General features: G+C 46.4%; 59 protein-coding genes and 2 pseudogenes (2 of these 61 cut by a window edge). 40 read left to right on the top strand and 21 right to left on the bottom strand.

Annotated elements, in window-relative coordinates; translation table 11 throughout:
* On the bottom strand, nt 1–70 hold the beginning of the coding sequence (locus tag FE296_RS16955) for a DegV family protein (protein ID WP_124113745.1). Its footprint begins 779 nt before the window's first position; only the first 70 of its 849 coding nucleotides appear in the window; the start codon lies at nt 68–70; the stop codon falls past the left edge of the window.
* A gap of 105 nt (nt 71–175) precedes the next feature.
* Entirely contained in the window at nt 176–646 is a 471-nt protein-coding gene (locus FE296_RS16950) for a hypothetical protein (protein ID WP_124113746.1), read from the bottom strand.
* A 286-nt stretch (nt 647–932) separates the two neighbouring features.
* On the opposite strand from FE296_RS16950, the gene FE296_RS16945 reads away from it, so the two are divergent.
* Nucleotides 933–1,319: a DUF423 domain-containing protein gene (locus tag FE296_RS16945; RefSeq protein ID WP_091032639.1), complete on the top strand. Its 387-nt coding sequence runs from the start codon at nt 933–935 to the stop codon at nt 1,317–1,319.
* A 124-nt stretch (nt 1,320–1,443) separates the two neighbouring features.
* Here the strand turns inward: FE296_RS16945 and FE296_RS16940 are convergent, their stop codons facing one another.
* Nucleotides 1,444–2,016, bottom strand: a complete 573-nt coding sequence (locus tag FE296_RS16940; RefSeq protein ID WP_091014625.1) for a hypothetical protein — start codon at nt 2,014–2,016, stop codon at nt 1,444–1,446.
* Nucleotides 2,017–2,607: 591 nt separating this feature from the next.
* On the opposite strand from FE296_RS16940, the gene FE296_RS16935 reads away from it, so the two are divergent.
* From FE296_RS16935 to FE296_RS16925, 3 genes are all read left to right on the top strand, one after another.
* A complete protein-coding gene (locus FE296_RS16935) occupies nt 2,608–2,868 on the top strand; it encodes a hypothetical protein (protein ID WP_150365751.1) in 261 nt (86 codons plus the stop codon).
* Nucleotides 2,869–3,013: 145 nt separating this feature from the next.
* Complete coding sequence (locus FE296_RS16930; RefSeq protein WP_150365750.1) at nt 3,014–3,619, top strand: hypothetical protein; 606 nt, start codon at nt 3,014–3,016, stop codon at nt 3,617–3,619.
* Between the two features lie 229 nt (nt 3,620–3,848).
* Nucleotides 3,849–4,151 carry a YunC family protein gene (locus tag FE296_RS16925; protein ID WP_150365749.1) on the top strand — a complete coding sequence of 101 codons (303 nt, stop codon included), beginning with the start codon at nt 3,849–3,851 and terminating at the stop codon, nt 4,149–4,151.
* A gap of 127 nt (nt 4,152–4,278) precedes the next feature.
* On the opposite strand, the gene mtnA is transcribed toward FE296_RS16925, so the two are convergent.
* Both mtnA and mtnK read right to left on the bottom strand, forming a co-directional pair.
* On the bottom strand, nt 4,279–5,352 hold the full coding sequence (gene mtnA / locus FE296_RS16920; protein ID WP_150365748.1) for an S-methyl-5-thioribose-1-phosphate isomerase: 1,074 nt from the start codon (nt 5,350–5,352) through the stop codon (nt 4,279–4,281).
* Between the two features lie 23 nt (nt 5,353–5,375).
* Nucleotides 5,376–6,593, bottom strand: coding sequence for an S-methyl-5-thioribose kinase (gene mtnK, locus FE296_RS16915; protein ID WP_190945303.1), 1,218 nt, complete (start codon nt 6,591–6,593; stop codon nt 5,376–5,378).
* 296 nt (nt 6,594–6,889) lie between these two features.
* Between mtnK and FE296_RS16910 the strand changes: the two genes are divergently transcribed.
* The 10 genes from FE296_RS16910 to FE296_RS32835 all read left to right on the top strand — a co-directional run bounded on the left by FE296_RS16910 (nt 6,890) and on the right by FE296_RS32835 (nt 15,547).
* Entirely contained in the window at nt 6,890–7,351 is a 462-nt protein-coding gene (locus FE296_RS16910; protein ID WP_017689542.1) for a Dps family protein, read from the top strand.
* A gap of 126 nt (nt 7,352–7,477) precedes the next feature.
* Complete coding sequence (locus FE296_RS16905) at nt 7,478–8,053, top strand: DUF1802 family protein (protein WP_150365746.1); 576 nt, start codon at nt 7,478–7,480, stop codon at nt 8,051–8,053.
* A 381-nt stretch (nt 8,054–8,434) separates the two neighbouring features.
* Complete coding sequence (gene sufC / locus FE296_RS16900; RefSeq protein ID WP_062833524.1) at nt 8,435–9,217, top strand: Fe-S cluster assembly ATPase SufC; 783 nt, start codon at nt 8,435–8,437, stop codon at nt 9,215–9,217.
* Nucleotides 9,218–9,242: 25 nt separating this feature from the next.
* On the top strand, nt 9,243–10,547 hold the full coding sequence (sufD, locus tag FE296_RS16895) for a Fe-S cluster assembly protein SufD (protein ID WP_091032628.1): 1,305 nt from the start codon (nt 9,243–9,245) through the stop codon (nt 10,545–10,547).
* Nucleotides 10,544–11,764, top strand: coding sequence for a cysteine desulfurase (locus FE296_RS16890; RefSeq protein ID WP_150365745.1), 1,221 nt, complete (start codon nt 10,544–10,546; stop codon nt 11,762–11,764). The genes sufD and FE296_RS16890 overlap by 4 nt, the downstream gene beginning before the upstream one ends.
* Entirely contained in the window at nt 11,754–12,185 is a 432-nt protein-coding gene (gene sufU, locus FE296_RS16885) for a Fe-S cluster assembly sulfur transfer protein SufU (protein ID WP_017689537.1), read from the top strand. Before FE296_RS16890 ends, sufU begins: the two co-directional genes overlap by 11 nt.
* A 20-nt stretch (nt 12,186–12,205) precedes the next feature.
* Complete coding sequence (gene sufB / locus FE296_RS16880; RefSeq protein ID WP_091032622.1) at nt 12,206–13,603, top strand: Fe-S cluster assembly protein SufB; 1,398 nt, start codon at nt 12,206–12,208, stop codon at nt 13,601–13,603.
* 207 nt (nt 13,604–13,810) lie between these two features.
* The gene (locus FE296_RS16875) at nt 13,811–14,326 is read left to right on the top strand and encodes a jacalin-like lectin (protein WP_223868913.1); all 516 of its coding nucleotides are present in this window, start codon (nt 13,811–13,813) and stop codon (nt 14,324–14,326) included.
* A 209-nt stretch (nt 14,327–14,535) separates the two neighbouring features.
* Nucleotides 14,536–15,255 (top strand): M23 family metallopeptidase, encoded by a 720-nt coding sequence (locus FE296_RS16870; RefSeq protein WP_150365744.1) that lies wholly within the window; start codon nt 14,536–14,538, stop codon nt 15,253–15,255.
* A 151-nt stretch (nt 15,256–15,406) separates the two neighbouring features.
* Entirely contained in the window at nt 15,407–15,547 is a 141-nt protein-coding gene (locus tag FE296_RS32835) for a hypothetical protein (RefSeq protein ID WP_017689533.1), read from the top strand.
* Between the two features lie 133 nt (nt 15,548–15,680).
* Here FE296_RS32835 and FE296_RS16865 read toward each other — a convergent pair whose 3' ends face one another.
* Both FE296_RS16865 and FE296_RS16860 read right to left on the bottom strand, forming a co-directional pair.
* Nucleotides 15,681–16,730: an HD-GYP domain-containing protein gene (locus tag FE296_RS16865; protein ID WP_150365743.1), complete on the bottom strand. Its 1,050-nt coding sequence runs from the start codon at nt 16,728–16,730 to the stop codon at nt 15,681–15,683.
* 123 nt (nt 16,731–16,853) lie between these two features.
* On the bottom strand, nt 16,854–17,600 hold the full coding sequence (locus FE296_RS16860) for a molybdenum cofactor biosynthesis protein (protein ID WP_150365742.1): 747 nt from the start codon (nt 17,598–17,600) through the stop codon (nt 16,854–16,856).
* Between the two features lie 120 nt (nt 17,601–17,720).
* On the opposite strand from FE296_RS16860, the gene FE296_RS16855 reads away from it, so the two are divergent.
* The 7 genes from FE296_RS16855 (at nt 17,721) to FE296_RS16825 (ending at nt 24,493) form a co-directional block, all read left to right on the top strand.
* A complete protein-coding gene (locus FE296_RS16855) occupies nt 17,721–19,151 on the top strand; it encodes a bifunctional metallophosphatase/5'-nucleotidase (protein WP_150365741.1) in 1,431 nt (476 codons plus the stop codon).
* A gap of 108 nt (nt 19,152–19,259) precedes the next feature.
* Complete coding sequence (locus tag FE296_RS16850; RefSeq protein WP_223868912.1) at nt 19,260–20,345, top strand: HD-GYP domain-containing protein; 1,086 nt, start codon at nt 19,260–19,262, stop codon at nt 20,343–20,345.
* A 220-nt stretch (nt 20,346–20,565) separates the two neighbouring features.
* On the top strand, nt 20,566–21,702 hold the full coding sequence (gene yfkAB, locus FE296_RS16845) for a radical SAM/CxCxxxxC motif protein YfkAB (RefSeq protein WP_150365739.1): 1,137 nt from the start codon (nt 20,566–20,568) through the stop codon (nt 21,700–21,702).
* A 46-nt stretch (nt 21,703–21,748) separates the two neighbouring features.
* Nucleotides 21,749–23,101, top strand: coding sequence for a hemolysin family protein (locus FE296_RS16840; RefSeq protein ID WP_124113810.1), 1,353 nt, complete (start codon nt 21,749–21,751; stop codon nt 23,099–23,101).
* Nucleotides 23,102–23,325: 224 nt separating this feature from the next.
* On the top strand, nt 23,326–23,565 hold the full coding sequence (locus FE296_RS16835) for a spore coat associated protein CotJA (protein WP_124113811.1): 240 nt from the start codon (nt 23,326–23,328) through the stop codon (nt 23,563–23,565).
* Nucleotides 23,555–23,830 (top strand): spore coat protein CotJB, encoded by a 276-nt coding sequence (locus tag FE296_RS16830; RefSeq protein WP_124113812.1) that lies wholly within the window; start codon nt 23,555–23,557, stop codon nt 23,828–23,830. The genes FE296_RS16835 and FE296_RS16830 overlap by 11 nt, the downstream gene beginning before the upstream one ends.
* A 93-nt stretch (nt 23,831–23,923) precedes the next feature.
* Nucleotides 23,924–24,493: a manganese catalase family protein gene (locus FE296_RS16825; RefSeq protein ID WP_091014606.1), complete on the top strand. Its 570-nt coding sequence runs from the start codon at nt 23,924–23,926 to the stop codon at nt 24,491–24,493.
* A gap of 173 nt (nt 24,494–24,666) precedes the next feature.
* Here FE296_RS16825 and FE296_RS16820 read toward each other — a convergent pair whose 3' ends face one another.
* From FE296_RS16820 to FE296_RS16805, 4 genes are all read right to left on the bottom strand, one after another.
* Entirely contained in the window at nt 24,667–25,659 is a 993-nt protein-coding gene (locus FE296_RS16820; protein WP_150365738.1) for a 3-oxoacyl-[acyl-carrier-protein] synthase III C-terminal domain-containing protein, read from the bottom strand.
* A 54-nt stretch (nt 25,660–25,713) separates the two neighbouring features.
* Nucleotides 25,714–26,064 carry a hypothetical protein gene (locus FE296_RS16815; protein ID WP_124113814.1) on the bottom strand — a complete coding sequence of 117 codons (351 nt, stop codon included), beginning with the start codon at nt 26,062–26,064 and terminating at the stop codon, nt 25,714–25,716.
* A 187-nt stretch (nt 26,065–26,251) separates the two neighbouring features.
* Entirely contained in the window at nt 26,252–26,620 is a 369-nt protein-coding gene (locus FE296_RS16810) for a carboxymuconolactone decarboxylase family protein (protein WP_150365737.1), read from the bottom strand.
* Between the two features lie 12 nt (nt 26,621–26,632).
* Nucleotides 26,633–28,264 carry a thiamine pyrophosphate-binding protein gene (locus FE296_RS16805; protein ID WP_150365736.1) on the bottom strand — a complete coding sequence of 544 codons (1,632 nt, stop codon included), beginning with the start codon at nt 28,262–28,264 and terminating at the stop codon, nt 26,633–26,635.
* A gap of 411 nt (nt 28,265–28,675) precedes the next feature.
* On the opposite strand from FE296_RS16805, the gene FE296_RS16800 reads away from it, so the two are divergent.
* The 3 genes from FE296_RS16800 (at nt 28,676) to FE296_RS16790 (ending at nt 31,112) form a co-directional block, all read left to right on the top strand.
* Entirely contained in the window at nt 28,676–29,641 is a 966-nt protein-coding gene (locus FE296_RS16800) for a Gfo/Idh/MocA family protein (RefSeq protein ID WP_150365735.1), read from the top strand.
* A 97-nt stretch (nt 29,642–29,738) separates the two neighbouring features.
* On the top strand, nt 29,739–30,638 hold the full coding sequence (locus FE296_RS16795; RefSeq protein WP_124113817.1) for a hypothetical protein: 900 nt from the start codon (nt 29,739–29,741) through the stop codon (nt 30,636–30,638).
* Between the two features lie 24 nt (nt 30,639–30,662).
* On the top strand, nt 30,663–31,112 hold the full coding sequence (locus tag FE296_RS16790) for a hypothetical protein (RefSeq protein ID WP_124113818.1): 450 nt from the start codon (nt 30,663–30,665) through the stop codon (nt 31,110–31,112).
* Nucleotides 31,113–31,268: 156 nt separating this feature from the next.
* Here the strand turns inward: FE296_RS16790 and FE296_RS16785 are convergent, their stop codons facing one another.
* Complete coding sequence (locus FE296_RS16785; protein WP_150365734.1) at nt 31,269–32,987, bottom strand: methyl-accepting chemotaxis protein; 1,719 nt, start codon at nt 32,985–32,987, stop codon at nt 31,269–31,271.
* A gap of 293 nt (nt 32,988–33,280) precedes the next feature.
* Between FE296_RS16785 and FE296_RS16780 the strand changes: the two genes are divergently transcribed.
* The 4 genes and pseudogenes from FE296_RS16780 (at nt 33,281) to FE296_RS33780 (ending at nt 36,191) form a co-directional block, all read left to right on the top strand.
* Nucleotides 33,281–33,967, top strand: coding sequence for an HAD family hydrolase (locus tag FE296_RS16780; RefSeq protein WP_047844222.1), 687 nt, complete (start codon nt 33,281–33,283; stop codon nt 33,965–33,967).
* 232 nt (nt 33,968–34,199) lie between these two features.
* A pseudogene (locus FE296_RS16775) lies at nt 34,200–35,062 on the top strand (carbohydrate ABC transporter permease).
* 22 nt (nt 35,063–35,084) lie between these two features.
* Nucleotides 35,085–35,540, top strand: a pseudogene (locus tag FE296_RS33785) (carbohydrate ABC transporter permease); the annotation flags it as partial.
* On the top strand, nt 35,532–36,191 hold the full coding sequence (locus tag FE296_RS33780) for a heparinase II/III-family protein (RefSeq protein ID WP_263364223.1): 660 nt from the start codon (nt 35,532–35,534) through the stop codon (nt 36,189–36,191). The pseudogene FE296_RS33785 and the gene FE296_RS33780, both read left to right, overlap by 9 nt.
* Before the next feature lie 66 nt (nt 36,192–36,257).
* Here FE296_RS33780 and FE296_RS16765 read toward each other — a convergent pair whose 3' ends face one another.
* The 5 genes from FE296_RS16765 to FE296_RS16745 are packed head-to-tail and all read right to left on the bottom strand — an operon-like array spanning nt 36,258 to nt 42,620.
* On the bottom strand, nt 36,258–37,436 hold the full coding sequence (locus tag FE296_RS16765; protein ID WP_150365733.1) for a YheC/YheD family endospore coat-associated protein: 1,179 nt from the start codon (nt 37,434–37,436) through the stop codon (nt 36,258–36,260).
* A 35-nt stretch (nt 37,437–37,471) separates the two neighbouring features.
* The gene (locus FE296_RS16760; protein WP_124115496.1) at nt 37,472–38,578 is read right to left on the bottom strand and encodes a YheC/YheD family endospore coat-associated protein; all 1,107 of its coding nucleotides are present in this window, start codon (nt 38,576–38,578) and stop codon (nt 37,472–37,474) included.
* Nucleotides 38,578–39,951, bottom strand: a complete 1,374-nt coding sequence (locus tag FE296_RS16755) for a YheC/YheD family endospore coat-associated protein (protein ID WP_036609869.1) — start codon at nt 39,949–39,951, stop codon at nt 38,578–38,580. Before FE296_RS16755 ends, FE296_RS16760 begins: the two co-directional genes overlap by 1 nt.
* A 60-nt stretch (nt 39,952–40,011) precedes the next feature.
* Nucleotides 40,012–41,202 carry a YheC/YheD family endospore coat-associated protein gene (locus FE296_RS16750; protein WP_150365732.1) on the bottom strand — a complete coding sequence of 397 codons (1,191 nt, stop codon included), beginning with the start codon at nt 41,200–41,202 and terminating at the stop codon, nt 40,012–40,014.
* Nucleotides 41,203–41,252: 50 nt separating this feature from the next.
* Nucleotides 41,253–42,620, bottom strand: a complete 1,368-nt coding sequence (locus FE296_RS16745; RefSeq protein WP_074094376.1) for a YheC/YheD family endospore coat-associated protein — start codon at nt 42,618–42,620, stop codon at nt 41,253–41,255.
* Nucleotides 42,621–42,857: 237 nt separating this feature from the next.
* Between FE296_RS16745 and FE296_RS16740 the strand changes: the two genes are divergently transcribed.
* The 3 genes from FE296_RS16740 to FE296_RS16730 all read left to right on the top strand — a co-directional run bounded on the left by FE296_RS16740 (nt 42,858) and on the right by FE296_RS16730 (nt 45,365).
* The gene (locus FE296_RS16740) at nt 42,858–43,205 is read left to right on the top strand and encodes a YlbF/YmcA family competence regulator (protein ID WP_036609862.1); all 348 of its coding nucleotides are present in this window, start codon (nt 42,858–42,860) and stop codon (nt 43,203–43,205) included.
* 317 nt (nt 43,206–43,522) lie between these two features.
* Nucleotides 43,523–43,807 (top strand): hypothetical protein, encoded by a 285-nt coding sequence (locus FE296_RS16735; protein WP_085981456.1) that lies wholly within the window; start codon nt 43,523–43,525, stop codon nt 43,805–43,807.
* 223 nt (nt 43,808–44,030) lie between these two features.
* Nucleotides 44,031–45,365: a DRTGG domain-containing protein gene (locus FE296_RS16730; protein WP_150365731.1), complete on the top strand. Its 1,335-nt coding sequence runs from the start codon at nt 44,031–44,033 to the stop codon at nt 45,363–45,365.
* Nucleotides 45,366–45,510: 145 nt separating this feature from the next.
* Here FE296_RS16730 and FE296_RS16725 read toward each other — a convergent pair whose 3' ends face one another.
* From FE296_RS16725 to FE296_RS16715, 3 genes are all read right to left on the bottom strand, one after another.
* Nucleotides 45,511–45,852, bottom strand: a complete 342-nt coding sequence (locus FE296_RS16725) for a YtpI family protein (RefSeq protein WP_150365730.1) — start codon at nt 45,850–45,852, stop codon at nt 45,511–45,513.
* A gap of 82 nt (nt 45,853–45,934) precedes the next feature.
* Nucleotides 45,935–46,423 (bottom strand): sporulation membrane protein YtrI, encoded by a 489-nt coding sequence (locus tag FE296_RS16720; protein WP_017689500.1) that lies wholly within the window; start codon nt 46,421–46,423, stop codon nt 45,935–45,937.
* 21 nt (nt 46,424–46,444) lie between these two features.
* Nucleotides 46,445–46,774 (bottom strand): YtrH family sporulation protein, encoded by a 330-nt coding sequence (locus tag FE296_RS16715; protein WP_026081169.1) that lies wholly within the window; start codon nt 46,772–46,774, stop codon nt 46,445–46,447.
* A gap of 268 nt (nt 46,775–47,042) precedes the next feature.
* Between FE296_RS16715 and FE296_RS33415 the strand changes: the two genes are divergently transcribed.
* From FE296_RS33415 to FE296_RS16670, 9 genes are all read left to right on the top strand, one after another.
* Nucleotides 47,043–51,182, top strand: coding sequence for a DNA polymerase III subunit alpha (locus FE296_RS33415; RefSeq protein ID WP_223868911.1), 4,140 nt, complete (start codon nt 47,043–47,045; stop codon nt 51,180–51,182).
* A gap of 206 nt (nt 51,183–51,388) precedes the next feature.
* Nucleotides 51,389–51,880 carry a phosphatidylglycerophosphatase A family protein gene (locus tag FE296_RS16700; protein WP_036609851.1) on the top strand — a complete coding sequence of 164 codons (492 nt, stop codon included), beginning with the start codon at nt 51,389–51,391 and terminating at the stop codon, nt 51,878–51,880.
* A gap of 284 nt (nt 51,881–52,164) precedes the next feature.
* Nucleotides 52,165–52,353, top strand: coding sequence for a hypothetical protein (locus tag FE296_RS16695; RefSeq protein WP_017689496.1), 189 nt, complete (start codon nt 52,165–52,167; stop codon nt 52,351–52,353).
* Nucleotides 52,354–52,560: 207 nt separating this feature from the next.
* The gene (locus FE296_RS33775) at nt 52,561–52,695 is read left to right on the top strand and encodes a hypothetical protein (protein ID WP_263364222.1); all 135 of its coding nucleotides are present in this window, start codon (nt 52,561–52,563) and stop codon (nt 52,693–52,695) included.
* Nucleotides 52,696–52,758: 63 nt separating this feature from the next.
* Nucleotides 52,759–53,652 carry an acetyl-CoA carboxylase, carboxyltransferase subunit beta gene (gene accD, locus FE296_RS16690; RefSeq protein ID WP_036609844.1) on the top strand — a complete coding sequence of 298 codons (894 nt, stop codon included), beginning with the start codon at nt 52,759–52,761 and terminating at the stop codon, nt 53,650–53,652.
* A complete protein-coding gene (locus FE296_RS16685) occupies nt 53,653–54,684 on the top strand; it encodes an acetyl-CoA carboxylase carboxyltransferase subunit alpha (protein ID WP_150365729.1) in 1,032 nt (343 codons plus the stop codon).
* Nucleotides 54,685–54,789: 105 nt separating this feature from the next.
* A complete protein-coding gene (pyk, locus tag FE296_RS16680) occupies nt 54,790–56,217 on the top strand; it encodes a pyruvate kinase (protein WP_017689492.1) in 1,428 nt (475 codons plus the stop codon).
* A gap of 131 nt (nt 56,218–56,348) precedes the next feature.
* A complete protein-coding gene (locus FE296_RS16675; RefSeq protein WP_190945301.1) occupies nt 56,349–56,855 on the top strand; it encodes an acyl-CoA thioesterase in 507 nt (168 codons plus the stop codon).
* A 7-nt stretch (nt 56,856–56,862) separates the two neighbouring features.
* Nucleotides 56,863–57,261, top strand: a complete 399-nt coding sequence (locus tag FE296_RS16670) for an FxsA family protein (RefSeq protein ID WP_036609835.1) — start codon at nt 56,863–56,865, stop codon at nt 57,259–57,261.
* Nucleotides 57,262–57,364: 103 nt separating this feature from the next.
* Here FE296_RS16670 and ytvI read toward each other — a convergent pair whose 3' ends face one another.
* On the bottom strand, nt 57,365–57,671 hold the final stretch of the coding sequence (gene ytvI, locus FE296_RS16665) for a sporulation integral membrane protein YtvI (protein WP_124113828.1). The gene runs 812 nt beyond the window's last position; the window shows 307 of its 1,119 coding nt (coding positions 813–1,119); the start codon falls outside the window, past its right edge — the gene reads right to left on this strand; it ends in the stop codon at nt 57,365–57,367.

Raw genomic sequence — 57,671 nt, 5'->3', positions numbered from 1 at the left:
TATCGTGCTGCTGGATCCATTCTGGAGCCAGATCACTTGTGCTGTCCGCAAAAATTTTGATTCGTGACATGTCAATCTCCTTTGAAAACAATGATTTTGGCAAATAATATAGATTATACTTATGTGTAAACCCATTCATTTTAATTATAAGGAAACATGACGCTGATGCAAAGCGTTACATCAGCGTCATGCCTACCAAGATAAGTCCAACGAATAACAGAATCATGATCCCATTTAATATGGTTCCGATAATGGCAAAAACTTTCTTTCGATTCTTGAGGACAAGACCAATAATTCCGACGATGCCTCCGGCCAGATTGAGAATCAGGCAGACCAGGATGGCTAATGAAGCCAGAACCACTGCTGGATGCAAGGCTATCTCTTCTGTCTGCAACGGGGTAAGAACTCCTATGGACTCGTTTACAGCCATGGTGGCAATAAAGAATATCAGAATATAACCCAAGATTGCAACCAACCCAATGACGAAGCTGGCGATTCCAGGTCCGGAATGTTTCAGTGGTACCATTGGTTGCCTCTCATGATCTGACGGGTATGCTTCATACCCATTGTTATTGTATGGATCTGCATGGCCAGGATTCTGATCCGTGTTGTTATAACCTGAATTATAGGAATCGCGATTATCCATAATGTTGACTTGCCTCCCTTAATCATCGTACTGAGTGTTATTAACCTAATCAATGAGTAATAGTTCTTTCTTAAAATACAACGATTACATACCTGTTTACTTTTCCATAATTATTGATAAAAATCAAGGATTTACGCCAGTTTTCTACGATATTTAGGGTAGGGATAGGTTTAGTAAGTATAAACAGACATATGATCTATGAAGCTACACCCGAACTGGTAAAGGAGGAGTGGATTCGCTACAATAATAGGAGTGAAGTGTAGTTGAATTAAGGGAGAGAACTTACATGCAACGAAGATGGATGATGCTTGGAGCTGTAATGACCATGCTGTCGGTGGCGATTGGTGCGTTTGGTGCTCACATGCTCAAGGATACGATTGGACCGGCGGCCATAGCTACATATGAGACAGGTGTGCAATATCACATGATTCATGCATTGGGTCTGCTCATTATTGGCTTGACGGCTGGTCAACTTGGAGCATCGACAAAACTGAAGTGGGCAGCGCGTTTGTTGTTTATCGGAATTATCGTGTTCTCTGGCAGTTTGTATGTGCTTAGTATTTCTGGCATCAAGATTCTGGGTGCCATCACACCGATTGGTGGGGTAGCCTTCATTGCCGGATGGTTGTTATTGGCATTAGATGTATGGCAGCGAGGTAAGGATCGCTCCTGATGGGTCCAAACAAATCTCGGAGGGTTCAATCCTGCATGAACCATAGAACTAAAAAAGCAACTTGCGTTAGAATGTCCCCTCATTCTAACGCAAGTTGCTTTTTGTTTTAATCCGATGAAGTTAGTTACAGAAACTCATCGATTTCATTGGTTCGGAACGTATACACCTGTTTTTCATCGACATGATATATGCTCACAATACTGGTATCTCGATCAAAATTCAGAATACGGCAAGGAATGCTCTGATGTTTACCGTTTTTGTTATTGACAACAATACGGGTGAGTTTATTCTCTTTAATGAGCGTGTCAATCCACGCGTCAAACGAGTTTCCATCGGAGACATTGGATGTTTGGGTGGCAGGCTTTTTCTCGCTAACCGGTTTTTCTTGTTGATTCTGTGTTTTGACTGGAGCAGGTGAGGCAGGTGTTTGAGCTGCAGTGGACGCCTTCTGTGCTGCGTTGGCTTTTTTGCGTTCGTTGTGAAGTGTGACGAAAGAGTCCTTCTTGGACTGGAGTGTCGCTTCAATAATTTTGCCTAGCTCTATGCCGGATTGAATCCGAAAGTCCGCAATTTGTTCTTCATTGTTTATGAACTCCAACAGGGACTGCAGTGCCAATGCATTTGAGCGGCTCTTAATAAGTATATCGACATTAAATAAAAAGCCGATGTCCTCTTGATTGGATAAGGTTTCTTTCATTCATCCCAGCCCCGTTAAAAAGTATGTCAGCTCAAAAAAACGCTTCAATTCACTATATCATTAAAAAGGAAATTATCATAGTGCTAGAGACGCAGAAATATGCCGAAACAAATGGGTGAATATCACAAATAAACCTTATTATTCACGTCTTTTAGAAGTGTCCACAAGACAATCCAGAATGAGGAAAACAACATTCGTGAACTGTGAAAGAGGAGGTGGATCGGGAAATTTGTTGACCGATGCAGCCCATTATTGTTGGAGAGCACGCATTGGCATGTACGGAGCAACTACCGTACCTCATTTTGGAGTAGAGTCGCAAAGTGCTGTTACACGTAAATAATGAACCCATATGAGACAACATTCATTAGTTTTCAAAAGTGTTTAAAAGGAGTTGAGAACGCTAAAAAAAAATCAATTGTGACTGTATTTTATGACGACCCCCGTAAAGGCTGTGCTTTTGCTTAACTTCCCTTTATTATGTTGATCTCCAATAGCTCATGCCCGCTCTAAATGTTTGTACTCTGACGTTTAACAACTGTCTTCTCGTTATTATGTTACAATATGCTCATCACACATTAAGGAATGAAGAACATGCATCAAGCGGACAGTGTATTTGAACAGATTATGAAGCAGAAAAGATTGAAGCCTGTCAAGCCCGAAACTACAAAAGTTCAAGTGAAACCAATACATAAAAAGAAACTAGCTCAGGAGCAATTAAGTGAATTGGATGTTCAGTTCAAAAAGTCGGTAGCTGAATCAATAGATCGAAGTGTACTTCATAGACGTGTACTGGGAATTAGAAGAGATTTAACGGAGATAAGGCGATTAAAGAATGATGAGCATACGTTTTAAGTTTGGCCCAATTCAACTCACCTTGGGTGAGGGGGCTTTTATTGGTGTTTATTCCCTGCGTTCTAATCCCTTCTATCAAATCCCATAGACCCGCTCCTTTTGGCATGGTATAATCATTCCATAATTTAGGAGATGAGGTCTACATATGAAGAAGTTAGTTTTGTCGTTTTTAGTTTTATTATTGTTTGTCGTTTCAACTACATATGCACCAGCAACAGCAACTACTAAGTATGATTTTAAGAACGTAAATTGGGGAATGACAGTTAATCAGGTTAAAAAGAAAGAGAAGTCGAAATTGTTGGATACAACCAAAATCAAGGATATCTCACTACTGGAATACAAAACAACGGGATTCAGAGTAAACGCAAAACTAGTATACATATTCTATAAAAATAAATTAGTACGGGCAGTATACGAGATTTATCCTAATGATTCTAAAAAAACTACTATGGACAAGGTCTATAAATACTTCAGTATAAAACGTGACCTCTTTGACGAATATGATGCTTCAATTAACTTCCAAGATGGTTTAACTCCAAATGGAAAACGAGTTCATTATGACGATGATATAGAAAAAAATCTACTCTCGGGTGCGGTTGCTCTCGAATCTAATTGGGTGATTGACAAGAAAAAAACCAGTATTAGTTTGATGTTGGCCAGGGTTACTGATGCTGTAAGACTTAGAGTAATATACACAGATTATAATTTGAAGTATGACCTTGATGAACTTATAGACGATCAAAAATATTAATGATTATTATGAGAGCTGCCTCATTTCTGAGGTGGCTTTTTATTATATGTTCATGTTGTGTGTGAATTAGCTAAACAAATATTCCGACACTATTGGGAGGGGGCAACCTTTTAGCCGTCTGAACTGTAAGTACCTACATTTTCTCAAACACGGCAGGTGTCCACACGACAATCCACAATGAGGCATACAATTATCGTGACCTGTGGAAGAGGAGGTGGATCGGGAAATTATGGTGACGATGGAGCCCATTGTAGTTGGAGAGCATGTATTGGTAGGGGTAGAAGTCAAACTGCCCAAAACAACGTTGTTGACCATTAACACATCCAAAGGATATATCATGTGCGGAGCACTCGACGTGGGATTACTTAATGAGAAGCTCGGTGATCGCAAAATTATTGCGGCTCGGGCGGTTGGTGTGCGTACACTGGAGCAATTGTTGCATGCACCTATGGAGTCGGTGACAACAGAAGCCGAGGCCATGGGCATTACGGTTGGCATGACGGGGGTAGAGGCTTTGTTGAGAATGATCTAAGACGCTAAAGAAGGGCTCCCCATATGGGAAGCCCTTCTTTAGCGTCTTAGCGTTCTAATACAGAGCCGGGCACATCAGTAGCTACTAGCTCTACACACGAACTTTTTTCTTGAATACTCTTATTAAATTAAGCTTCTTCCTTTGCGAACAAGGCAGCCAGATTTTCTTGGAAAGGTGCGCGAACAACGCCTTTCTCCGTGATAATAGCTGTTACATATTCGTTAGGCGTTACGTCAAATGCTGGATTGAATACCTTGATACCTTGTGGTGCGGTACGTTTGCCAAATCCTTCAGTCACTTCCTCCGCAGCCCGTTCCTCAATCGGAATAAGATCTCCGGATGGAGTAGACAAATCGATGGTTGACAATGGGCTCGCTACATAAAACGGAATATTGTGAGCCTTGGCAAGCACGGCTACGCTGTAGGTTCCGATTTTGTTAGCCACATCCCCATTCGCAGCAACACGATCTGTTCCGACGATAACGGCTTGAATCCAGCCTTTAGACATCACCATGCCTGCCATGTTATCACAGAGCAGCGTAACGTCAATGCCGGCTTGCTGTAACTCAAATGCAGTTAGGCGCGCACCCTGAAGTACGGGACGAGTCTCGTCTGCAAATACTTTCAGGTGAATGCCACGTTCCTGTGCGAGATACATTGGAGCAGTTGCCGTACCATATTTCGCAGTAGCCAGTCCGCCTGCATTACAGTGAGTGAGAACACCCATGCCATCTTCGAATAAAGGCAGTGCATTTTCGCCGATCATGCGGCATACTTCTTCGTCTTCCTTCTGAATTAACAGAGCTTCTACTTCAAGCGCAACATTGCCCTCATCAAGGCTCAGGCCGGATTCAACGACCTCATTTGCTTTTTGCATCATGCGATCCAGTGCCCAGAAAAGGTTCACCGCGGTTGGACGGGAAGTAGCCAGATGAGCACATATGGATTTCACGTGGTCCAACCAACCTTGAACAGTTGTTCCGTCATATGATTTGGCACCCAATACAACACCAAATGCAGCAGCAATACCAATCGCCGGAGCACCGCGTACTTTCATGGAGTGGATGGATTCCCATACTTCCTCGGGTGTATACAGTTTCAACATGAGGATCGTTTCGGGCAGCAGACGCTGGTCAAGCATTTCAAGCTTGTCCTTTTTCCAAATGAGAGAGGACAGAGGCTGATATTCAGGGGTTGTCATGGGTGATTCCTCCGTTCCTTATGTTAAGCCTTAGTAGTAGTAACAGCTGTGGATACAATATCCATTACTTCGCCGATGGTATTCAAGCGACGATTGTTCTTGATCAATGCTTTACCAATGGACAACGCTTTACGCTGAGCATGTTCACGTTCGGTCGCATTTGGAATGGTATCTATATCCGCCACGTGAGCGAGTCCCACGATACGACGAACCATTTTGGCACCTGCAAAGCCGATCGAATCTCTGAACAATTGTTGCACATACAGATCCTGATAGCCTGGCGTTTTTGCCATCGGATCAACGAGGTCGTTAACCCAGAGGACACGGAAACGAGATTCGAATTCAGTCCATACATCACGAACCATATTCAGCATAATCGTCTCACGCTCACGCAAAGCAGTCTCATTCTGAATCCATCCTGGCAGGGATGCGTAATTCAAGAGCAGGTTCGCGAGGACTGCACCGACATCGAATCCCATGGGGCCGTAATATGCAAATTCGGGATCGATGACCTTTGTTGATTCAGGTGTAACAAAAATACTGCCTGTATGCAGATCTCCATGAAGCAGTGCCTGCCCATGTGTCAGGAATTTTTCCCGTAGTAATGCCACTTCAAGGTGAAGCTCTCCATCTGTGCGAAGGGCTTCAGCCTCGTCTTCAATGGAAGCATCATAATTATTTTTCTCGGCGATCCGATAGGGTTCATCAAAGATCAGATCCTCCGTTATTTTGCATTGGTCCGGATTAATGAATCTGCCCTGTTTTTCCTTCTTCAATTGCTGATCCATGCCCAAGTCGGATGTGAAGAACAGCGTTCTTGCCATGAATTCCCCAATATGCTGTGCAAAAAGAGGATAGGAAACACCTTCGATCAAGCCTTTGCGCATGATCACATGATCACTCAGATCTTCCATAACCGTTAACGCGAGGTCATCATCGTAATGATACACTTCGGGTACCATCCCTGGACACAGACGATACTCTTCCTGAAGAATCTCACGTTCAATGCGGGCACGTACCAGAGAGAGCGGCCATGATTCTCCAACCACTTTCGCATAAGGAAGCGCCTGTTTGATAATGATACTTTTATCGGAGTTCTGATCCGTGATGTGGAAAACCAAATTCAGATTGCCGTCGCCGATCTCGTGACAATCCAGATTCGCATCTGCCGCAAATGGACCCGGTAATGTTCTGGCCAGTTCAATTGCATCCTGGGGGGTAAACGGGCGATATTGGGACAAAGGTGCCACCTCCATATATATGAAGAAACAGGAAAACCCACTTCTTTGCTTGGTATATGTCAGTATATCGGAAAAAGCACGGTTTTTGAACTTTTTTTTGAGACAAGTCAAGTTGATCCTGATTCGAACTTCCTGTTCAAGGGTAAAAACAAATAGGCCGGACGGTTGAGAGAAACGCCGTTAGCAAGCCTCTCCGCTACGTGCGGTGAAACATTATTAACTCTCTGTTATGCATTGCGGGACAACCTGCTTACCACGGCATGACAGACTAATTTTAAATAAAGGATGGGATTAATATGGCTACAAAAAACAAAACAGATCAAGCAAAATCGGTGGAACAAGTACTTAATCGTCAGGTTGCTAACCTGAACGTATTGTATGTTAAAATCCATAACTATCACTGGTACGTTAAAGGACCTAACTTCTTCACGTTGCATGTGAAATTCGAAGAGTTCTACAACGAAGTTACAGTACAAATGGATGAAATCGCAGAGCGTATCCTTACGCTGAAAGGTAGCCCAGCGGCTACAATGAAAGAGTATCTGGAGCTTTCTTCTATCCAGGAAGCAGCAGGCGGAGAAGACGCGAAGACGATGGTGCAAAACTTGATCGAGGACTTCGCTACACTTTCGAATGAATATCAGGAAGGTATCGAAGTTGCAGATGCAGCTGAAGATCAACCAACATCCGATATGCTGACAGGCTTCAAGGCTGATCTTGAGAAACACATGTGGATGCTTCGCTCTTTCCTGGGTTAATATAGCCAAGATTTTGCCTAATACAAGTGGTTCTCTTACGTAAGCTTTCTGAGCTCGGATCTTTGTTGTCAGAAACGCTATGAGCGTCTATACTGCTGACAAGAACGATAGGGGAGGGAACCGCTTATGTTAGAACCAACGATACCTGCTTTAAAAGAATGGGCTTCTGCAATCAAAGCACTGGAAACGGGTCGCCAAATTATGGTGATGCGCAAGGGTGGTATTGTAGAGGAAACCCGACATTTTGAGCTGAAAAGTCCGGCGTTTTACCTGTATCCGACTTATGAACATCAGCGTAAAGAACTGATTAAGTCCTCGGATCAATCCTATGTTGAAGAATCACTGGCCGAATGGGTGCCCGAAGCTTCGACAATCCGTATTACTGCATATGCCGAAGTAACGCAGGATCTGGAGATACGAGATCAGGAGATGCTGGATCGACTTCTTGACTTTCATATGTGGACAGCGGATTTTGCCGAAGACCGTTTGAAATGGAAACGGAAAGATCCGCTCCATGTATTGATTCTACGTGTGTACCTTTTGAAAGAACCGATGGAAATCCCCGTACTGCCTGGATATAACGGTTGTCGTTCATGGATTTCTATTCCGAATGGTCCGGTGCCGCGCGAAATGACGCCGGCAGTGGACGTTGCGGATTTTGACGAACAGGTACAGAAGATTAACGAGATGCTCAAATTGTAATATTATTTGTAATATTATTAATGAAGGGGCTTGTCCATAATATGGATAAGTCCTTTTTAGATTAGTGTATAGCAGATACGATAAAAGCTTGATTTTCTGTGATTTTTCTCACTGTCTATCTCGGCGGGAGATGTTTTCTCATTTGATTCAATCTGGTATTTATTATAGAATCAGAAAGAATAATGTTACCTGCAAGGAATATACACTCTGAGGAAATAGCTTGATTATCATTGAGAATCAGTTTAGAATTATTCTAAAGTGTTCTTGCTTTAAGGAATCGAGTACAAGAGAAATTCAGGGGAAGCCCTGTTCAGATATAATAGGTGCTTTTTCGTTTTCGACAGTAAACATCAATTTAATCAATGGAGGGAAACAATACACATGGCTACGAATTTCGTCATTGAAGGTCTGAAAGCGACGATCGAAGGTAAGGAAATCCTGAAAGGCATCAACCTGGAAATGAAAGGTGGAGAAATCCACGCAATCATGGGTCCGAACGGAACAGGTAAATCAACTCTGGCATCTGCATTGATGGGCCATCCCAAATATGAAGTAACTGACGGTACAATTACACTTGATGGTGAAGATGTATTGGATATGGCTGTAGATGAGCGTGCACGTGCAGGTCTTTTCCTGGCTATGCAATACCCAAGTGAAATTGCAGGTGTTACAAACTCCGACTTCTTGCGTAGTGCAATTAACGCACGTCGTGGCGAAGGTAACGAGATTTCCCTGATCAAGTTCATTCGTCAAATGGAAGGTAAAATGAAAGAACTCGACATGAACCCTGAGTTCGCTCACCGTTACCTGAATGAAGGTTTCTCCGGTGGTGAGAAAAAACGTAACGAGATTCTGCAAATGATGCTGCTTGATCCGAAAATCGTAGTACTTGATGAAATTGACTCCGGTCTGGACATCGATGCTCTGAAAATCGTAGCAAACGGTGTAAATGCAATGAAGAGCGAAGATCGTGGTTTCTTGATCATCACTCACTATCAACGCCTGCTTAACTACATTACTCCTGACTACGTACACGTTATGATGCAAGGTCGTATCGTGAAATCCGGCGGACCTGAACTGGCACACCGTCTGGAAGCTGAAGGATATGACTGGGTTAAGGAAGAGCTGGGAATTACAGACGAAACTGTAGGTCAAGAAGCGTAAAGACAAAACGGAGGAGGATTAATCAATGACTACACAAACAATTCTTCCGGTTGAATCTGAAGCGCTTCGCGCCTTGTCGGAAAGCAACAATGAACCCGGCTGGTTGACCGAACAGCGGCTCGAAGCTTTAAAGCTTGCGAGCGGGCTTGCGCTTCCTAAACTGGAAAAACAAAAAATCGAACGCTGGAATGTCAGCGAGTACGGAACATATAAAACAAGTGAAGCTATTTCTTCTTTGACAGAAGTACCTGCTTCCATCAAAGATCTGGTTCAGGATCAAGCTGAAGGCAGTCTGGTTATCCAGCGCAATTCCGGTACGGTATACTCCAAGGTGTCTGCTGATCTGGCAGCAAAAGGGGTTATCTTTACGGATCTGGCTACAGCGGTTCGCGAACATGGCGATCTGGTAAAACCATATCTGAACACAGCGGTGAAAGCGGATGAGCATTCTCTCGCTGCATTGCATGCGGCACTTTGGAATGGCGGGGTCTTCCTGTATGTTCCGAAAAATGTCGAAATCGAAGTACCACTGCAAGCAGTGTTGCTTACGGATGACGCTTCTGCAACGTTTGCACCTCACGTGCTTGTAGTTGCAGAAGCAAACAGTTCAGTAACTTATGTTGATAACTATGTATCTGGCGAATTGTCCGCACCTGTCTTCCATAATGGTGTTGTGGAAGTATTCGCAAAATCTGGTGCTAAAGTACGTTTTGCATCGGTTCATCAACTGAGTGTGAATGTAACTGATGTTTCATTCCGTCGTGCAGTGTTGGAGAATGATGCTTCCATCGAGTGGATTGTAGGCGAAATGAACAATGGCGACACAGCGAGCAACACGATGACCGTGCTGAAAGGCAATGGATCAAGTTCTGATTCCAAAGTCATCGCTGTAGGTTCCGGTTCGCAGAAAATCAACTACACAACGGAAGCTCGTCACTTCGGCAAGAATACACCAAGTCAGATGATTACACGTGCAGTTATGCGTGAAGAAGCTTCTGCAATCATCAACGGGATCACGAAGATTGAGAAAGGCGCTACCAAAGCCGATGGACAGCAGACAGAGAAAGTGTTGATGCTGAGCCCTAAAGCACGTGGAGACGCCAACCCAATCCTCCTCATTGATGAGGATGATGTAACAGCAGGTCACGCGGCTTCTGTTGGTCAAGTCAATGCCGAGCAGATTCATTACTTGATGTCGCGCGGAATTAACCGTACGGATGCCGAACGCCTGATCATCTATGGCTTCCTGGCTCCGGTGGTGGCGGATATTCCTCTGGAAGCACTGCGCACCCAATTGCAGTCCCTGATTGAGAAGAAGCTGGGACAATGAACCCGTCCATTCGCGAGCAGTTCCCGATCCTCCACCAGGAAATTAACGGACACCCGCTCGTATATTTAGATAGTGCTGCGACTTCACAGAAGCCTCATGCTGTGATCGAAGCAGTCAAACATTATTATGAGTATGAGAACTCCAACGTACATCGCGGTGTTCATACCCTTGGAAGTCGTGCAACCGACGCTTACGAAGGCGCACGTGAGAAGGTAGCCAAGTTTATCAATGCCCGTCGTACACAGGAAATTATTTTTACTCGCGGCACAACGACAGCCCTGAATCTGGTGGCTTCATCATATGCCCGCGCCAATTGCAAAGAAGGCGATGAAATTGTTATCACGCAAATGGAGCACCATAGTAATCTGATTCCTTGGCAGCAGGTTGCCAAGGAGACAGGTGCAACATTGAAATACATCCCGCTTCAGCCTGATGGTCATATTGAATTGGCTGATGTCGAGAAGACGATTACGAACAATACTAAAATTGTAGCAATCGCTTATGTATCCAATGTTATGGGTCTGATCCATCCTGTGAAACAAATTGCTGAAATTGCACACCGCAATGGTGCTGTCATCGTTGTTGATGGCGCACAAAGCACACCTCACATGAAGGTGGACGTTCAGGACCTGGACTGTGATTTCTATGCATTATCCGGTCATAAAATGTGCGGACCAACCGGAATCGGTGCACTCTACGGCAAAAAGGCGCTGCTGGAGTCCATGGAACCCATTGAGTTCGGTGGTGAAATGATTGATGATGTGGGTCTGTACGAATCCAACTGGAAAGAGCTTCCCTGGAAGTTCGAAGGCGGAACCCCGATTATCGCAGGTGCGGTAGGGTTGGGAGCTGCCATTGATTTTCTGGAGCAGATTGGTATGGATGAGATCGCACATCATGAGAGTGTACTGGCAGCTTGTGCAACAGAAAGACTGGCCGAGATCGATGGGTTAACCATCTATGGCCCAGCCAAGCGGCATGTGGGTGTTGTTACCTTTAATCTGGGGGATGTTCATCCACATGATGTGGCAACCGTGCTGGATGCGAGTGGCGTAGCCATTCGTGCCGGACACCATTGCTGTCAACCGCTAATGCGCTGGCTTGAAGTTAGCTCAACAGCTCGTGCCAGCTTCTATCTATACAATAACGAACAAGATGTAGATCGGCTTGTCAGCGCCTTAATCCAGACAAAGGAGTATTTTGGCGATGCAACTTGATGATCTGTACAGACGTGTTATAATGGACCACTACAAAAACCCGCGTAACCGCGGAACATTCGATAATGACGCTGTCACGGTGAATTTGAACAATCCAACGTGCGGCGACCGGATTTCACTGCAAATTTTGCTGAAAGACGGAATCGTTCAGGAAGCCAAATATACGGGTGAAGGCTGCTCCATCAGCATGTCCTCTGCATCGATGATGACGGAGGCTGTCAAAGGCAAAACGATGGAACAGGCACTCGATATCGCTAACCGTTTTTCCTCACTGATGAAAGGTGAAGAAGTCGATTTCGACGATTATGAAGATCTCGAAGCCCTATCCGGTGTGAACAAGTTCCCTGCACGCATCAAATGTGCCACTCTGGCCTGGAATGCATTACGCAAAGGGATTGACGAAGAGAACAAAGTACAATAACGATAGGGAGGTAGAGCAAGATGGCTAAAAAAGCACCAGAAATGGAAGAGTACAAATATGGTTTTCGCGACGAGCACAAATCCATCTTTCAAACCGGTAAAGGTCTGACTGCAGAAGTGGTTACCGAGATTTCCAAGATTAAGAATGAACCGGAATGGATGTTGGAATTCCGTCTGAAATCCTTGAAACAATTCGAAAAGATGCCAATGCCGAAATGGGGCGGAGATCTCGACGGATTGGATTTCAATGATATTCAGTACTACGTTCGTGCTTCTGAAAAACAAGGTAAAACATGGGAGGAAGTTCCTTCCGAAATCAAGGAAACCTTTGATAAATTGGGTATCCCTGAAGCAGAGCAAAAATTCCTTGCAGGTGTATCGGCTCAGTATGAGTCCGAGGTTGTATATCACAACATGCAAAAGGAATTGGAAGACCAAGGTGTAATCTTCATGGATACGGATACGGCTCTCAGAGAGCATCCGGAAATCCTTCGTGAATATTTTGCAACAGTTATTCCGCCAGCAGATAACAAATTTGCTGCCTTGAATAGTGCGGTATGGTCCGGAGGAAGTTTCATCTACGTGCCTAAGGGCGTTAAATGTGAAGTGCCTTTGCAAGCCTACTTCCGGATTAACTCCGAGAATATGGGACAATTCGAGCGTACACTCATCATTGCGGACGAAGACAGCTTCGTTCACTATGTAGAGGGCTGTACAGCTCCGATCTACAGCACGAACTCACTGCACAGTGCGGTTGTTGAGATCATTTGTAAGAAAAATGCCCGTGTTCGTTACACAACGATTCAAAACTGGGCACCAAACATCTACAACCTCGTTACGAAACGTGCGGTAGCAGAAGAAAATGCAACGATGGAATGGGTCGATGGTAACATCGGTTCCAAACTGACGATGAAATATCCAGCGGTTGTACTGAAAGGCCGTGGAGCTAAAGGTTCCGTACTCTCCATCGCTGTAGCTGGTAAAAACCAGCATCAGGATGCAGGTGCGAAAATGATCCACTTGGCTCCGGATACAACATCTACGATTGTATCCAAGTCCATCAGTAAACATGGTGGTAAAGTAACGTACCGTGGTTTGGCTTCCTTTGGACGTCAAGCTGAGGGCGCGAAATCCAACATCAAGTGTGATACACTCATTCTCGATAATGAGTCTACATCGGATACAATTCCTTACAATGAAATCATGAATGATAACATCATGCTGGAGCATGAAGCTACAGTATCCAAAGTGTCTGAGGATCAGCTCTTCTATCTGATGAGCCGTGGTCTGACTGATGCGGAAGCAACACAGATGATTATCATGGGCTTCATTGAGCCATTCACGAAGGAATTGCCAATGGAATACGCTGTTGAGATGAATAGATTGATCAAATTCGAAATGGAAGGCTCTATTGGTTAATTCAATACAGCGCGTTTTGAAGCCGTGAAGCTGAATCTTACTGTTGATGTTAAGCGGTAGTAGGGTTCAGGTGATCGCTTATGAATATAAGAAAGATCAAGGGAGATACTCCCTTGATCTTTTTTTTGTTGCCCAAACAAGACGATGAGTAAGTGGTATGTGGGATCAAGGGGTCAGATATTTCTGACTGAAATCCAGAGCTACCGTTTGGAAAATCAAACGTTTCTTGACCCGAGCGGCAAGCAACTATCTGATCACTATCCAAATACAGCGGAATTTGTGTACAGCACATCTTCTCAGTACCAACTAAGTTCAACAATCGGAGGGTCTGGAGGAACTGGGTTTAATGATCTAAATCAGATTCCGGAGTCCAGACCTAGCTCAGTGGTGCTTAACTCGGGCAACCGTGTAGACGGCATTTCAACGTTGTACAAGGATGGAACGAACCTGGCACATGGTGGTCAATCCAACATTGCCACACTGAACTTGGCAGACGGAGAGTACTTAACCCAGGCAACCATTAGTCAGGGGACACGAAATGGAGATAAACGGATCTTTTACGTGGAGTTGTCGATCAATCTTGGAAATGAGATTGAAGGCGGACAAAAGACATCGGATCAAATTAAACTTGAGGCACCAGCAGGGTGGTATATAGCCGGATTTTATGGAAGAGCAGGTCAGGAATTGGATCAGCTAGGGGTCATATACAGACCTCTCAATTAGGAGTTTGTAGTGGTTAAAATAAAAACATAGTATATGTAACTGATAGAAGAATCATATTAGCAGAGCGCGTCGCTTGGGATATACGTTGGAGAGGCCATAAGGTTTCCCTAATGATATTCTGAGCGGTATTTTTGTGGAATAAAATAAGACCAATAGCACAAGCCATTTCATAGATTTAAGCATTTAATGATAGAAAAGGATGTGAGTGTATGAGCGTAAACCCTTTCGAGGGCTATCGGATTACAAGTTCATTCGGCTATCGAATTCATCCTATTCATGGTGGACAGACATTTCACCGCGGGATTGATCTCGTGACAGAGCCTTGGAATGGCCCCGTCTATGCCTTTATGGAAGGTAGGGTACGTTTTGCTTCCGAAGGAGTTACAGGCTCCGGATTCGGCGGTTACGGGCTTACAGTTGCCCTTCAAGATCATCGTGGCTACTTGCATTGTTATGCGCACCTTTCACGTATTGCTGTAAGCGTTGGACAGCAGGTGAAGCGAGGCCAGCTTGTTGGTAATCAGGGGAGCACGGGTCAGAGTACTGGTCCGCATGTACATTATGAGATTCGTAAAACAAGTGCACCATCTTACGGATATACAGCCAGCGAAGATGGTGTGACGGAACCGGGTGCGTATCTACAGGCCGAATACGGAACTGCATCTCAGGAACAGGAGGCTCCGCCGATGACCACTGAGCAGAAGAAAATGTTTGAAGCCATGCAGAAAACGCTGGAGATTCAAGGGGGATGGATTCAGCAACAGAAGCAACTATCCAATATGGATTGTCCCGCATGGGCACAGCAAGCATTTGATTATTATCGACCGTTTATTATGAACGACAAAGGCAGTTATGAATTTTGGAGATTACTTGTTATCATGTACCGCAAGGAAAAAGGCATCCAGGTTCATTCGGATTCCGACACATAGATCCCTGCAAAGAACAAGGGAGTAGCAGAAGGTTGATCCACTCAGGCAGATGCAGACAGACAACCCTTTATCGAATGTTGCCTATTCGCCCGGTTCATTCCACCGGAAACGTCATATGTTAGGGTATACCTGATGAAGAGGAGGCAATCACATGAGCGAAGTAGGATATGGCTGTGGTGGCAACGTAGGCGGAGTAGGCGGCGTTGGCGGGTACAATATGTTCACAAACACTGGTGCAATCTTGGTACTGTTCATTCTGTTGGTTATCATCACAAAAGCATTCTGCGTGTAATCCAACATGATTGAATCGGAATAGACAAAAGGGAAGCCGATTACGGCTTCCCTTTTGTCATATGCCAACCTATGAGTTGGTTATTTCAGTTACCTATGGGTTTCTTCGTATACATGCTCTGTACAATGAACAGTTACTGTACATAGATCTCAACGATAGCAATATCTCTTTCTTTCGCTAAATCGATAAAGGCCGTAGAGGTCTGAACGAGTGGTCGGAAATAATCCGCAGGATTATTCATGACAATGAGTCCCGTCTGACCCGTGGTGAGCAGAACCCTTTTACCGATAAAATTAGGCAGCATATGCTTGATCAGTTCCTGTGTTGCTTCAGCATTTAACTGACCAAAGCTGAGGCTGTACAGTTCACATAGAACAGAGATCAGTTCCTGTTTGGTCTGGTACACCCGATTCGTCGTCATGGCGCTGTAAACGTCTGCTACAGCCGTTATACGGGCATATGGGTGGATCTCGTCTCCTCGCAGTCCATGAGGATAACCACTTCCATCCTCGCGCTCATGATGCTGAAGTGCAACCGTTGCCAGAATTTCATCCTGCGTGGATTCTTTAATGATATTGTACCCATAGAATGTGTGTTTCTTCATTTCGTCAAATTCTTCCGTGGTCAATTTACCAGGTTTATGTAACATTTCAGAAGGAATCTTGGACTTGCCGATATCATGAAGATATCCTGCTTTGGCTACCGTTAGACATTCCTCGGGGTTGTAACCCATCCAGCCGGCGATATAAAAAGCGAGCATTCCGACTTGCAATGAATGGTTGTACGTATAATCGCTATCCCCGTCCAGCATAAGCAACAAGGAGACAACATCTTTTTGTTTTTCCAACTGTTCTGTTAGGGTAAACAAAATCTCATCGACCTGTGTCTCATCAATAAAACCCTTCTCCATTGCTTGTTGAAATAGAGATTCAGTACCTTTGATCGTATCGTTAAACAAGTTAGTTAACAGACGGGTTTGATCGGAAGGTAAGGTTTGTGCATCAGAGTGTAGGTCGGATGTTGTGTGTTCTACATCTGCGTACTCGATTCCATGTTGCAACAGTTTGGATAAGTCATCTTCACTGAGGGTGGAACCTTTCATCAGCATGTGGAGACCCGAACTGTTGTATACATCATTTTTTAACAGGTCACCCGGTTTAAGATCAGTAACATGCACTCTCACGTATAAACCACCTTTTCTCGACTAATATCGACACATATAATTATAATAACAAGAAAAAAATGGGTTGACAACGACTTATTTACTATTAACCCACTCGGTCTAAAAGGTGTAAAGGCTCATTATTTAGTTCTCCATGGGGTTCCATGGTCCTAATTGGTGTCCTTTCCATTCAGATCCATCTTCCCAAATTTCCTTTTTCCAGATCGGAACGGTCTGTTTGAGTCTCTCTATAGCGTAACGGCTTGCATCATAACAGTCGTTGCGATGAGGCGAGGAAACGGCAATGACTACGCTAATCTCTGCCACATCCACTTTGCCGATTCGGTGACTGATTGCACATAACACACCAGGCCAGCGATCGGAGATTTCCACACCAATGGCCGCCATCTGAGAAAGAGCCATCGGCACATAGGCCTCATATTCAAGGTGGACGGTGCGCTGTTCACCGGTCATTTCACGAGTCGTACCTACAAAAGTAAGAGCTGCCCCGTGATTCGGGGTAATCACTAGCGCCGTTGTTGCTTCCACGGACAGGGTGGACTCTGTGATCAGAAATAAGCCATCTTCAGTCCGATGCTCTTGGATGGTAGAGCGAAGCTTTTCATCAGTTATATCCGTACCATCGCCTCCAGAGACGGGAGGGATCAACGCAAGTTCATCTTCTGAGCTAAGTATAGTATCGGCAGGAGCGTACTGCTGGTTAACTGCCAAAAAGGATGTCCTTATCTGAGAAGCTGCCTCTGGGTAGGCAAGACTCAGTTTTTCTTTTAAATCGGCAGCAGTTGGAATGTCTCCAATGTACTCAAACTCCAGAAGGGATGTATTTAAACGTTCTGCAATGCCTGCAAATAGTTGAATTGTCAATTTCATAGATATGACTCACCTCTTTTTGATCTCTAAACCCTTTAAATATATCATAACGACGCGGAAAATGTTATGCTTATCCATTAGAAGAATGAACGTTTATTGAAGAGCAGGGGAGGCGGTGTGATGAGCACCAGGGAGAAGCAAACGTTGACGATTCTACACACCAATGACATCCATAGCCACTTCGGTTCCATGAGCACCATCGCCGCTATGATCAATGAGGAACGTAACCAAGGTGGCAACTTCCTTGTATTGGATATCGGCGATCATATGGACCGGATGGCCGTTGAAACAGAAGGAACACTGGGTACGGCTAATGTTGATGTTATTAACCTGACGGGCTACGATGCCATTACAATCGGTAACAACGAAGGACTAACCTTTACGCCAGATCAGCTCTCGCAGTCCTACGCTGGTCTTCTGTGTCCTGTGGTATGCGGCAATGTTGTGGAGCAAGATACTGGACTTCCACCAGTGTGGATGAAACCTTCTCTGATTGTGGAGAAAGGTCCATTTCGCGTTGGTCTGCTGGGGGCAACTGCCCCTTTTACCACGTTTTACGAACTGCTTGGGTGGGATGTTCTGGACCCTGTGGAGTCACTAAGAGCTCAAGTGGAAGCATTACGTGATGAAGTGGATGTGGTGGTTGTTCTTTCACATCTGGGACTTTCGACAGATCGGAGACTGGCGGAGCAGATTACTGGAATTGATGTTATTCTCGGTGGACATACCCATCATGTTCTTGAAGAACCATTAGTCATTGGTCAGACCGTGCTGGGTGCAGCCGGGAAATTTGGTCAATGGCTTGGGAAAGTGGTTCTGGAACGAACAAGCGTGGGAGCACCTCTCCAACTGGTAAGTAGCGGTTGTATGGCTGCCAAGAGTATATTACTGGATGATCGGGTCGCTCTGGCAATCGCTACAAATCGTACGGAAGCCGAAAGGACACTCAATCAGACGGCAGTGATAACGGATCGGGTGCTGCCCATCGCGTATGACCGGGAATCCCCGTTTGCAACATTGCTTGCACAAGCTGTTCGTCATTTCACGGGGGCACAGCTGTCTCTGGTGAATGCAGGTCAGCTTCTCGGAGATCTTCCACAAGCTAATATTACAAAAGGAATGTTGCATTCCCTATGTCCATCTCCTATAAATGCTTGTACAATATGCTTGAGTGGAAGTCATATTCGTGAAGCACTTGAGCAGTCCTTGTTGGACGAGTTTTCAGGTAAGCCCATTGTGGGATTTGGTTTTCGTGGTCATATTCTAGGCACGTTATGTATGGACGGAATGGAAGTTCAATACAATCCACATGCGCCAGCCTATGAGAAGATCCAGACCATATCCATCAATGGGGAGCCTATGGACGAACAATGTGAGTATATCGTTGGGACACTGGACATGTTTACGTTCAATGTGGGGTATCCTCCTCTGGCTCATGGAACCCGTACGCTCTATCATCTTCCGGAATTCATACGCGATTTGCTGGAAACGGAAATAAAACGACCAGGGGCTCTGGACGACAGCCTGCGAGCCCGCTGGCATCAAAGCTAAATTAAAGTACTTGCCTTCTGCTGAAGCGGCGGCTAGTGGTAATTACATCTACGGAGCGGGAGAGGATAGGCTGTGCGTTTAGTACATATAAACTTATTGCAGCCTGGCATGAAGCTGGGAAAACGTATTTATAGTGAAGAAGGCCTTGTATTACTTAGTGAGGATGTAGAGCTAACCAGTCGATTGATTGGACGCCTTAAGGATCTCGGGGTCGGTTATGTGTATATTAAAGATGCTGCGACAGAGGACATCATCGTTCCTGAAATGTTGCAGGAGGAGACCCGAAGGAAAGCACTGGTCGAGATCAAACAGCAATTTCAGAGTATGTCAGGACTGAAAACCAAAAATCAGATTCCTCATTTCGGTAAAGCGCTTAGTGGTGTGATGAATGCGATTCTGGAAGACATCGGCAGTCAGAAGGAAGCCATGATTATGCTGATGGACATGAACTCCAGTGATTTTGACCTGTATAACCATTCTCTGAATGTATGTGTGTACACGCTGGTTCTTGGTGTTGCTTCGGGTTACACACGCCAGCAATTAATGGAGATTGGTCTGGGCGCTTTGTTGCATGATATCGGCAAAACACAGATTGCACCAGAAATTTTGCATAAACCCTCCAGATTGAGTGACGAGGAATTCAAAGTCATTCAGCAGCACACTACATATGGACACCGTATTCTCAAAGATGAACCAGGTATACCGCTTCTATCCGCGCATTGTGCATTGCAGCACCATGAACGAATTGATGGCAGTGGATATCCCTTTGGTTTGAAAGACAAGGAAATTCATGAATATGCCAAATGGATTGCGCTTGCTGATTCGTATGATGCCATGACAACGAATCGGGTGTACAAGCAAGCCTTGCTGCCGCATCAGGCAGTAGAGGTGTTGTATACAGGTTCAGGAACCCTCTATGAACAACGGATGTTGGAAAAGTTCAGGGATTGTGTTGCGATATACCCAGTAGGTATTTCAGTCAAGCTCAGCACGGGAGAGGTTGGAGTAGTTGCATCAATTCATTCACGTGTTCCTCAACGTCCGCTTATCCGTGTTCTAAAAGATGCGGACGGCCAGACTTTATCTTCGCCTTATGAAATTAACCTGCTGACAGCGCTGTCTGTGATGATCACAGGTGTAGAGGGTGTGGAGGATACACCTTCAGCGGCTCAAAGTGAACAGGTGGAAAGCTGAACAACTTGAAGGATGATTAGCGCTCATGTCGTAATATCCGGGCCGTTTCGTAATTCGGTCCAGAGTTGCCTGAGCGTTCTTTGTCATGTAATGGACAGGGTCTGCGTATGCCGGAGCATTCAAAATTGTGCTATGATAAAAGATAACTCCAAAAAGAAAAACACAAGGTATGATGTAAATAAAACTTTTTAGGTTAATAAAAGGAATAAGGTGAGGAACAATGACCATGCTAAACTCAGGATCGGTACAACTGATGCCTTTATCGCCAACGAATGATCCATGGGATCCGATCGGCTCTCTGCGTACATATGGACGCCATGTGCTGACCAGTGTAGAAATGACCGTGACACATCTGTGCAATATGAGGTGTGAGCATTGTGCCGTGGGAGATATGCTTACGATGCGTGAAGCGCCGGCTCTCCCGCTTCCTCTGATGCTGAAACGATTGGATGAAGTGGAGCATCTGCAGACAATTAGTCTGACGGGTGGCGAGCCAAGCTTTAGCCAGAAAACAGTGGATGAGATGATTATCCCGCTGCTCAAATATGCCAAGGAACGTGGAATTCGTTCCCAGATCAATTCGAATTTAACACTGGATATCAGCCGGTATGAGCAACTTTTACCTTATCTGGACGTTATGCATATCTCATTCAACTATCTGAATGCTGACGATTTCCATCAAGTTGGATTTGCGAATAGTGGCAGACCTGTGAAACGTGAAGTAGCGGTGAAGATGTATGAGAAAATGATTGAAAATTCACGCAAACTGAGTGAAGCAGGCATGTTTATCTCTGCGGAATCGATGATTAACTTCCGTACGCACGACAAGCTGGATGGTATTCACCAATTGATTCGTGAGATGGGCTGTGTCCGTCATGAAGTGCATCCGATGTATAATTCGAACTTTGCTTCGTCACTGCCCGTGTTATCACTGGATCATATGAGAGCAGCGATTCATCGTTTGCTTGATGTGCGTGACAAAGATATGTGGATGTTATTCGGGACTCTGCCATTCTTCGCGTGCAGTGCAGCAGAGCAGGATCGTGAACTGATCAACCGTTTATACAGCGAACCAAATGTGACAGTACGTAACGATCCGGACGGACGCAACCGCGTTAACGTTAACATGTTCACGGGTAATGTGTATGTGACGGATTTTGCGGATATCCCGGCGTTTGGTAACATTCGTGATCGTAAACTGGATGAAGTGTTCCATGAATGGTCAGCTGAACATCCGTTGAATCAAACGGTCAATTGCCATTGCGATATTGCATCCTGTTGCGGACCAAACCTGCTAGTGGCAGATATGTATTACAAGGGTGTAGATTTCAAATCTAGAAAGGCAATCACACGTTGATATTCCAGGTGTATTCCTGAAATAGATAGAAAAGGGGAGTTTCAACTTGGATATTCATACCGAATTTCATCTTGGACAGCTGGTATTTAATCTGGTCTGTGTCTTTTTGCTCGTATTTTTGAATGGCGTATTTGTTGCAGCGGAATTTTCCCTTGTGAAAGTAAGGCAGACACGCTTAACTCAATTGCAGAGTGAAGGAAATCGTTTGGCTGGTTATGCACTGAAGGTGAATAGTAAACTGGATTCCTATCTATCGGCAACTCAGTTCGGGATTACATTGACATCGCTTGGACTCGGGTGGCTGGGAGAACCAGCCATCTCTGAATTGCTCGTTGAGCCTCTCATGTTTAAGCTCGGTGTAGGAGATACAGGGCTTATTTCGACCGTGTCGGTCATTATCGGTTTCTGTATCATTACGTTTCTGCATATTGTGTTGGGTGAGCTTGCGCCCAAATCGTTAGCAATTCAAAAAACAGACGGAGTGGCATTGTTTCTATCTGCGCCCTTGCTGTTGTTCTACAAAATCTTCTTCCCTTTCATCTGGGTACTGAATGTATCGGCTAATGCATTGCTGCGTCTGGCGGGTATCGAACCTGCCAGTGAAGGAGAAGCTCACTCGGAAGATGAACTTCGAATTCTGATGAAGCAGAGTGCTAAAAGTGGTGTCATCGATAAAGATGAGATCAAACTGATGGACAACATCTTTGATTTCTCCGACATGCTGGCACGTGAAGTGATGCTGCCACGTACAGACATGGATTGTCTGTACACACATATGTCTTTGGAAGAGAACCTGGAGATCATTAATGCTACCAAACATTCCCGGTATCCCGTAGCAGTAGAAGACAAGGATGAGATCATTGGATTTATACACATCACCGATCTGTTGCTGGCTAAACCGGAGCAACAACATGATCTGGCTTCACTCGTCCGTCCAATCTTAAACGTTCCTGAATCCATGGAAATCAGCCATGTGCTGCGTCTGATGCAGAAGAAACATTCTCAGATGACGCTGGTTGTGGATGAATATGGCGGCACAGCTGGATTGCTGACTGCGGAAGAAATTCTGGAAGAGATCGTTGGAGACTTGTATGACGAGTTTGAGGATGAGCGTCCGCATATGGAACGCAGTGGAGATTCCTTTTCCATTGATGGTCGTTCGCTTATTGAAGAAGTTCATAAGTGGACCGGAGCCATCATTGAGGATGAAGAAGTGGATACCATTGGCGGATGGCTTTTTAAAGAGCTTGGAGGTAGTCCAGCCAAGGGTAAAACTCGGGAGCTGAATGGATACGTCTTTGAAGTGGAAGAGTCTTCTCGTTTGCGAATTACTCGGGTTCGAGTGTACAAGCAATCTGTTCCTCAAGACATGAATTCGGAAGATCAGTCAACACAATAAACAGACCTCAAACAGACCTCAAACAGACCTCAAACAGACCTCAAACAGACCTCAAACAGACCTCTGAAAGTACCGCCATTGTGTGGGGCTACAGAGGTTTTTTTGATGTGTGAGCTAAAAGGGGATTAACTTACCGATTTGAAACATATGGATATAGAGACGGGAAGCAATCGTTTGAAATGTATGTTGGATGCATGCAAGCATTGAGAAAGGAGAGTTGTTCTGTGAAAGATCCGCAGCTTCGTGCTTACGCCCCGTTTGTGGGGCCGTTTGACCCTTGTCCGCCTGTAGAGATTCGAACGTATCTGGTTCCTCCGCAATTATTTATTCCATTTCAGCCTATGGGCTGGCCGCAGTACAGCCCAGCAGAAGCCTTAAGAATTGGAACGTTGTGGCCTGCATTATACAGCCCTTATACACCAGCAAGATCGAAAGGGAGGAAGGTGGAATTGGATGGAGCCTGAAGTGCCCAAAGCCTGTGATGCAAGGTATTATGAGCTGTTAGAGGAGCTCCAGGCACTGGACTTTGTATTAGTTGAGCTGAACCTGTATCTGGACACCCATCCGGGTGACTTTCAGAGTATTGAACAGTACAACAAATTCAGTCAGGAGCGCATGAGAGTTGCACATGAATTTCAACAAATGTACGGACCGCTGATGAACTTTGGTCATGCATTCTCCAAATATCCTTGGGAGTGGTCACAGACACCGTGGCCATGGCAAGTGTGAAATAACGCCTCGGGTTTCCGTGCACAACTGTAAAGCCGGGGACTCGGGGAATATGCCAGCAATTTCAAATTCATTCTAAAAGGAGGGCTCTGCATGTGGGTGTATGAGAAAAAATTGCAGTATCCTGTTCGGGTTAGCAAATGTGATCCTCATATGGCAAAATTGCTGGCTGAACAATATGGAGGAGCGGATGGTGAGCTGGCGGCAGCTCTGCGGTATTTGAACCAGCGGTATACCATTCCGGATAAAATTATCGGGTTATTAAATGATATCGGCACAGAGGAATTCGCTCACTTGGAAATGATTGCTACCATGATCTACAAGTTGACCAAGGACGCGTCGGTAGAGCAACTGGAAGAAGCGGGACTCGGGCCTAACTATGCTCAGCGTGATTCTGCCTTATTTTACACGAATTCCTCAGGTGTACCTTTTACTGCAGCATACATTGCTTCGAAGGGAGATCCGATCGCGGATTTGTACGAGGATATTGCAGCAGAAGAGAAAGCCCGGGCTACATATCAATGGTTAATCGATCTGACCGATGACGTGGATTTACAGGATAGTCTGAAGTTTCTGCGGGAACGGGAGATCGTGCATTCGTTAAGGTTCCGGGAGGCCGTGGAGATTCTGAAAGACGATCGGGATACAAAGAAGATTTTTTGAACAGGTGGAAAATAGGAACCTGGCAGTCCGGTGAGGGCTGCTTTTTGCTTTGAAGAAATGGAGAGGCTAGAAGAAGTGTATGTGCTGAAATGTGGATTGCTTACATATAAAAAGACGATCCTCTTTGGAAGAAAGAGAACCGTCCTGTTTATTATATTTTGGTGAAGTAAAGCCTAATATTCAACCACCATGGCAACATTTTGCCACCCGGCTCCAACGGTCCAGAACAGAACTTTGTCACCACGCTGAATCTGACCGGTTGTAACCGCTCGATGTAATGCAATGAACGGACTGCTGGTTGAGGTATATCCGAACTCATCTCCGATATAGACGGCAATATCGTTACCAATGCCGATGTTTTCGGATACAGCCCGAATGTTACTAATAGATAGTTGGGAGAAGCAGGCGGCTCTGATCTCATCTGGTCCAATCTCGTTACGTGTCAGCAAAGTACGAATGGACTCGGAAGCGGCATCCACACAGATGGAATCATCAAATGGGATGAATTTCACATGAAAGGCACCCGCATCCACACCTGTTTTGCCGAGCTTTGCCAAGCCTTCTGCAGGAAAAAGAGAATTACCATACACACAGGTATCCGTCTGATAGATGGAATCAATGAAACCGACAGCATGTTCATCCCGCTCTACAATAACCGCCGCTGCTGCATCACCGAAATTAGCGAAGTATACGGGATCATCTGGACTGGCGTGAGGAGCCACGTAATCCGAGCCGATGATTAATGCCCGGCGAATTCGAGGATTGCCCAGCATCTGCCGGCTAACCTGTTCGAAAGCAGCGGTCATGCCTGCACAGTTCGCGTTACTGTCAATACAGATCGTGTGAGAAGCTCCGTTAATCAGGCGATGGATCATCAGGGAATTCGTAGGAAAGATGTATTCTGGCGTTTGGCTTGCATAAGCAATCAGATCAATATCTGCACCGGTGAGTCCGGTTTTTTCCAGTAGGTTACTGGCTGCTTCAAAGGCCATGCTTAGTGAGTTTTCGTCATCGTTGTCAATTTTATAACGTGTATCACGACCAAGTGCCTGTAACAATCCACGAATATCTACACCTCTTGCATCAAAATGTTCAATATAAAAATCATTGTGCACCTTGGTTGCTGGATGATAGATATCGATATCTACAATACGAATTCCGGCCATCTTCATTCTCCTCTTGAGCGGAAGGGTGAATTCACAGCTTGTCCGCCTGGTTTATTAAGTGGTAACGGTAGATATGATTTCGAGATTGTCCAGGCCGACAGACCGACCAAGTCGGGACAATTGCATTTTTAGAATCGCGTTGTTCTCGAGGGTCAACACGACTTTTTTATATTCATCTTTTTTGAACAATTGAAGACAGCCTTCCAGAAGAGGAACAATCTCCGGAGCAGTAACATTCAGCTTTTTGCAATCGATGTTCAGGTCATACTCCTTGGTGTTAATAGGAGCGATCGTATCCTGATAGGCCGAGATGGAACGCAAACCGTCTTCTTGAGAGAATGAACCCTCCAGTTCAATGTTTAACACCTTGTTTGGAACGTCTGTCTTCAGAATGAAATTTCCCATGCTTGATCTCTCTCCTTTAAATGAGTTAAGGCTATCCTGTTAATGGATATACAGCTCCATAGGACCTTTGCTGAAAGCTTCTAAGATGAGAGCTGATTCGAAGGATAATTTAACCATATTATAAAGGTAGGAATGTAAAAAGATCAATAAAAAAGTCGAATCATGTATAAAAATGTAGAAAAGTGAATTACTGTATTTCGTCCAAGGTGGCAAGCAAAATATTAAATGCACTTATAATGCGTGGAGCACCCACACATGGCGCCAGATGTAGCAATATTCCCTTGAGCTGATCCACCGTCACTCCCACGCTTAGAGCCATCGTGTAATGTACGCCCAATTGTTCATACTGTCCTTGGGTGATCAACGAAGAGATGATAGCAACTTCCTTCCATTGTTCCGAAATCGTGGTGCGCTGAAAAATATCCCCGTATGCCGTCCCCATAATAAATTCCGACAATTCGGGAAAATGTTCTTTGATGGGGGCGAGGGCTCTTGCACCGTACTCACCAGAAAGCTTCGCGAAACGGTCTAGCCCCTGAGTTACATGTTCACTCATGATCTGCTCCTCCTAATTCAAAGTTACGGTGCGGTGAGCCGTGGGTGGAATTTCATCTCGATCGGTCAGAAGCTCAATAACAGTTACCTGATTCAAGGTCTGGGCTGTGTTCAGCGCAGATGAGAACTCAGCAAGGGTTTCTGCTCGAAACGCAACTGCACCGAGAGATTCGGCGAATTTGGCTGCATCCATAGGAACTTCATATAAAGTGCCGTCGATTCTGCCCGTTGTTTTTTCCATTCCTTTGAGTGCCATGTCCAGTTGTTTGTTGTTAACAACAATGAAGATGACGTTCAGATTGTTGCATACCGCGGTATGGATCTCCGTCCCAAGCATCATGAAACATCCGTCACCGGTGATACATACAACGGTCTCTTCAGGTGAAGCGGCCTTTGCACCTATCGCCATACCAATGGCGTTCCCCATGCAGGCAAAGTACGCGTCAAACACAAAGCTGCCTGGTTTCTTGACTTTATATCGCTGGACCGCATGAAATCCATGGCTGCCATCATCAACAAACAGCTTATGATCGTACGGAAGCAGATCGCTCATTCCGTCTAGCACAGAAGCCAGAGACAGTTGGGGGAGATCTGGTAAAGGGACAGTGTAATCCATGGGTGCAGTGGTTCTCACAGGAGTAGGGGGGTCTTCTAATGTGCCCAGCAAATATTGCAGGTTGTCCTTCAAATCACCGGTGATATGTAAGGTTTGAGCGCTCAGAATCTTGCCTACAAATGTAGGATCAGCGTCAAATTGAATGAGGTGTACCGGATGATGTTCAGGCTTCAGATTGCAGAGGGTCATGTCACTCAGACGTGAACCGAGTACGATATAAAGGTCACTTTGGTTCAACATGTCGTCTGCATGCGGGAAACCTCCAACACCACAAGGTCCATGGTACAGGGGATGGTCCCACGCAATCGATCCTTTTCCACCAGGCGTAGTAATGACGGGAATGTTGAACGATTCGGCCAATTGAAGCAATTCATCATGGGCTCTGGCGCGACTTACACCTTTACCAGCAATAATTAAAGGGCGGTTGGATTGTTGAATGAGAGGAAAAATGCGATTCAGATTAGATACGCTAAGCAGATGTTCCGGTTCGGGAATGACAATCCGGCATTGGGATAACAATTCGGTCTGTACGTCAAAAGGAATACAGAGGTGAACAGGGCCTTTATTAGGGCCGAGTGCAATGGAAAGGGCATGATTCAGCAGTGTGCCGAAGTGATCTCCACGCTCAACCAGTTTGCTGAATAGCGTAGCAGGCCTGAACATTTCGGCCAGATCAGCCAGATAAGAAGAAGAATCCTGACACTGGGGAAGCCCCAGTTCCTGAATGGATTGATGACCCGTAATAAACAGTACAGGCAGATTGTTGGCCTTTGCATGGGCTGCTGCAGTAAGCAGATTGGTTCCGCCTGGACCGGATGTGGCAAAGGCAACGCCGAGTTTGCCTGTCTGTAATGCATAACCGGATGCGGCAAAACCTGAGCTGGATTCATGACGGCCTGGAATGAACTCTAATCCGTAATCCACCATTTTCAGTACAGCAGGACAGATGGATTTACCAATAATACCAAAGACATGAGTAACGCCTAGATTACGCAGAGTTTCTGCCAAATAGTCCGCAACTGTTCTCATGCGGGACACCTCGCTTCATGAAATAGGTTATTAGAACCATGCGCATATTCCATTTATTGAATGCAAGTTACAGTCTAAGGTTGTAAGAGGAAATATTCATTGTTATTAGGAAGAGTATCTTTTTTTGTGGTTTTTTGTCAACCTGTTTTTGTGAGTCTAAATTCCTGATTCTTAAGTTGGTAACGCTTTAAGTGTTGCTGGATAAAGTAAAAATAATTGGTTAAATATCCCTGCAACGAATTACCCAATACTTACGAAGTTACAAATAATGTAAAAATATGACTGCCAATGATGAATTTCAGTCTCTAATAGCGACTTGAAAGCTAGAGATTTATCTTTTTTCGTATCAACGCATCGCATTCGCAATTCTTTGCTTTCTGCTATACTGGAAAGGAATTGGGAGGGGATGGAATGACAGTCATCAAGATGGCTCTGATTGGGCTGGGTAAAATGGGATTACATATGGTTCATCTAATCGAGAATACAAAGATGGACACGGAGATTGAGATTGTAGCGGTGTGTGATGCGAATGAGGAAGGTTTGGCATCTTTTGCAGCTTCTCATCGGGGAGTTAGGACGTATACGGATTATAAGCAATTGATGAATGAACATCAGATTGATCTGTTGTATATTGCAGTTCCGCCGAAATTTCATTATCCGGTTGTCATGGAAGCACTGGAGCGCAAAATTCATGTATTCTGCGAGAAACCACTTGCCAATAGTGTAGAAGAAGCCAAAAAAATGCTGGATGCAGCGGAGCAGGCGGGCGTTGTTCATGCCATCCACTTCTCTATGCCGCTTGAACCTTCTGTGCTGAAGTTGCAAGAGATGATTGAGCAGGGTACTGTGGGGGCCATTCGCAAAATAGATCTGATTCTGCAATTCCCGCAGTGGCCACGATCATGGCAACAGAATGCATGGATTACGAGCCGGGAACAGGGTGGATTTATTCTTGAAGTGGGGATTCACTGGATTCATATGATTCAAAAGGTGTTTGGTGCCATCCGGGTAGTGAACACTCAGGTTCAATATCCTGAGAATGGAGACTGTGAACTAGAAGTACAGGCTGCAATGGAACTGGAAGACGGAACCCGAATTCAGCTGAACGGCATCTCTCAATTTGCGGGGGAAGAACGTGTATCCATGGTGGTGTACGGCATGAAAGGCACGATTGCCCTGGAAAATTGGGAAGAATTGAAGACTGGCATGGTGGGGCAGCCACTTACTCCTGTGGAAGTGCTTGAATCCACCAGTGAATTGCCGGTTCTTAAACATGTCATTGCCCGTATACAAGGCAAACCTGCTAAGATATATGATTTTAACGATGGGTATCAGGCACAATTGATACTGGAAGCGCTACGGAACACGGAACAATGACCAACTTAATTAAGTATGATTTGGAATTAAGTCTGTCTTGAATGTTTAATTTTTCTTCGTTTGTGGTAATCAAGTTATACTACAAAGGAGGTATATTATGGTAAAAGGTAAAAGACTAATAGTATCTTTATGTTTATTTTTATGTGTCCCCACTCAGATTTTTGCAGAAGAAGACAGTCGAAGTGAAAAGGAAAGACATATTGTGCAAAGTTACGGAATTTCATCTGAATTTGCTAGTGACTTAACTGACAATGATTTAGAGAAACTTCTGGCAAAGGAACCAAGAATGAAATCTAATAAAGATGAATATTTTAAACTTGTACACTTAATAAACGATGATAATCAAAAGATGAGATCTTTTAGCGAGGACAGCACCAATACAGTAGTTACCAAAGTGACTAGAGAAGAAGCTTTGAATGAAATAGCGAAAGAAATGCAAAGTGAAATTTCAACACAGAGCGTTGGGGACAGTAAAACTACAACAACATCGTGGCTAAGACTTGAAACAAATATGACTTATTACAATACTAATGGTCAGGTTTCGGTGAGATTTCAATGGCTTAAAAATGCTTATTATAATAAAGAGGATATCTTGGCCATTGGCCTTAGTAATAATGTAGCACCTCTAAATAATACAGCTAGTTTCGTTCATAAAACAGATACTTATAATCCACTGAATATGGACTGGCGTGAGTATACAGAGAATAATGCAACATTACGTTACCATCCTGGTGGAGTCACTGCTCAGTTTAATTTGTTTTCACCAGCAATGAATTACAGGGATGAGAGAGGGTATCTTAGTTTTACTGTCAAACCTAGGGAAAGTGGTAAATGGACCTTAAACTCATTTTATGATACTTTAGGATACTATAGGCACCAAGAGAAAGTTTTTTCAATTTCGCCTAGCGTTTCCATTCCAATAGGAGGTTCTTTGTCATTAAATCAACAAGATAAGTTTTCAGAAGTGGATAGTTTCGCTCAACTACAATATAAATAATATACTTTCAAGGGAGTGAAGCAGATGGGGGCAAAAAAATGGCCTTTCTATATCATCATCCTACTCATTCTCTCCAATCTGGCTGTAACCTACATGCTCTGGAATTCGAACACTCAATATGATCGACTTCAGGACAAAATGAATCAATCTTTCACAACGTATGCGGAGAATATTCAGGATCAATTGCGAAAAAATGCTGAACGGGGTTTGGAGGAAGAAATATACCAGTATCAAGCGGAAGCTTCCAAATTAAATGCGGTAGCTACAGGTACAACCTATTACAGTGAGCAGCCGTTAGTACGCAATGTTTCTATGAATCTTGAACGATTTTTTAGAGATTATCCACGCTACCAGCATAAGTTGACTGTGCCAGAGGTAGAAACTTTACAGGCGTTGTTGTCGGAGTGGATTACGAGGCCTGCAGATTCAGGCACGAATAACAAGCTTAATGATTTTCTTGTTTTGCAAAAATAAAAATAACGAGCATTCCTCTTCAAATACGCCCTTGGAGTTGAGGAGCGTTCATTCTGAGGGTGTTTCTATATACTTCTGAAATGGAACTAAAAAAGATGATTTCTGTAAATACAGAAATCATCTTTTTCTTTCAACTCAGCCGTATCAGCAAGAGTTTTACACCAGCTTGAATCGCTTAACCAGCTGATCAAGTGCATCCGACATTTCATTCAACTGCTTGGACGTGTCAGACATTTCCTGCAGAGAAGCAAGTTGTTCCTCCGTCATCGCAGATACTTCTTCTGTAGCTGATGCAGTATCTTCCACAACAGCCGATACTTCATTGATGGACCTCATCACAGCCTCACTACCGGAAGTTAACTCCTCGACAACAGCAGATACCTCCAGAACTTCGCCACTGAGGTTATGAATATGCTGAGTAATAGTTGAAAAAGCATTACCTGCATCCTCAATGGTCCGCAACCCTTCATTCACATGTAGAGTACTCTCATCAACCACCTGCACCGTACTTTGAACACCTGTTACCACGGTTTCCAATATACTTGTAATCTCTTTAGCTGATGTTGCACTTTGGTCTGCAAGATTGCGGATTTCCGCGGCAACGACAGCGAAGCCGCGTCCATTTTCCCCAGCGCGGGCCGCTTCGATTCCGGCGTTAAGTGCGAGCAGATTGGTTTGTCTCGCAATACCCGACATTGAATCTGCAATGTTGATCACTTGATCAGACATCTTCGAAATTTCATTAATGGCTTCCTGTACAGAGAGGAAGGATTGCTCAATGGAACTCATTTTACCTACAGCATTATCAATGCGCTGTTGCCCATCCACGGCAATGGATTCGGTACGAACTGCACGGCCTGCCACGTCACTTGCTGATGAGGCGACGCGATTAAGGCCATTGAGGGATTGCTGCATCGCAGCTACCATAGTTTGCGTAAGAGCAACCTGTTCATCAGCGCCTTCAGCGACGCGTTCCATGGCAGTGGCAACTTCTTTTCCTGCAAGATGGCTATCGGCAACCCCTTTATCCAATCGATCCGAAGCTGTGCTCAGAATCATGGCATTGCTCTGAACGTCCAGCATCATTTGCTGCAAACCAGCAAGCATTGTATTGGCTGCCTCCGCGAGTTCACGAGTTTCGTCTTTCATTGGCGTAGCGATTCTCAGTGTCAGGTCACCATTGGAAGAACCGATGTCATTTAATGCCTGCTTTACGGTACGAATGTTTCTAACAATGGCACGTGACAGGACCAAAGCAGTGATGAACGAGATAATGGCGACAACGATAAGTGCCCCATACAGTTCCAAGTTCAGCAGTGTGTTTTTTTGCTTCAGTGCTTCTGTACGGTTATCGGTTAACGTATGCTCGTTGGTTCGAAACGTATCGAGAGCAGTGCGAATCTGGTCCATGTCTCTTTTACCTGGATCATCTGCGAAAAAATCTCGAATGGCCTGTGTATTATTGACTTGGCGAAGGGCGACCATAGGTTCACCAGCGACCTGGACCCAGTTCTCCATATTAGTATGTATGTCTTCCAAAAGTGCAAGCTGAGCCGGATTATCCGATATTAAAGCAGCAAGTTCATCTCTGAGTGTAACAAGTTGCGCTTTTCCTTGGGTGTAGGGATCGAGATAATTGTCCTGACCCGTGATGATGTAACCGCGTTGACCTGTTTCCATATCTACCATGTTTCTTTCGAGTTTATAGGTGAGGGCGTGTACCCTCATATCATGATCGACCAGAAAATCCAGTTCCCGTTGGAGCTGACTTGTGCTGTTCTGAATCAGCAGGATGCAACCAGCCAGTACAGCTAGTACAAGTAAATATCCTAATCCGATCTTATAAAAAATCTTAAAGGTCTTTCGCTTTTTCATGTTTGTTATTCCTCTCTATGGGGTATATGTAGTTGTCGAAAAAACCGGAAATGTGATAATTATAGGTCTTTAGATTAGGTGTCTAAAGTACTATTTTTTAGTATTATACGTAAAGAAACTTTTTTTGTATATAGTTTGTTTAACTACAATATAACGTTTGGTTGATGTTGTATAAGGTTGGGGTTAATGATGTTTACAATCGTTGGTTTACACGTTCAAACGTTATGTTTATCATGGGAAGGGAACGATTCCAATTACATATACAAAATCCCAATCCGAAAGGAACATTGGACATGAATAAAGAGAAGGTATTGCTCAAACCGGAAGCGATGATTTTTGACATGGATGGTACGCTGTTCCAGACAGAGACCCTGTTGTTGCCAGCTTACCAGCAACTATTTGATACATTGCGTGCCGAAGGGCACTTTGAAGGAGAAACTCCACCCGAGGAACGGATGCTGGGAAGTTTGGGCATGTTGCTCGAAGATATATGGAAAGTGGTTATGCCTGAGGCATCGGAAGCGGCACATCGCCGTGCAGACGAACTGTTGCTTCAACTGGAGATTGAGGGGCTTGATCAAGGAAGTTCTCAATTGTATCCTGGGGTGAAGGAAACGTTGCAAGCATTAAAACAACAAGGAGTGCGTCTTTTTGTCGCAAGTAATGGGCTGGAGGACTATGTGAAGGGTGTAGCGTTTGCACACGAGATTATGCCTTTCTTTGAAGGGGTATACAGTGCAGGCCAGTACAAGACTCCTTCTAAGATTAATCTGGTGCAGATCCTGCTTGAGAAACATCGTATTCAGGACGCATGGATGGTAGGGGATCGCTCTTCTGATGTGGAAGCTGGTAAAATGAACGGGCAGGCAGTCATCGGCTGTGCCTATGCCGGGTTTGGTCGTGATGAGGAACTTGCAGGCTCAGATGTGCTCATCTCTGATTTTACAGAACTGCTGCGTCTGTATGATGAAGCAGAGTAGCCTCTACGCCGTATACGTATACTGAGATTTAAGATTACGAACCGCATGATATGAACCTGTAGACTCAACGGAAATCCGTTGAATACAGGTTTTTTTTGTTTGGTCATGCAGTCACATTCTCCCCTGTAGAAAGTTGATTTCCCTATCCCGCTTTCCTTCATATTCCCTCTATACTTCATTCAAAAGCTATAGGGGGTCCGATTCTGGTGAACCATCCAAAATACATGCCTATATGTTCAACTTTCCAAGTCTTTTTCTAACTGTTGTATTCGGGATCTATCCGCTGTTACGGGCGCTTCGTTACATGTTCTATGATTATCAAGGCATCGGGACGCCTGTCTTTATCGGGCTTGATAATTTTGGACGCGTTTTGCGTGACGGGCAATTCTGGGATTCTGTAGGCAACACGGGTGTGTATGCCCTGGGCAAACTCGTCGTTACGATTCCACTGTCGTAACTTTGGCGATTATTCTGAATCGCAAATGGAGAGGGCGATCCCTCTTTAGGGCGATCTATTATCTTCCCACTATTTTCAGCGCTTCGGTCATGGCGATTGTATTCTTTATTATTTTCAACTCCTATAACGGAATATTGAACCAATTGCTGCTTAAGTATCATGTCATCTCCGAATCCATTAGCTGGCTGGGGGCTGAACATGCCATGTTAACAACCATCATCATCGCCATCTGGGGGGCCGTGGGCAACTATATGTTGTTGTTCATTGCGGGTCTTCAGAGCATTCCTGAAGAGCTTTATGAGGCGGCATCGCTGGATGGAGCGAGTGAATTTCAGAAACTGCGGAATGTAACGATTCCGTTGCTGGGTCCTGTCTTGCAGATGATCATCATGCTGGCAATTACCACGGCGCTGAAAGGTTACGAGAGTATTATGGTGCTTACCGAAGGGGGGTCGTATGGCAAAACAGAGGTGATGTATCTGTATTTGTTCAAACTGTTGTTTCCCGTGTCGGCTGACACCCAATCACTCCAGCAGCTCGGTTATGGCAGTGCGGTCGGTTTCACAACGGCTCTCATCGTAGGGGCTGTGACGCTCATTTATTTCCGGATATCCAAAAAGCTAAATGATGTCTACTAATCCCAATCAGGAGGAAACGATGATGACTCAAAACGTGCTTGCGCCCTCAGGGTCTCCCCAGCTCATTCGCTGGACCAAACGAACGGTACTTTGGCTGTTTTTGATCGCAATCGCTCTGCTGTCGCTTTTCCCCATCATACTTGTATTGCTCGGTTCCTTCAAAACAAACCAGGAATTGACCGGAGGAGCTACCATCTGGCCGAAGATTTGGCAGTTCTCCAACTATGCTCAGGCTTGGAAAACCGCCAATTTTTCGGGTTTTACGATTAACAGCGTGTTTGTTAGCATCAGTACAACAGTTGGCACGTTGCTGGTAGCTTCGATGTCAGCCTACGCTGTGGATCGAGTGAATTTCAAAGGGAAACAGGGGTACACCCTGCTCATGGCATCTACTCTGTTTATTTCCATAGGCGCGGTTGTGCTGCGTCCGCAATTCGACCTCATGGTTAAGCTGGGGCTAAATACCACGTTGTGGGGCGATGGTCTGGATCAGACACCTTATCTCTCCACACAGCAATGGGGTGAACCGGAGGCTCAGGCCACAACGTTACGTTGGGAGAGCAATGACAGCTATCACTTCATTGATGCTTCGCAGGATGGATATACGCATTTGTCAGATCCAGTTACACATCGTCGGTGGATGCTGGCAGGGGTCGAAACCCATATACTACTAATTGTGGATTGGCTGGAGGCAGAAGCAGAGCATACTTTGGAGCAACGTTTTCACCTGCATCCGCAAGCGGATATTGTGTTGAGGATCAATGAAGCTGGAGAAATGACGGCGGATATGAGCTATGAGGCATCTTCTATAACGCTGACGATGCAATGGGTTACGGCAGGCATAGGGAAGGGAGCCTTCGCGTTGACGGAGCAGCCCGGCTGGGTATCTGAGGTGTATGGTTCCAAGTCGGAAACATCGGTCATCCAGGGCAAGACTGATTTCTCGGGTAAAGTGGGTATTCTGACGTTGTGCCTGCCCGCGGATCATACAGACCAGGTTACACGTGTTACCACGTGCCAACTGGAACCTGACCGGATGAGATTGGCATTATCTTATGTGCAAGGTGAGGAAAAAGGGTATATTGTGATTGACAACGAAACACTGCAATGGACGAAAGAACAGAAATAAAAAACAGTGAAGCAGGAGCAGATGCTCGCACTTGGCGAACATACACTCCTGCTTTGTCTTATCCATTCATTTGACTTTCCTTTTTCTTTTTACTCTGGCGGATTTTTGCGAAGCGGGCCTAGGAATGGCTGGCTTTCTGGACGTTCCGGGAGGTCTGTTACGATATACCCATAAGGCGTACTCCAGCGGTTGAGTGATGGCTTTATAATAGATGTCCCGCTCACCGATACGAGCGAATACTTCACGCGCAGGTTTGGGATTAACTTCAAGCAGGTAGATACGTCCGCTTCTGTCAATCGCCAAATCCAGTGCCAGCTCACACAGGTCCCCATACGTATCTTCCAGAAACGAAGCAACATCAATGCCAAACGTTTCTGCAGTTGTGTTAATTTCTGCCCGGAGGTCGTCATCTTCGATCCATTGCTTCATGAGTCGGTTCATCGCTATTGCCTGACCGCCGCCATGCAGATTGGAGGTCACGCTTTTTTCTGCACCCATGCGTCCAGCACATCCAGTAAGCTCCCATTGTCCTTCACCGTTCTTCTGAACGAGCATGCGATAATCATGCACACGTCCATTCGGAAGCTGAAGTTGAATGCCCTTTTGCACAAGATACTTGTCTTTCATGTTCCAGTGCTGGAGCAACGCGCCAAGTCGTGATAAATGAACTTTACGTGGAGTGATGATACGACGCTTCTGATCCCGCCCCTGAACAAGCACTGTATTAGCCTCGCTACTGCTGCGTTCAATGCGCAGAATACCACGTCCGCCTGTTCCATTAATGGGTTTGAGATAGACCAGAGAAGAAACTTTAAGCATCCGGTTTACATCGGACATATCTTGAAATAGAGCGGTTTCCGGCAGGTGTTCACGAAAGTTTGCTTTTTGTAAAAGGGTCTGGTGGATGGTCCATTTATTGCGCAGCGGCCTGTTCAGAAAGAGCAGATGCCCATATTTCTCACGAAAAGCAAGCAATTGCTGGAACCTTCGGTTACGCTGAATCCGGCAGCGATCGAAGATCAGGTCCGGGAATGATCGCCACTCTCTGGACCAGCCTTTTCCCTCATGAAAAACCATGCCTTCAATTTGTTTGCCGCCGGGGTGTACGTCGGCTGGTGTGAATACATAGATATCGAGTCCCCGCTTGCGCCCTTCAAGAATCATTCTGCGATAGACGCTTCGTTCTTCAAGAGCGCGATGTTCATTTAAGTACAACGTCATAATGCCCAGAACAGGTGAGGACACAAACAATCACCTTCTTTTTGCAGTATTCCTGTCTATCATCGTTTGGACTGACGGGCAAGATAAGCGCTGTAGTGAAATATACGTTCCAATGACCGCCGTCTGATCTGTGGTTCATCAAACTTCATGGGCTTTGCGTTGGCTTCGAAGAACCAGAGTTCCCCCAGGTCATCAATGCCCAGATCCATGGACATTTCTCCGAGGGTGTAACCTGATCCCCGTTCTACCTGTCTTGCGATCATTAATGAAGTGGATTTCACACGTTTCATCAGGGTTGTTGACATTTCTTCGCCAAAAAGCTCGGTCAGCAGCTTCTCAGGGTCTTCTACGCTCCCGCCGCGCGGTACATGCGTTGTAATGCTGCGGGAGCCAGCAAGTCTCGCTCCTACACCGGTTACGCTCCATTGGCCCTTGGTGTTCTTTTGTACAAGAACACGCAAATCGAAGGGGCGTTTACGAGAGGAGGCCAATTCAATGCCTTGTTGCATGATATAGGGCGTATGTCCGGTTTCTTTGCGAATTCGTGCCCATAACTTGGCAAGTGTAGATGCTTTATAGGTCGTGCTTCTACGTGTGGTTTGTATTTTGAGTCGATAGGGAAGCCGTTCTTTTTCCTGGAATTTAAGCATCATGATTCCTTTGCCAGCTTTGCCGCTCTCGGGCTTAAGGTACAGATAGGGATACGACCGTAGAACGGCACCCAGAGAAGAAGCACTTCGCATCCGCCGAGTATAAGGGATCAGTTGCTGAGTCGATTTGGACTTCTTAAGCCATTCGAACAGATCCCATTTGTTGAAAAAGAATGGGTTATACAGTTCGATTCCTGATTGCATGCATTCGTCAATTTTGCGCTGAACGGAAGGTTTTCCTTCGTCTTCCCGGTTGGGAATACGATTGTACAGAACATGGGGAAGGGGGAAAGGTTGTGAAACCCACTTTCCACTTCCCTTGTTGTACGTATATCCTTTCACGGTGGGACCACTCACGTTCAGATCCCTTACAGTCACAATGTACACCACGTATCCCATGCTCTCGCCTGTCTGTAAGATATCCTGAAAATTTTGATGATTTCCCCTGAACATGCGCTGTTTATCATGCATGGTCAAAACAGCAATGACAGGTTTGAAATCATCATGAAGGCTCATCAAATTTCTTCCTTCTTCCGGAACTTGCTCAAATACAGGCAGTGTTCCAAGATGTGCTCCACCGACGATTTGCCCTCCACCCGGAGTGAAGGGTGACGGAAAATGGAGCGCCCGGGTTTGGCGTTCGCTTCGAACATCCATACATGTTCCTCCTGATCAATGCCCAGATCAAAGCCAATCTCACCAATCAGATGCTGGTGCTGGGTTTCAATCGCCTGGGCCAGTGTAATAGCGACGGATTTGGCATGCTGAAGAACTTCTCCCGCACGATCGCCGAAGTTGCGACTGAGCGCCTGCTCAGGAGTCATTAGGGAGCCGCCATTTTTGATGTGTGTTGTGACGCTGCCACGTCCTGCCTTTTTAGCTCCAATCCCGACAACAACCCATTGATTGTTACCATTTTTGTGCATGTGAAAACGGAAATCAATTGGACATTCATCAATCTCAATTAGACGTATTCCCTGCTGAACTACATATCCGCGTAGCTGTTTGCCATGTCTTCCCTGAAGCATGCGCATCAGACTGTTGAAGGACCCAAAACGCAGGAGTGCATTACCGCCTTTTTTGCGATAACGTGCGAAATATCCACGTTTGGGCGAATAAGTCAGGCGGTAGATCCCGTTCCCCAGACTTCCTGCAGTAGGCTTATAGTAGACGAACTGATGGCGTTCCAACATTTCCTTCATCTGTTCAACGGAAGGGTTGGTAATCGATTCAGGGATATATCGTCCTGCTGCCGGCTCGTTCTCCAGCAAGGTATAGATATCCGATTTGTTGAAGAAGCTCCAGTTGAAGAACGGAATTTTTCGGCGAACAAATCGTTCCCGCAGTTGGTTGATTGCTGGTGAGAAGTCTGAGCGTCTGCTCGGCAATCGGTTGTAGACAACATCGGGCAGAGGTACCGTTCTGCGGGTGAAGCTTCCGTTATCATTCAGAAAAAAACCCGATACAGTCTCGTTCTGCCAATTGATATCCCGAGGAGTAAATGCGTAAATGTAGGATTTACGGCTACCTTCACGGAGTAACTGTTTGATGAAACCAGTACGGGAACCGAATGGATTAGTGCTCGTCGCAGGCCCATCAGAGAGTACGCCGATCAGTGGACCTAACTGGACCTCATCATTTTGCAAATTCCGGAGATAAATACTGCCCCGTTTGGGAACGTTCATCATATTACGGATACCTGAAGCGAGATACAGATGTTTACCTGCTTTTTTGATTGGTTTGATCGTTGCAGGTACCCGGTCACGCCCGAAGCGAAGGTGCACCGTTTTTTTGCCGGACAGGTTGAGGCTCTTCATTAAAGCGTTGGATACATAAACCACTTTATCCGGTTGCTTGGTGAAATGCAGATTGCAAAAGGTCAAACTCATGATTTATCCTCCTATCCTGAAAAGATCCTTGGGCTCCATGGCAAGCGGGCGCTGCGGGCCTCAGCCGCCGTGAATCGGGATGGGTTTCAGGCCAGCTTTGCTGGATGTATTCGGCAATTTCAATGGACGTATGACGTCCGTGAGAACATGTTGTTGCAACAGATAACGGGCATAGGCAAGCGGCCGGGTATAAGTCAGGGTATGCATGCGTCGGTCGCCCGCTTCTGCGAATGAGGTGCGGCCTGGTTTGGAGTTGACTTCAATTAGCCAGAGTTGGCCCTCTGCATCTGCTCCGAAATCAAGCCCCAATTCGGCTAACCTGCCGAAACGGCTTTCCAGCAGGGTGGGGATAAGAGTAGCAGTCTGCCGGATGCTCTTCAGCAGAGTTTCCGTGCGGATCGTTCCATATCGCTGGAGCAGATATGCGTGGGCAGGATATGCTTTCCCCCCACCGTGAAGATTGGACGTGAGTGAACCTTCGGGTCCTTCCCGTACCATACATCCGGTAAGTGTCCAGCGACCTTGCCCATTCTTTTGTATTAGAGCCCGTATGTCGAATGCTCTTCCATGATGGCTAAGCTCCAGATATGGCTGCACGATCATCTTACGCTCAGCCTGATGTAATGCTAGCCAGGAAGATACAGCCTGGGTATGGTTGAATGTAAGAAAAAAGGGTTCATTGTCCTCGTTACGCCCCTCCACGACCCATGTTGATGGAGTCGCTCCCTGAGACAGGCGAAAGGTATTTTTGCCATGAGTCCCGGATACCGGTTTGAAGAACAGTCCTTTGGGCCAACGGTCCAGCCATGTTTCCCAAGGAATATGCGATCCTATCCGGGTTGTGGGAGCAAGCTGTGACCTCAATTCAGGATTTCGGGACAACACACGATGTACCTCCCATTTTCCTGGAAGGGAAGCAGACCAATAACGGTGTTGATCTGTGCCGTTGGTTGGTATCCATTCCTTAAGCTGTTGTCTGACGTACTTGGAGATAGGGCGAAGACAACGATCCATAATGAGATCGACTGCAGGAACAGGTACCGAATTCCACTTCCCTTGATGATAGACATATCCCCATTGAAGAGGGAGATGGACTGCATCATTCGATATCGGGATCACAATAATCTGAAGGGCGTATCGCATGCTCCCCAAACTGAGACGACGGCAGAAAAGTTCATCTGTAAAGGGAGGTGAGCCTTCGGTTGCACGTACCAGAATGGCCAGTGTCTTGGTCTGAGATGATGGAAACATTACGCTGCACCTCTCCTCTATCAGATTTGTTTCCAATAAGGAATAACTTTTCAGAAACCCGCCAGGTACGTAGAATATTCAAGCATGGCTTTGACAGAAGGGCGGATTTTGCTCTCACTCAGTGGTGTATTATCATTCTTGGATGGTTTGGAGTTGACTTCGAGCAGCCATACGCGCCCAGTAGTGTCCAGAGCCAGATCAATACCAAGTTCACCAAAATGAGCAGGGATGGCACTCTCGATCCCTTTTGCGATATCCAGTGCTGCGGTGTGCAATCCTGCATACGCGGAAGCTTTGGCTGATCCAGACAACTGTGTTTTGGCAACAGCATCCTTGACGGTGCTGAGACTTCCACCCCGTGCCAGATTGGATACGTAGTGACTCCCGCCTGCAATCCGGGCGACGATGGAGGTTACACTCCATTTACCTGTACGGTTTTTTTGCACGAGCGCACGGAAATCCACGGGTCTGCCACTGTTGTCAATGAGAGTCAGCCCTTGTTGGATCTGATAACGCGTTGTTTTCATTTTCCCAGACATACTGGCATACAGTTTATCCAGAGAAGTATAGGTTTGTTTCCGGGTACCCCCGACGCCAGTCGCCAGAGTCAGGAAGCTTCCGTCCGTCTGACGTGAGACCCGGATGATCCCTTTACCCAAAGAGCCGCGTACGGGCTTCAGAAATACAACCGGATGTCGGTTGCACATCGTCTTGAGCATGGCGGACGTCTTGAGCAAATGAGACTCGGGAAGAACTCGTTTAAGCGTTGAAATGGACTTGAGTGCGTCAAACACTTCGTTTTTGTCCAGAAACTTTTCATTGAAGGTTTGCGTGCCGTAGAGCGATTTTACTTCTTTCATAAAATGCTGTACGCTAGGTTTGTTCTCAAGCTTGCGGGACGTTAGCCGGTTATTGACGACGTCTGCTACAGGCAGAACAGTCTTTTTCCAGCCGTCATCATACACCCAGCCTTTCATATAACCCGTTACCGCTCCAATATCCTCCGGTGTGAAAAAGGATACATAGGCGCCTTGCTTACGGCAGGCGTTCACCAGTTCTTGACAGAACATCGTGATGGAGCCAAAGGGCCGATCGGGCTGATCGGGATAATCCTGGCTAACCAGCACACTGATGTAGGGGCCAAGACGAAGCGTACGGCTGGCTGAACGATAGGATACCCTCAGGACCGAACGTGGAACGAGACCGGTCTTGCTGGCAACTGTCTGATTGATGCGCAGTCCGTCATACCTTGGTACCGGAATAACAGTGACTTCGCGGCGGAAAGAGCCAAATTGCAGCTGAAGCGGCCTTCCTGAAGGGATTTTAAGCGCCTTAAGCACCCCTTCGCCCAGCATGATGACGTCGTCCTGCAGGATGCCCGAGCCGGTAACCTGAATCGTTACTTTTTTAGTGGACATCACGGATCTCCTTCCGGGCGGCAACTTGATGTCTGATCTCGAAGTTGAACGGCATCTGAACATGGCATGTGCTTCATCATATGAGGACATATAACCCTTGGTGATTGACCCATATGGATTAAATGCATTTGATTTCGAGGCAGGTTATGGATGGCCTGTTTCAGATCGCCCTTGTTTGACAGCGAAGAAAAGCGTGTATTAACACGGATGAACAAAACAATCTGAGGAGGAATAATAGTGAACATTTATGACAAAGCCAATGATTTGGCCAAAGCACTGAGAGAAAGCAGCGAGGTGGAAGAGATTACTTCCGCGATGAAGCTGATTGAAGCTGATCCGGATGCAAAAGCAATGCTGGATAACTTCCGTGATCAACAAATGGAATTGCAACAACGTATGATGAGCGGGGATATGCCAGCTCCGGATGAGATGGAGAAAATGGAGAAACTGTTTGAAGTACTAAGTTTAAACCTGAACATCCGTCGCTTGTTTGATGCGGAGCGTCGCCTCAGTGTCATCATTGAAGACGTGAACAAAATTATTGCTGATAGTCTGGGTCATCTGTACGGTGGCGCTGAAGCGTAAAAAGGTAGTTCAAAAAGTCCACTTTTGATTACGAAGGATGCCTAGCGGCATCATCAGCATCGAATATGAAATTCAGCCGAATAAGCAGATGCTTACGAAGGTTGTTTCCTTCGGAAACATTGTAGTTGCTCACGTAGTTTCCTGCGCTCCGCTACTCCATTTCTAGCTTCATTCCATCTTCTCGGTACTGAAAACGGATCTTTTTGAACACGTACTAAAAGGTTGTCTTGTTTTTTTACCTGAACCTTTCATATTGGCTCCTTATCGTTCATAGACTAGACATATAGAGTCGATCAAGAACGAAGGAGCTGTGAATGGTGAAGAGGTTGAAAAAAGCAAAACATGTGATCTATCTGCTTATTGCGTTGTCGATGCTGGTCATTGCACTGCCGCGGATTTCCTTTGCTGGAGGAATGGACTGGGTTAATATTTTTGGCATCGTATGGGTGCTGTTCTCTTTATTAATCGTTGGTGCACATCTGCATTTTATTCTCGGTGTAGATGAAGAGAAGAAGCGTGCACTGGAAGCCGTTCGCCGGGCGAAGCTGCGGCAGTGGGAGATGAAACTGCTGGACAAGCAGGAGCGGAGCGAGTCTGTATAAGGTACAGTATAAGGTACAGTATGAGATCCAACATGAAAGACCGGAATCCCTTAACACAAGGGGGCCGGTCTTTTTTGGTACATACAGAATTAGAGGTTAATCAGATGATTAAATTCAGATGGCGAACTTGCCTATGAGAATGGGGGAGGGGTGGGGTTATTTTCCTAAAGCCGTGTTATAATAGATACAGTATAGTACAGATGCATCTTCGGGGGTGGTACAGTTGGACGGACAGGAAGAGAACGTAACGAAGCATGAACAGTTACTTCAACATATTGAACAATTGAAGGTTGGCAGCAAAATATCAGTACGTGGACTTGCGCGGGAGCTGGGTGTAAGTGAAGGGACAGCATATCGTGCGGTGAAAGAGGCGGAGAACTTCGGGCTGGTCGTGACCAAGGAACGAATTGGAACGGTGCGGATCGAGAAGAGACCTCGGGGCATGTCGGAACAGTTGACCTTTGCTGATGTTGTGACCATTGTGGAAGGCCATGTGCTGGGGGGGAACGAAGGTCTCGCCAAACCGCTGCACAAGTATGTGATTGGTGCGATGAAAGAACAGGCAATGGCCCGTTATATTGACGCTGGGAGTCTACTGATTGTAGGTAACCGTGAAGATGCTCACTCGCTTGCCCTCGAACAGGGAGCGGGCGTGTTGATTACGGGTGGTTTTGGGACAAGCCGGGAAGTAAGAATTATGGCTGACGAGCTTGGGCTACCGATTATTTCATCCAGACATGATACATTCACAGTGGCTTCAATGATTAACCGTGCGATCTTCGATCGGCTGATTAAGAAAAAAATTATGCTTGTTGAGGATATCATTGGTCAGAAACCTCGCCTGCAGGTATTGAAGGTCACCAGTTCAGCCGCAGATTTTCATATGTTGGTTTCGGAGACGGGTGAACATCGCTTCCCGGTGGTGGATGAATGGAACCGGGTCATCGGCATTGTGAGTCTGAAGGATGTCAGTGAGCTGAAAGAAGATCAAAGTATTGAGAAATCTGTGATACGCCGCCCGATTACGGCCTCATTGCAGACATCTCTTGCTTCTGCTGCCCAGATTATGACTTGGGAAGGCATCGATTTTCTGCCAATCGTGGATCGGAACCGCAAACTGATTGCGTCCGTCACTCGCAAGGAAGTGCTTCAGGCCATGCGGGATGCACAGAAGCAGCCACAACTGGGAGAGACGTTTGATCATCTGATCTGGAACGGGTTTGCCGAGGAGCGCGGTGAGCAGAACGAACTGTTATTTCACGGATTCATCATTCCTCAGATGGCAACGGATCTGGGTACGATCTCCGAAGGTGTTCTGTTGAATGTGATGACACAGGCTGGCCGGCGTGCAGCGTGGGATGTTACAGGAAACGACCATGTGGTGGATAATGTAACGACGTATTTTGTTCGACCGGTACAGATTGAGGATCAGATCCTGGTTCGACCGTTAATTCTGGAAACCAGTCGTCGAACGTGCAAAATGGACATTGTGGTTACCCGTGAAGGCAGTGTGGTATGCAAAGCGGTAATGACATTGCAGTCGATTGACCATGCCTAGCAGGGGGCGTTGCCTCGGGCATATACAAAGAGAGTACTCCCTGATCGAGAAGCTCTGCCAGGTTGCCCTGTCGCGCGGTTCTGGCAGAGCTTAACGAAGGGGAAGTACTCTCTTTTTGCAAACACAACCATAGCGCTTCAACAAATCATGCAGATTGTCCGGAAGTTTTTCCTGATCCATTACTGGATCGTTGTTGAAGCCGGGCATAATAACTGCGGTTACGTATTCCGGCAAATACATTATACGCACCCATAATCAGAAATAGCGCTTCCACAACCACAGATAAAGTGGAACCCGTGAAGACAAACATCAGGATCAGCGCAAGCACAACAAGCATGCCACCCATCCAGATATTTGTCCACGAACGGTACAAACCGGCACTGGCAGCATCCGAGCTTCTGTGTGAACGAATACTGTTCAACGCTGCAAAAACCATGGCAACAGCAAAGATGGCAATTAGAGCATATTTGAGTACATCAATGAACACAAAGACGCAGCTCCTTTTCTGGAAAGCATTTACTGCCTTTATTGTACCATGGAGAGACGCAGACAAGGGCAGTTTTTTGCTGTTACGCAGGAACGTGCATGCGAATCTGTACCCAAACTTGCAGTACGCCTTCCATAACCAGCATCGTTTTGACCTGAACGGTGTACTCCTTTTCCCTAACCGAGTACACTTTCTGATTCAGCATGATTCTCGTCATTTTGCTATACTCGTCGATGTTGAATACATCTCTGCCCCGAAGTACCTCAAGTTCGTCTCCGAGCTTCTGTAACATCACTTTCAGAGAAGCCTCATCTGGCCCCTTATCCGATTCTTCTGCACGGACCTTGATTTCCTTGATAACGGTTTGGCGTTTACTGTATTTTTTCAGCGTTTTGATATCCTCCTCATTCTGATGCAGCTGAAGCTGCAGCTCCTGATTGTTCAGCCACAACGCATTGTAACTCAGGTGAAATACGCCGTTGTAGACGACACATCCAGCGATCATTCCCAGAACAAACACAGCGGTCATTCGCATCAGCGGGCGGTAACGGGAAAATGGCGGAATTCTCATGAACGCTGTTCCTGTCTCATATTAGCTCCGGCCTCCGCCGCACACCCATTTCACCAGCTCGGTTCCCATATGCGCGCCCATAAAAGCAGAGATCAAATAAAGGATTTGTTTGACCGCCGGAGACAGGTTACCATCCAGGAAATTGCTCTCGATGACACGCATGGGATCTATTGTGCCGCCAACAGCGGCTGCGAGTGCCCATATCTTTATTTTTCCGGAAATATCGAGCATCGTCTGTGTCGGAGGCTGAAGAGAGATCACTGCTCCAATACCTCCGATCATCGCGCCGCCCAGCACGATTCCAAACGCAATAAAGAAATCAAGAATGGCTTTGGACAAAAATGTGCTCACTGGCAACACCCCTTTCAGACCTAGCAGCACACCTCCTGTCTTTGGTCTGTCACAGGGGGAGCGGCTTGTACTTCTATTGTATGGGCGTGCCCCCGAACGTTATGATAAAATAGAATAATAAAGTCTCCTTTTAAGAGGTTGTCACGAAATCTAATAAGGAGATTCCATTTTTTATTTATTTAATTCATATATATATGAGATAGATAGGGTAGCAGACGGATCAGAAGATCGATGCTGCGACTATCTGCGGCGAAAGGAAGAAAAAAACATGAGTTCTTTTGTGCATTTGCACGTTCACAGCGAATACAGTTTGCTGGACGGCGCTGCGCGTATTCCGGATCTCGTGAATAAGGCTGCAGATCTCGGAATGACGACACTTGCGCTGACCGACCATGGCGTGATGTATGGTGCAATTCCTTTTTATAAAGCATGTATGGAGCGAGGCATCAAGCCGATTATAGGGTGCGAGGCATACATGACAGCAGGGTCCCGCAAAGAGCGGGGAAGCCGCAAGGATCAACCGATTCATCATTTGATTTTGCTGGCCAAAAATATGACGGGTTACCGTAATTTGATGAAATTGTGCTCCATTGGACATCTCGAGGGTTTTCATTACAAACCCCGTGTTGATATGGAAAGTCTGGCTGCCCATCATGAGGGCATTATCTGTCTTAGCGCCTGTCTGGGGGGCGAGGTTCCTCAGCACTTATTGCATGGAAGAGAAGAAGAGGCGAGACGTGCGGCGTTACGCTACAAAAATATCTTTGGTGACGACTTCTATCTGGAACTTCAGGATCACGGGCTTTCCGAGCAAAAAAGGGTAAATCCGCAGTTGATCAAACTGGCTTCTGAGCTGGAGATTCCGCTTGTAGCGACCAATGATGCGCATTATCTTTCGGAAGAGGATGCTGAGCTTCAGGACGTGCTAATCTGTATCGGAACGGGCAAGACTGTGGATGATGAGAATCGGCTCCGAATTGGAACCAATCAGCTCTATCTGAAAAGTGAAGAAGAGATGGCTCATTTGTTTCCTCATGTGCCCGAGGCTCTGGCCAACACCGTCCGCATTGCGGAATCTTGTGAGTTGAAGCTGGAATTCGGCAAATCGATTTTGCCGGAATACAGACCGCTTCCTGATGGACTCAGCCCTTCTTCGTATCTGCGTCAGCTGTGCGAAGAAGGAATGGAAGAGCGTTACGCGCAGTCCACACGTTGGACAGATGCGGAGCTTCGATCCGAACTCGAACAACGCCTGGCGTATGAACTGGGTGTGATCGACAGCATGGGGTTCTCGGATTATTTCCTGATTGTCTGGGATTTTATCGCCTATGCGCATAAGCAAGGCATTGTTACTGGACCAGGCCGGGGCTCCTCGGCAGGAAGTCTGGTAGCGTATACGCTGCATATTACCGATGTTGATCCGATGAAATACAACCTGCTCTTCGAACGGTTCCTGAATCCCGAGCGGATCTCCATGCCGGATATTGATATTGACTTCAGTGATGAGCGGCGGGATGAGGTCATTGATTATGTCGCGCATAAATATGGCAAAGCCCATGTCGCCCAGATTATTACGTTTGGAACAATGGCTGCCCGTGCAGCTGTACGTGATGTGGGGCGTGCACTGAATGTGCCTTATGGCGAAGTGGACAAGGCGGCAAAGCTGATTCCGGCGCAGCTCGGCATTAACATTGAGCGGGCCATGGAAGCTACACCTGAACTGAAGGCGCTGTATGAAACCAAGCCTAAGACACGTGAGCTGCTGGATATGGCGATGAAGGTCGAAGGTATGCCACGTCATGCTTCGACGCATGCAGCGGGAGTGGTCATCTCCCGTGACCCGCTGACGGATGCGGTGCCACTTCAGGAGGGCAGTGAAGGAACAGCGTTAACCCAGTATTCCATGGAAAACCTGGAGTCGATCGGGTTGCTTAAGATGGACTTTCTTGGTTTACGTACCCTCTCGATCATTGAGCGGTGTGTACGCTGGATTGGAGAACATGGAGAAATTCCGGACTTCCGTCTTATCCCCGATGATGATGCGTTAACGTACGAGATGCTTGGGCGAGGGGACACGATGGGCATATTCCAACTGGAGTCTGCCGGGGTACGCCGTGTTCTTAAAGAGATGAGGCCCAGTAGTTTTGAAGATGTAATCTCTGTACTTGCCTTGTACCGTCCGGGTCCGATGGAGTTCATATCCAAATACATCCAGGGCAAGCATGGACAGATTGAAGTGGATTACCCCCATGTGGATCTGGAGCCTATCCTGAAAGATACGTACGGTATCATCGTATACCAAGAACAGATCATGCAGATAGCCTCCCGGATGGCGGGTTTCTCGCTGGGTGAGGCAGATTTGCTCCGCAGAGCGGTCTCCAAGAAGAAACGGGAAGTGCTGGATCTGGAGCGTGGACACTTTGTACAAGGCAGTCTGAAACAAGGGTATAGCGAAGAAGAGGCAGACCTGGTCTATGATATGATCGTCAAGTTTGCCAACTATGGCTTCCCGCGTGCTCATGCCGCGGCATATGGTGTGCTTGCGTTCCAGACGGCATATCTGAAGGCACATTATCCGGTTCATTTTATGGCATCCATGTTAACAGCTGTAATGGGCAGTCATCGGAAAGTGGCAGAGTACGTAGTGGAATGTCGGCGTATGGACATGGAGGTGCTTCCGCCGGATGTGAATGAGAGCGGTATTCTGTTTACACCTGTATTTGTGCCTTCCGGCAGCGCAGGAGCCGGGGATCAGAGCAGCGCATCGCAGCAGACTGCGGGAGCAGATGCAGAGAGTCACGCTGGAAGCCCTGCCGAAGAACATGCCGCGAATGGTAACGGGAGTTCCTTCAGGGAAGATCGCGTTCATGAGGATGATGGGCATTCAGGACAAGCAGAATATGGTGAAGCACCTCTGCCGGATGATCCCGGTCCTGGACCGGAAGAGGACAGTGGTGAATATGAGTGGCAGGCAGCGACATCCATACCTGAGGCATCCGACAACCGGAAGGAACCGGGATTGGTGACGGCTTCTTCAATGAAAAATGGTAATAACGAAGGACAGGAGGTGTCTTCCTCGCGCGCGGAGCAAGGTGAACTGTCCTCTGCGGAGAAGAACGTTGCAGTGTCTAATGATAGTCCGGATGAGGAAAAATTAACGGGTGCAATACGATTTGGTCTGGCCGCTGTGAAAAATGTCGGTACCCAGGCAATGGAAAGCATTATGATCGTAAGGCAGGAGAGACCGTTCGACAGTTTGCTCGATTTTTGTCGTCGTGTGGATCTGCGTGTATGCAACAAACGTGTGATTGAATCGCTGATTCAGGCCGGAGCTTTTGACACATTACCTGGGCACCGGGCCCAATTGCTGGCGATGCTGGATGAGACTGTTGAGGCGGCTCTGAAATGGCGCAAGGAACGTGAGGATCTGCAGATTCAATTGTTCGACTTTGTTGAGACGCCAAACTGGGAGATTGAATACCCGGAAATTCCTCCTTATTCCTCAGGGCAGCAACTGGAGCTAGAGCGTGAGTTGTTAGGTTTGTATCTCTCCGGGCATCCGCTGGATGACTATGAAGATGTGCTGGAATCGAGTGGGGCTGACCGGATCATGGAGCTGACCGAGGCGGCAGACGACACGATGACCGTCGCCGCGGGTATGGTTGTGTCCGTGAAGTCGATTACGACGAAACAGGGCAAGGCTATGGCGTTCATGGAGCTGGAAGACCAGATTGAACGCTGTGAAGTCGTTCTCTTTCCCGAGGTATGGCGGCGTAGCCAGCAACATGTCGGGAAAGGTGAACTGCTCGTCGTTCGTGCCAAAGTGCAGCAGCAGGACGAAGGGTTTAAGCTGCTGGCTGAGGAAGTGGTGCCGTTGTCACCGGCGGCACTGGAACAGCAGCTGCGCAGCCGCGACCGGCGCGGCAAGCCCGGTAGCGCTAGCTCTTCGCGCCCGGCGCAGGCGGCTTCGCCGCGGCGGCCAGCGGGCGCAGGAGCCGAAGCGCAGCGCAGCAGCGCAGGCGGGGATGCTTCCGCTGTGCGTAGCCGCGGGAGCCAAGGCTCGGCAGCTACGCGCAGCGATGCGGCTGGTAAGGGCGCAGCCACGGCGGCGGCTTCCCGGCCTGGCGGTGCCGCTGAGGCGGCTGGCAGCCCGGAGCAGAGCCGCGAACCGCGGGCCGTGGAGCAGCGGGTGTTCGTGAAGATTGCCCCGCATGCGGAGAAGCCTGAGCTTCTGGCACGACTGAAGCAACTGCTTCAGGAGCACCCCGGACCTGTGGCGACAGTGCTCTTCTATGAGCAGCAGCAGAAGCTGCTTGCGCTGAGTGATGCCTACCGGATTAAGCCATCACCAACCTTGTTCTCCGATATGGAGAAGATGCTAGGTGAAGGTACAGTCAAAATTAAATAAGAGGCTGTCCCGTAAGTGATAGCACTTATCCATAGTATGAAACCTGTTTGGCTCAATGCTGAACAGGTTTTTTTGTGATTATTTTAGCGCGGTTGCTGATTTCAACCATCCGCACATTTTATGAACATTTTAACAGGTTGCTGCATACACTTGAGAACACCGAAGGACCTCGCGGTCCTCGGGGGATTGATGCGGGAGGTCGAGATATGTCATATGAAATCGTAGAAGCCATGCTGGCCCGGCGGGGTGTACGGATTGATGCAATCGCAGCAATTGTATACCGTCTGCAAAAAGGGTACCACCCCGAACTGACCTTGGACGACTGTGTAACCAGCGTGAAATCCGTTCTGCAGAAACGAGAGGTGCAATATACGCTCTATACGGGTATTGCTCTCGACGAACTTGCGGAGAAAAAACTCTTGCCCCAACCGTTACAGGCTATTATGGAAGCGGATGAATCCCTGTATGGAGTGGACGAGACTCTGGCCCTCGGCATTACTCATGTGTATGGTATGATCGGTTTAACCAGCTTTGGTTACCTGGATAAAGAAAAAATAGGTGTAATTCATGATTTGAACGAACACACAACAGCCATTCATGTCTTTTTGGATGATCTGGTCGCAGGGGTGGCCGCTGCGGCTTCTGCCCGGATTGCTCACAAAAACATTAAAGCCAAAAAATACCCCTCAGACCTTTAACCCCCTGTATTTCCATGCTTGTCTGTTATGGTCAATCTAATGGCTCATATGAAGGTCTTCAAGGGCAGCTGACGCTGCCCTGATAAGCTTGCGGCTGCTTATGGAAGAGGTATGAACAAGAAGATTTCGTCAACCATATGAGTTATTCGTGGGGGACTAATGTCCCTCATGATCCCAAATTCTCCCCAAAGGTCCCGAACCCTTTCTTGCAGAAAAAAAGTGAGGTATGTTATCATTAGTCCAATATACGGGCTCTGAACATTAGCTTAGGGGGCGGACAAGGCATGTGGACGGTGATTTACATTGCACCGACAGCAAAGGTTGCGGACAAGATCAAGACCAAGCTTTCGGAAGAAGGTTTTCTGGTACAGACCCGTCCCATCAGTTTATCCAAGCAGCAATTTGAGATTCGCGTCCCTTCTGGGGAATTGGAAGAGGTCCAGGAAGTGCTGAATTCCATTCTGCATTCCTGATTTGTTCGACATCGACGTGCCTTGGCAGATGAAGAAGTACCATCGGTACATAAGGGACTAATCGCGTAAGCGGAGAGAGGAATCGACTTGCATGTATTGTATGCTGCTGTCCTTCCTTCTTTTTTTGTTAGGACAAGGACCGACCTGGTTGCTCCCGGAGACCCTACCAAGATAGATTCAAACATCGGCGCAACAATCTTTCGGTTTTTGCAGGTAACATCAATCGTGCTGACAGAAGCCGGTGATCCTTGCCCTATACCGGCGGATTTTTTTGTTGTGAATGCTGGACAAGGCCCATGGCAGCGTGTGGGTCGTAAGCGGTTTACCGTAGCACGCGGATGAAGCTGCCACAAGCAGCGCTCTGCAGGTTGCGGCCATCAAATCAACGGCTGGAGAGGTGTAGTTGTGTTCAAAGATATATTCCAGAAGAAACGGAAGTACGCTACCATACCTTCCGAGCGTGCACTTCCCGGCGAAGGCCAGGAAGTCCTAGAACGCCCAAAACGTGAAATACCTGAAGGGCTTATGAACAAGTGCAGCAAATGCGGCACCATTCAATATAGCAAGGAATTGGAGAAAAATCTGAAAGTATGTCCTGCCTGCGGTTACCATATGCGTCTTAACGCTATGGAGCGCATTGCTATGGTACTTGATGATCAAGGATTTGTTGAGTTTGATGCCGATATGATATCGGTTGATCCACTTGGCTTTCCTGGATATAGCAACAAATTGGAACAACAACGCCTGAAATCAGGTCTTAAGGAAGCTGTAATTACGGGGGAAGGAACCATTGATGGCCTGCCTGTAGTTGTGGCTGTCATGAGCTTTGATTTCTTCACAGGCAGCATGGGTTCTGTTGTAGGGGAGAAAATTACCCGTGCCATTGAGCATGCCACAGAGAAACGGTTACCATTGATTATTTTCTCAACATCAGGTGGTGCCCGGATGCAGGAGAGTATTCTCAGCCTCATGCAAATGGCCAAAACAAGCGCAGCTTTATCCCGTTTGGATGAACAGGGCGGGCTGTACATTTCGGTCATTACGGACCCAACGACAGGTGGAGTCTCGGCAAGTTTTGCGAGCCTGGGCGATATTAATATTGCCGAACCTGGCGCTGTATTTGGTTTTGCCGGCAGAATTGTTATCGAACAGACCATCCGTCAGAAGTTACCTGATGATTTCCAGACGGCTGAATTTAATATGCAGCACGGTCAGTTGGACATGGTTGTCCACCGGAAAGAGCTTCGGGCCACTCTTGGCAAGCTCTTGGATATGCATAGTGAAAAAGGAGGGGTCTAAATGGCGGGTGAGTTGCCATATGAAGCGCCTCTGGTTGAGATGCGCAAAAAGATTGATGAACTTGTACAGTTTGGACAGGAAAAAGGCATCGACTTTACGGACGAGATTGCCCGCCTGGAAGAACGTTACCATAGACTTGAAGAAGAGATCTACACTGGCATAACAGCAGCTCAGAAAATGCACCTGGCCCGTCATCAGCAGCGCCCAACGGCGCTGGACCTGATCCAGCTGATATTTACAGACTTCATTGAGCTGCATGGTGACCGCATGTTCGGAGACGATCTTGCGGTTGTTGGTGGGCTTGCCAAGTTGAATGGAAAGACAGTAACGGTTATCGGACAACAGCGGGGGAAAGACACGAAGGATAATATCGCCCGCTTTTTCGGTAGTGCACATCCAGAAGGATTCCGAAAAGGACTTCGTCTGATGAAACAAGCGAACAAATTTGGCCGTCCTATTATTACGTTTATTGATACTAAAGGGGCGTATCCGGGTAATACTGCAGAAGAGAGAGGTCAATCGGAAGCGATTGCTCGCAACCTGATGGAGATGGCGAAGCTATCGGTTCCTGTTATTGTTGTTGTCATCGGCGAAGGTGGAAGCGGCGGTGCCCTCGCTATGGCTGTGGGTAATCGTGTGTTAATGCTGGAACATGCGATCTATTCTGCAATCTCTCCGAACGGCGCTGCTTCGATTCTCTGGAAGGATGCATCCAAGGCAGATCAGGCGGCTGAAGCAATGAAGATAACAGCCAAAGACCTGCTGGAGATGGAAGTCATTGAAGAGATTGTCCCTGAGCCACGCGGCGGTGCTCATCGGGATTATGAAGCGTCTGCTGCTTTCATCAGTGAAGCTTTGGTCCGTCATCTCGACGATATGAAGGGTTGGAGCGGTGAGCAGCTGAAACAGGATCGTTATGAGAAATTCCGTAAAATTGGATCGGTCACGTTTGAACCTCAAGCATCCATTGAAGTCCCTCAAGAGCTTGTAGAAGTCGATGTTGCGAGTAATTTGTCGGGAAATGCTGAATAATGTGACGAATTTCCTATACAAATGAGCAAAAGTATAGTAAATTTAATAGTTGGAAAAAGAAAAATAGATAAAGAGTAATACCTTTAAAATCGGAGGAAACCCAAAATGCGTAAAACGAAAATTGTATGTACCATTGGTCCATCCAGTGAATCTCTGGAGAACACCAAAAAATTGATTATGGCCGGTATGAATGTGGCCCGTCTGAACTTCTCCCACGGTGATTTCGATGAGCACGGCGGACGGATCATTGCGATTCGACAAGCATGCGAAGAGTTGAACAAAACAGTAGCGATCCTGCTGGACACCAAAGGACCGGAAATTCGGACAGGTAAACTCGAAGTTGAACCAATCGAATTGGTTCAAGACGAGTACATCACTTTGACAACAGAAGAAATTCTGGGAACCAAAGAACGTCTTTCCATTACGTATACAGATCTTCCGAATGATGTTGAACCGGGATCTACAATTCTGATCGACGACGGTCTGATCGGACTGACTGTGGTGGAAGTGCAAGGCACCGAGATCAAATGTCGTATCGTTAACGGCGGATCGATCAAAAGCAAAAAAGGTGTTAACGTTCCGGGCGTTGCCATTTCTCTGCCGGGTATCACCGAAAAAGACGCTAACGATATCGTATTTGGTATCGAACAAGGTGTCGATTTCATCGCGGCTTCTTTTGTACGTAAAGCAAGTGACGTACTTGAGATTCGTGAATTGCTTGAAAAACACAATGCTGGACATATCCAAATCATTTCCAAAATCGAAAACCAACAAGGTGTCGATAACCTCGACGAAATCCTTGAAGTGTCTGACGGCCTGATGGTTGCTCGTGGAGACCTGGGTGTTGAGATTCCTGCGGAAGAAGTACCATTGGTACAAAAACGCATGATCCAAAAATGTAATGTTGCAGGTAAACCGGTTATCACAGCTACACAAATGCTGGATTCCATGCAGCGTAACCCGCGTCCAACACGTGCGGAAGCAAGTGACGTGGCGAATGCGATCTTCGACGGTACGGACGCAATCATGTTGTCCGGTGAGACAGCTGCGGGTAAATACCCAGTTGAATCTGTTCTGACTATGTCCCGTATTGCTGAAAAAGCAGAATCTGCTCTGCCTTACCAAGAGTTGTACCTGAAACAACGTGTTGCTCAACAAACAACAGTTACAGAAGCAATCAGCCAATCGGTTGCTCTCCAAGCTCAAGATTTGAACGCAAAAGCGATCATCACTTCGACTGAATCAGGACACACTGCACGCATGATTTCCAAGTATCGTCCAGAATCTCCAATCATCGCTGTGACAACGGAAGACAGAACTTCCCGTCGTTTGGCTCTGGCTTGGGGTGTAACTCCTGTCAAAGGAAGACTGGTTGATTCCACGGATGCTTTGTTCGAAAACGCAATTGAAGGCGGCGTAAAATCCGGACTTGTTAAAGAAGGAGACCTGGTTGTGATCACAGCTGGTGTACCTTTGGGTCGTTCCGGTTCTACCAACCTGATTAAAGTAAGCCAAATTCCAAACAACGCTTAATAGCGTCTTGGATGGAGAAGCAACAGGAAAGAAGCAATGGGGCGTTCTTGTCCCGTTGCTTTTTTTCCATCTTATTGACACTTTACAACCATGTAACACGTATGAATGATAGAACGAAGGAGGCCGATAACGTGCGAGAACAGAGCAATGGTAGCTGGTATGCGGCACGTCTTCGTGTACGCTATCAAGAAAGTGACCAGATGGGCGTGGTCTACCACGCGAACTATTTGAATTGGTTTGAAATCGGTCGAACTGAGATGATTCGCCAAATGGGGTATACATATCGTAAAATAGAGGAACAGGGGTTACTGCTTCCCGTAACCGGACTGGATGTGAAGTATCACAAGCCTGCCCGATATGATGATAAGATTATCATTTTCACCCGTATTGCTGCATTCAGTGGTCTGCGACTGAACTATGAGTATGACGTAAGACGCATGTCTGAAGAACCTGATGAGCATATGGCGATTGGGGAACGGGTATGGTCAGCTGATGAATCACTCCCTGGTGAACGGCTAGTTACAGGTTCTACTCAGCATGTATGGGTGAACGGGGAATGGAAGCCAGTTCGGCTGGATAAGGCAGCCTCTGAGCTATACAGCGCGCTTGAAAAGGTGTGGCTTTCGGGAAAGGGGTAATACATCAATGCGAAAATGGATGTGGGCTTTACTCTTAATCATTCCGGTGATTGAATTATTTGGTTTTATTCTGATGAGTGACTGGATCGGAGCCGGAAAGACATTGCTTCTCATGATTCTCACGTCCTTGATTGGTATAGCAATGTTGCAGTTTGAAGGGCGAAAAGTACTTGTGGACGCTAAATCCGAGATGGAGCGTGGCAAGGTACCTGGAAGAAAAATGGTCGATGGTCTTTTTATTTTTGTCGGTGGTTTCCTGCTCTTGATTCCAGGTTTTGTGACGGATCTGATCGGGTTTACACTGGTATTTCCATTAACACGTCCGGTTTACCGTCTGTTCTTCCTGGGATGGCTGGAGAAAAAAATGAAAAGTGGAAAAATTACGTTTTATCGTCGTCCGAAATGAAACACCAGTTGTTATGCATAATGGAAAAAGGCTCCGCTCACCAGATGATTTCTGTTGAACGAAGCCTTTTTCTATTTTACCTATGTGCTTATAAGATGATGCCTCATCGGACACGTCCGTTGATGATATACGTTCTAAGGTCACGTAATACGTTAGCCCGATTGAACGCATCAAGAATCACGAGACTGACAGGGCCAATGATCAAGCCCAGAACACCAAACAACTTCAAACCCACAAACATGCCAACCAGTGTGGCGAGTGGGTCGAGCCCTACACTACTTGCAAGTACCTTCGGTTCAATAATCTGACGGGCGATCAATAAGATCAAATAGATAATACTAATGCCAATACCCAGATACAGATCCCCATTCATAAAGAGGTATGCTGCCCAAGGCACCATGACCAGACCA

The sequence above is a fragment of the Paenibacillus sp. UASWS1643 genome (genome assembly GCF_008693195.1).
Classification (GTDB): Bacteria; Bacillota; Bacilli; order Paenibacillales; family Paenibacillaceae; genus Paenibacillus; species Paenibacillus amylolyticus_B.
The sequence above is the reverse complement of the archived record's forward strand: the minus strand, read 5'-3'. Positions and strand labels throughout refer to the sequence as shown.

What these genes read in the sequence shown, in the direction of transcription:
- pyk (WP_017689492.1), top strand. Translation starts at nt 54,790, where the DNA reads ATGCGTAAAACGAAAATTGTATGTACCATTGGTCCATCCAGTGAATCT.
- FE296_RS32835 (WP_017689533.1), top strand. Translation starts at nt 15,407, where the DNA reads ATGAGCGAAGTAGGATATGGCTGTGGTGGCAACGTAGGCGGAGTAGGC.
- FE296_RS16790 (WP_124113818.1), top strand. Translation starts at nt 30,663, where the DNA reads ATGGGGGCAAAAAAATGGCCTTTCTATATCATCATCCTACTCATTCTC.
- FE296_RS16850 (WP_223868912.1), top strand. Translation starts at nt 19,260, where the DNA reads ATGAAGCTGGGAAAACGTATTTATAGTGAAGAAGGCCTTGTATTACTT.
- sufC (WP_062833524.1), top strand. Translation starts at nt 8,435, where the DNA reads ATGGCTACGAATTTCGTCATTGAAGGTCTGAAAGCGACGATCGAAGGT.
- FE296_RS16905 (WP_150365746.1), top strand. Translation starts at nt 7,478, where the DNA reads ATGTTAGAACCAACGATACCTGCTTTAAAAGAATGGGCTTCTGCAATC.
- FE296_RS16945 (WP_091032639.1), top strand. Translation starts at nt 933, where the DNA reads ATGCAACGAAGATGGATGATGCTTGGAGCTGTAATGACCATGCTGTCG.
- FE296_RS16935 (WP_150365751.1), top strand. Translation starts at nt 2,608, where the DNA reads ATGCATCAAGCGGACAGTGTATTTGAACAGATTATGAAGCAGAAAAGA.
- sufB (WP_091032622.1), top strand. Translation starts at nt 12,206, where the DNA reads ATGGCTAAAAAAGCACCAGAAATGGAAGAGTACAAATATGGTTTTCGC.
- FE296_RS16805 (WP_150365736.1), bottom strand. Translation starts at nt 28,264, where the DNA reads ATGAGAACAGTTGCGGACTATTTGGCAGAAACTCTGCGTAATCTAGGC.
- FE296_RS16720 (WP_017689500.1), bottom strand. Translation starts at nt 46,423, where the DNA reads ATGAGAATTCCGCCATTTTCCCGTTACCGCCCGCTGATGCGAATGACC.
- yfkAB (WP_150365739.1), top strand. Translation starts at nt 20,566, where the DNA reads ATGACCATGCTAAACTCAGGATCGGTACAACTGATGCCTTTATCGCCA.
- mtnA (WP_150365748.1), bottom strand. Translation starts at nt 5,352, where the DNA reads ATGACAACCCCTGAATATCAGCCTCTGTCCTCTCTCATTTGGAAAAAG.
- FE296_RS16700 (WP_036609851.1), top strand. Translation starts at nt 51,389, where the DNA reads ATGTCATATGAAATCGTAGAAGCCATGCTGGCCCGGCGGGGTGTACGG.
- FE296_RS16820 (WP_150365738.1), bottom strand. Translation starts at nt 25,659, where the DNA reads ATGGCCGGAATTCGTATTGTAGATATCGATATCTATCATCCAGCAACC.
- FE296_RS16695 (WP_017689496.1), top strand. Translation starts at nt 52,165, where the DNA reads ATGTGGACGGTGATTTACATTGCACCGACAGCAAAGGTTGCGGACAAG.
- FE296_RS16760 (WP_124115496.1), bottom strand. Translation starts at nt 38,578, where the DNA reads ATGAGCCTTCATGATGATTTCAAACCTGTCATTGCTGTTTTGACCATG.
- FE296_RS16910 (WP_017689542.1), top strand. Translation starts at nt 6,890, where the DNA reads ATGGCTACAAAAAACAAAACAGATCAAGCAAAATCGGTGGAACAAGTA.
- FE296_RS16745 (WP_074094376.1), bottom strand. Translation starts at nt 42,620, where the DNA reads ATGTCCACTAAAAAAGTAACGATTCAGGTTACCGGCTCGGGCATCCTG.
- FE296_RS16825 (WP_091014606.1), top strand. Translation starts at nt 23,924, where the DNA reads ATGTGGGTGTATGAGAAAAAATTGCAGTATCCTGTTCGGGTTAGCAAA.
- FE296_RS16925 (WP_150365749.1), top strand. Translation starts at nt 3,849, where the DNA reads ATGGTGACGATGGAGCCCATTGTAGTTGGAGAGCATGTATTGGTAGGG.
- FE296_RS16860 (WP_150365742.1), bottom strand. Translation starts at nt 17,600, where the DNA reads ATGAAATTGACAATTCAACTATTTGCAGGCATTGCAGAACGTTTAAAT.
- sufD (WP_091032628.1), top strand. Translation starts at nt 9,243, where the DNA reads ATGACTACACAAACAATTCTTCCGGTTGAATCTGAAGCGCTTCGCGCC.
- FE296_RS16870 (WP_150365744.1), top strand. Translation starts at nt 14,536, where the DNA reads ATGAGCGTAAACCCTTTCGAGGGCTATCGGATTACAAGTTCATTCGGC.
- FE296_RS16815 (WP_124113814.1), bottom strand. Translation starts at nt 26,064, where the DNA reads ATGGGAAATTTCATTCTGAAGACAGACGTTCCAAACAAGGTGTTAAAC.
- FE296_RS16890 (WP_150365745.1), top strand. Translation starts at nt 10,544, where the DNA reads ATGAACCCGTCCATTCGCGAGCAGTTCCCGATCCTCCACCAGGAAATT.
- FE296_RS16800 (WP_150365735.1), top strand. Translation starts at nt 28,676, where the DNA reads ATGACAGTCATCAAGATGGCTCTGATTGGGCTGGGTAAAATGGGATTA.
- FE296_RS16685 (WP_150365729.1), top strand. Translation starts at nt 53,653, where the DNA reads ATGGCGGGTGAGTTGCCATATGAAGCGCCTCTGGTTGAGATGCGCAAA.
- FE296_RS16785 (WP_150365734.1), bottom strand. Translation starts at nt 32,987, where the DNA reads ATGAAAAAGCGAAAGACCTTTAAGATTTTTTATAAGATCGGATTAGGA.
- FE296_RS16930 (WP_150365750.1), top strand. Translation starts at nt 3,014, where the DNA reads ATGAAGAAGTTAGTTTTGTCGTTTTTAGTTTTATTATTGTTTGTCGTT.
- FE296_RS16940 (WP_091014625.1), bottom strand. Translation starts at nt 2,016, where the DNA reads ATGAAAGAAACCTTATCCAATCAAGAGGACATCGGCTTTTTATTTAAT.
- FE296_RS16795 (WP_124113817.1), top strand. Translation starts at nt 29,739, where the DNA reads ATGGTAAAAGGTAAAAGACTAATAGTATCTTTATGTTTATTTTTATGT.
- FE296_RS16810 (WP_150365737.1), bottom strand. Translation starts at nt 26,620, where the DNA reads ATGAGTGAACATGTAACTCAGGGGCTAGACCGTTTCGCGAAGCTTTCT.
- sufU (WP_017689537.1), top strand. Translation starts at nt 11,754, where the DNA reads ATGCAACTTGATGATCTGTACAGACGTGTTATAATGGACCACTACAAA.
- FE296_RS16755 (WP_036609869.1), bottom strand. Translation starts at nt 39,951, where the DNA reads ATGAGTTTGACCTTTTGCAATCTGCATTTCACCAAGCAACCGGATAAA.
- FE296_RS16950 (WP_124113746.1), bottom strand. Translation starts at nt 646, where the DNA reads ATGGATAATCGCGATTCCTATAATTCAGGTTATAACAACACGGATCAG.
- FE296_RS16670 (WP_036609835.1), top strand. Translation starts at nt 56,863, where the DNA reads ATGCGAAAATGGATGTGGGCTTTACTCTTAATCATTCCGGTGATTGAA.
- FE296_RS16780 (WP_047844222.1), top strand. Translation starts at nt 33,281, where the DNA reads ATGAATAAAGAGAAGGTATTGCTCAAACCGGAAGCGATGATTTTTGAC.
- FE296_RS16855 (WP_150365741.1), top strand. Translation starts at nt 17,721, where the DNA reads ATGAGCACCAGGGAGAAGCAAACGTTGACGATTCTACACACCAATGAC.
- FE296_RS33415 (WP_223868911.1), top strand. Translation starts at nt 47,043, where the DNA reads ATGAGTTCTTTTGTGCATTTGCACGTTCACAGCGAATACAGTTTGCTG.
- FE296_RS16830 (WP_124113812.1), top strand. Translation starts at nt 23,555, where the DNA reads ATGGAGCCTGAAGTGCCCAAAGCCTGTGATGCAAGGTATTATGAGCTG.
- FE296_RS16750 (WP_150365732.1), bottom strand. Translation starts at nt 41,202, where the DNA reads ATGTTTCCATCATCTCAGACCAAGACACTGGCCATTCTGGTACGTGCA.